Below are 57,006 nucleotides of genomic sequence, written 5' to 3' on the forward strand. Positions count from 1 at the left end.
ATACTGGAAAGGGAGCTGCACTTGACGGCCACATATTCTTGAGTGATGAGGACTGCTATGGTTTAAGGTGCAGTTATTTACATGCAGGTGGTGCCGAGCTCGAGAAAAAAGCCAAACATACACTCGAAAAGTTTCATTTTATAGAACCGCCTAATTGGGGGTCAGCTCATAGAAATATGGTAAATGGAAATATTTTACAATTACAAGTAGATAAGTTCTGTGAAGATATAGTTCTGGCTGGTAGGGAATGGGTTACTTGGGCTAACTCAGAACGTCAGGATATTATTGAAAGAATGGATAGTTTGCTCTTTATCCATAATGCTAACAACGGGATACCAGGGCTGATAGAGATTCATAGAGATTAAAGGAGGGAATCGTAAAAAAGCCTCCCGAGTGGGAGGCTTTTTGAAGAATCTGGAGCGGGTGAAGGGAATCGAACCCTCGTCTTAAGCTTGGGAAGCTTCTGCTCTACCATTGAGCTACACCCGCAGGGCGGTGCATTGCGCACGCCAGAACTGCATTGTACTCAACGACTTAGCACGGTCAAGCAACATCTGATGGAGCGCTTGCCGCAGGCGGCGTCATGCTGGCGATGTTGGTGGCCAAGCCGTTGATTACATTCAGTATTCAAGCGTCAGTGTTAATTGCGTCACGCCACGCAGCTATCGAGTTGCGCCAGCAGCACATCACGGCGGGTGTCACTCATGCCGAGGCCTTCGGCGCGCTGCGGGAAGGCGGCGTCGATGGCATTGCGGCACAGGGTAAGCCACTGCGTCTCGCTGAGCTCCAGCGCCTGCTGCACGGCGATGAAGTTGTCGAGCATGCCACCGCCGAAATAGGCCGGGTCATCCGAGTTGAGGGTGATGTTGAGCCCGGCCTCGATCAGCTTGGGCAGCGGGTGGTCGTCCATGCGCTCCACCACCTTGAGCGCGACATTGGAGAGCGGACACACCGTCAGCGGGATACGCCGCTCGGCGAGTTCCGCGACCAGCGCCGGGTCTTCCAGGCAGCGCACCCCGTGGTCGATACGCTCCACCCCCAGCACCTCAAGCGCGGTGCGAATGTACGCAGCCGGCCCCTCTTCGCCGGCGTGAGCGACACGGTGCCAGCCGCGCTCCCCCGCCAGCTGGAAGACCTCGGTGAACTTCTCCGGCGGGTTGCCGATCTCGGCACTGTCCAGCCCGACCCCCACGAAGCGTGACTCGAAGGGAATCAGCGCCTCGAACAGTTCGCGTGCAGATTCCGCGGAGTGGCAACGCAGGAAGCTCGGCACCAGGGCCGAGGTGATATCGAATTCCTTCACTGCCTCACGACAGGCGCGCTCCAGCCCCGCGAACTGGGTAGCCAGGCTCACGCCACGTGACAGATGCGCCTGGGGGTCGAAGAACAGCTCCAGATGCTTGACGCCATCGGCACTCGCGCGGCGGAAATAGTCCTGCGCCAGTCGGTAGAAATGCGACTCGTCATTCAGCACGCCCATGCCCTGATAGTAGAGCGCGAGGAAGGCGGGAAGATCCGCGAAGTCATAGGCCGCCTCGACTTCCTCCAGAGTGGCATAGGGCAAGGCGATGCCCTGCTCCGCCGCCAGCTCGAACATCAGCGCAGGGGTCAGCGAGCCCTCGATATGCAGGTGCAGCTCCACCTTGGGCAGGCGGGCGAGAAAGTCATGCATGCGCGGGGTAAGGGTCATGGCCCGTCTCCTCAATGAAAGGCGGCGGCTGGGAGATCGCGGAACGTTCATCACAGCCTGATGGCGCAATTCTAGCAATCCCGGGACCACCTTGAGGAGAGAGGCTTGGGGAAATGCCGATTCCTGCCAGGACGCCTCAGCCCTGCGCCTTTCCGCTGGGTGCGGAAATAGGCTATTTTCGTTCATTCGTACTCTCGCAATGACTCACCATGCCAGAACCCGCGAGTACGCAAGCCAGCCGCAGAAGACACGCCGCCCTGGCCGACATAACCATAACGATCGACGCTGAACACCCAAGGACACCCTGCCATGTACGCCACCTTGCCTGCCCGCCGCACCTTGCTGCGCCGCCTGCATTCTCGCCTTGTTGCGCCTCATCGTGCCGGCGCCCTGCCCGCTGCCCTGCTGCTGAGTCTTGGCCTGATGACACCATTGAGCGCCTCCGCCGAGGAAAGCGCGGTCGATGACGTTGCCCCCAGGGGCAAGACCGAATGTATCGCCCCCGCCAGGCCCGGTGGCGGCTGGGACTTCACCTGTCGCAGCGTGGCACGCCTTCTCGATGAGCAGAATCTGATTCCCGCCGGCATGCAGACACTGAATGTGCCCGGTGCCAGCGGGGGTGTCGCCTTCGCGCACGTGAAGTCAAAACGCCATGACGATGAGCAGGTCATCGTGGCGGCCTCCAGCGCCACCACCACTCGCCTGGGGCAGCACGCCTATCAGGACGGCAAGGTAGACGACGTGCGCTGGCTGGTGACGCTGGGCGCGGATTACGGCGTGATCGCGGTGGCCGCGGATTCCCCCTACCAGACCCTGGGCGACCTGATGAGCGCCATGCAGGCAGACCCCAAATCAATCCGCTTTGCCGGGGGAGATGTCGCGGGCGGCTTTGATCACCTCAAGGTGCTGATGGCCGCACGCGAGGCGGGAATCGAGAATCTGCGCGCCCTGCCCTATCTGGCCTATGACTCCGGCTCCGTGGCCATCACCCAGGTCATGGGCGGCCACCTGGAGGCCTTCACCGGCGACATGACCGAGGCCCGCGGCTTCGTCGAGTCAGGCCATCTGCGCCTGCTGGCCGTGTTCAGCGAAGAGCGCCTGCCCGGCCAGTACGGCGACATTCCCACCGCACGCGAACAGGGCATCGACGTGGTGGCCCCCAACTGGCGGGGCTTCTATCTGCCGGGTGGCGTCTCCGATGCCGCCTTTGCCTGGTGGGAGCAGACCCTCAACCGCATGGCGGATACGCCCGAGTGGCAACAGGTGATGCAGGACAACGGCCTGATGCCCTTCCACAAGTCCGGCAAGCCGCTGGAGACCTTCATCACCCGCCAGGTGAGCGATGTGGAGCAACTGTCGCGTGAGCTGGGCCTGCTGTGACGGCCTGTCGTCGCAGATAAGCGTGAGACGCGCCCCTCACTGAGCGGACCTCAGGGCGTGGAGGGCGGCCACTGGGCCTTGAGCGCGTCGTGAGACGTAGATGTCTGCCACGCCGGCTCGTCTGATCCCCCCGCTGCGGCGGAGTCTGTCCTATCTGACTTCGCTGCGGCGGGGGTTTTTCTGCCGTCTCTCTGATCAATAATGCTCTGCTCAATACCGCTCTGATCAATAGTGCTCTGCTCAATAACGCTCTGATCAATGGCGCTCTGATCAGCAGCGCCCTGAATGTCCACTGGCGTCTCATTGGCCGCAAAGGCCTCATCGAGAGCCTCTTCCAGCGCCTCCTCGAAGGTTTCCTCCAGTTCATGTTCGAAGGCCTCTTCCTGTGCGGCCGCCTCAGCTGCCGCCAGCGCTTCCTGCTCGTCCTCGGCATGTTCATGCGCCCACTCCACCGCCACTTCCACCGCCATCGGTGACGCCGTCGGCAGGATATTCAGATAGCTGTCGGTGTCCTCCAGCGGCACTCTCGCCTTCTGGGTGACCTGATAGAGCGCATATAGCGAGATGGCCACGAAGGTGACGGCCAGCACCAGCCAGAAGGCATGGGGGTCGAGCATCTCCATCGCGCCCCCTGCCGCCAGCGGCCCGAGGATGGCACCGAGTCCGAAGGAAAAGACCAGCCCGCCCGAGGCGCCCGGCATCTCCTCGGCAGACAGCGAGTCATTGGTGAAGGCCAGCAGCAGGGCATACAGCGGCGTGGTCACCCCACCGGCGAGGAACGCGGCGGCGATCAACGGCCACAGGGCATCTCCCGCCATCCAGCCCAGTGCGCAGGACGCTGCACCGGCGGCGGCCAGAATCCCGATCAGCACTCGGCGATCCATGCGGTCCGATAACCAGCCGATGGGGGTCTGCAGAACCAGCGCGCCGGCGAACAGCGTGGCGATGAACAGCGCGATCTGAGCCCCCGAGAGGCCGATCTGGGTGCCGAATACCGCGCCCATCCCCGACTGGGTGGCGTAGACGCTACCGAGCAGAAAGATGCCGATGGCCCCCAGCGGCGAGGCCCGGAACAGCTGACCGAATGACATGGCCCGCGAGACTTCCACCACGGGCGCCACGACCGCCGACAACAGGATGGGGCCGAAGGAGACCGACACGAGAATGGAGGCGCAGATGAACAGCACGGAAGTCGCGGCATCCCCCAGCGTCAGCAGGCCCTGGGCCCCGATGATGCCCAGGGTCTGCGCCATCATGTAGGCCGAGAGCACCTTGCCACGGGTCTCGTTGCTGGCCGCCGCGTTCAGCCAGCTTTCCGCCGTCACATAGATGCCGGACATGCAGAAGCCGATCAACATGCGCAGCAGGGTCCAGGCCCAGGGCTCAGTGAGCAGTGGCAAGGCGATCAGTGCCGCCGAGATGAAACTGCCCAGCGCGGCGAACACCCGCACATGTCCGACCCGCTGGATCAGCACCGGGGTATAACGTGCCCCGGAGAGAAACCCCACGAAGTATCCCGAGGTGACGATCGCCAGCTCCGCCGAGGAGAAGCCCTCGATGGCGCCACGCAGGCCGATCAGCGTGAAGTGCATGCCGTTGCCGAGCATGATCAGCACGATCCCCAGCAACAACGCCCACACTCCCCCCAGTACCTTGACCATGACGCCTCCTGTTCCTTGCCCCTCGCTCGTCGTCAGGCGATGGCGGGCTTCGGCTACACGCTAGCCCTCGCCAGCCGGCGCTGCAGTTGCTGCAACGCCGCATGAGGTCTCATTCACGACATGCCATGCCGTCATGACCGATAGCAGGACACCGTCGAAGTCCCTTCAATGCACCGCCCTGGTGCAGGGAGGCGTCTTTCGACCAAGGTCGGTGCGACGAATGGTGATCTTGCGAGGCAGGGCCGAGGGGACTAATTTCACCATACAGAATAAAGTTCTGCCTTACAGAACTGTAAGGTTGCTGACAGGAAACCGGGAGACGAAGCCCGCCACTGTCCTGCCAGCGCAAAGAGTGCATACCAATAACAAGCTCAACGACATCAGAGGTCGCCATGACACGCCATCTGTCTCTCAAACTCCTGACCGCCGCGGTGGTCACCGCCATGTCCGCCCAGGCCCTCGCCTTCGAGCCCAAGGGCAAGGTCGACTGCATCGCACCGGCAGACCCGGGCGGCGGCTGGGATTTCACCTGCCGCAGCGTCGGCAAGCTGCTGTCTGATCTCGAATACGTGCCGGGCAACGTCCAGACCATCAACATGGCCGGTGCCGGTGGTGGCGTCGCCTTCGCCCATACCGTCTCCAAGCGCGCCGGTGATGAGCAGCTGCTGGTGGCCGCGTCCACCGCGACCACCACGCGTCTGGCCCAGGGTCAGTTCCCGGGCATGAATCAGGATCAGGTCAACTGGATCGGCGCACTGGGCGCGGATTACGGCGCCATCGCCGTCTCCAAGGACTCGCCCTACAACACCTTGAGCGAGGTGATGGAGGCGCTGAAGAAAGACCCGAAATCCGTCAAGTTCGCCGGCGGCAGTGCGGCAGGCGGCTGGGATCACCTCAAGGTACTGATCGCCGCCCAGGCAGCCGGTGTCGAGAACCTGCCCAAGGTCTCCTACCTGTCCTACAACAACGGCGGTGAGGCGATTACCCAGGTCGTCGGCGGCCACGTGCAGGCCTTCACCGGTGACATCTCCGAGATCCAGGGCTTCATGGAGTCCGGTGATCTGAAGGTACTGGCCGTGCTCTCCGAAGAGCGCCTGCCGGGCAAGCTGGCTGACGTCCCCACCGCACGCGAGCAGGGGATCGATGCCGTCGCGCCCAACTGGCGTGGCTTCTACATGCCGGCCGACATCAGCGATGACGCCGAGCAGTACTGGACCACGACATTGGACAACGTCTACACCAGCGATGAATGGAAGGACGTGATGACCAAGAGCGGCCTTATGCCGTTCCACAAATCGGGTGCCGAGTTTGATGCCTTCGTGAAGGCGCAGATCAAGGACATCCAGACGCTCTCCAAGGACATTGGGCTGATTCGCTGATGAATGACCGCATCTTTGGTCTGCTGATGCTCACCCTGGCCGTCGCGTACGGCTGGGGTGCCCAGCAGTTCCCCGAACCCTTCGGTGGGGCCGAGTCCATCGGTCCTGAAACCTTCCCTACCGTGCTGTCCATCGTGCTGGGCCTGAGCAGTCTGTACCTGATCCTGCGGCCTGACCCTGACCAGCACTGGCCGTGGAGCCGCACCGGCGCCGAGATGGTGCTGGCGATCGTGATCCTGTGCCTCTACACCGCGCTGCTGGAGCCGCTGGGCTTCATCGTCACGACCACCGCTGCGGTCGGCACCCTGTGCTGGCGCATGGGGGCCACGCCGCTCAAGGCCTATGCCACGGGGCTGGTCGGCGGCATCGTCGTCTTCGCCCTGTTCAATTTCGTGCTTGAGCTACCACTGCCGCTGGGCATTCTGGAGGTGGCGTAATGGAAAGTCTTGGCTTCTTGATGCAGGGCTTCGGCATCGCCCTGCAGCCAGAAAATCTGATGTTTGCCGTGCTGGGTGCCTTCCTCGGTACCTTGATCGGCGCCCTGCCGGGTCTGGGCCCGGCCAATGGCGTGGCCATCCTGATTCCGCTGGCCTTCACCCTGGGCCTGAGCCCGGAGACGTCGCTGATCCTGCTGACCTCGGTCTACGCCGGTGCCATGTACGGCGGGCGCATCTCCTCGATCCTGCTCAACATCCCGGGCGATGAGCCGGCGATGATGACCTGTCTCGATGGCTATCCGATGGCCCAGAAGGGCAAGGCCGCCGAAGCGATGGCCATCTCGGCGATCGCCTCCTTCATCGGCAGCCTGATCGCCACCATCGGCCTGATCGTGATGGCACCGTGGCTGGCCAGCTTCGCGCTGACCTTCGGCCCGGCGGAGTACTTCGCGCTGTTCGTGCTGGCCTTCGCCACCCTGGGTGGCATCACCGGCAAGAACCCGGTCAAGACCCTGATGGCGGCGGCCATCGGCCTGATGATCGCCACCGTCGGCATCGATGCCTCCACCGGCACCCAGCGCTACACCTACGACATTCTCGAGCTGTATGAAGGCATCGACTTCATCATCGCCATCGTCGGTCTGTTCGCCATCTCGGAACTGCTGTTCTTCATCGAGCAGCACGCCGGGGAAGGCAAGGCGATGATCGCGATGAACAAGATGACCCTGAAGCTCAAGGACATCGTGGCCATCCTGCCGACCGCCTTCCGTGGCGGGGTGCTGGGCTTCATTTCCGGCGTGCTGCCGGGCGCCGGGGCCTCGCTGGGCAGCTTCATCAGCTACACCCTGGAAAAGAAGATCATCGGCAAGAAAGGTCACTTCGGTGAAGGGGACCCGCGTGGGGTCGCCGCGCCGGAAGCCGGCAACAACGGGGCGGCCTCCGGTGCCCTGGTGCCGATGCTGACACTGGGCGTGCCCGGTTCCGGTACCACTGCGGTACTGCTGGCGATGCTGATCTCGCTCAACATCACCCCGGGACCGCTGATGTTCTCCCAGCACGGTGACATCGTGTGGGGCGTGATCGCGGCACTGCTGATCGGCAACGTCATCCTGCTGCTGATGAACATTCCGATGGTCGGCATCTTCGTCAAGCTGCTGTCCGTGCCGCCCAAGTACCTGCTGCCGGTGGTGACGATGGTCGCCTTCGTCGGCATCTACTCCATCAGCCACTCCGCCTTCGACCTGTACTTCATGGTCGCCTTCGGGGTCGCCGGCTACTTCCTGCGCAAGCTGGACATCCCGCTGGTACCGGTCATCCTGGGCATGCTGCTGGGCCCGGAGATGGAGAAGAACCTGCGTCACGCCATGCAGCTGTCCGACGGCAACTGGACCATCCTGATCGGCAGCCCGCTGGCCGTGACCCTGTGGTGCATCGCCATCGCCGGCCTGCTGCTGCCGGTGATCGTCGGCCCCATCCTGCGTCGCCGCATGGGGGCCGCCAAGGCCGCCACCGACGCCTGAGGCAAGCGCTTCCTGCAAAGGGAAGACGGCCAACCACACGACGCCCCCGCCGGTTACCCGGCGGGGGCGTCGTGTCATTCAGCCCTCCTCTTCACCTGGCGCTCTGCTGCCACTCCTGCATCAGCTGCCGTGCCTGGCCGGGCGTCAGGCGAGCCGATGGGCCGCTGAGCATGATGACTTCCGCCGGGCCCAAGCCTTCATCGTGATGCGGGGCGACGCTCACGGCCAGGGCTGCCACCGTCAGTCCTGCGGCCTCACCGACCTCGATCTCGCCACTGTCGATGCAGTGATGCAGCAAGGCGGATAGCGCCTCCTCGATCCATTCCCCCTCCTCCAGCTGATGGCGCAGCGGCGCCTCACTGACGCGAACATAGCGACAGATCGCCTGACGGGGGCGGGTCAGTCCCTCGACGGGACGCGCCTGCGCAGCCGGGCCATGCTCGACCAGCAGCAGGCTGGCCGTCTCACCACTGGCCGCATGCAGGCGTGCCAGCCAGCCACGCTGCAGGGTCTCGCGGGCATCGAGTCCGGGTGCCAGCTCGGCGAAGCGCCCAAGCGCCGCGCCGATGGCATAGATTCCATGGCTGTCACGCGTCACGTAGCCGAAATGCTCGAGCGAGCCCATCAGACGCAGAATCGTGCTCTTGTAGAAACCGCTGGCCTGGGCCAGCTCGTTGAGCGTCAGACGAGGCGTCTCGGGGGTGAAGGCTTCCAGCAGGGTCAAGGCACGCTCGACCGCTTCCACGCGTTGATTGGCCATGATTCGGCATTCCCCTTGGATGGACGGGTCACTCATGACCCTGCGGATGTCGCGAGAATCATGCCATATCGTTCTGCCAGACAGAACATCACCCGACACGCCGGACTGACGATGGCGCCGGACAGGCGTGGTAGAATGCCCCATCATTCCCTCGGCTCTGCCCGCACAAGGTTCGCTCATGACCATCTTCATCATTACCTTCGTGGTCTGCCTGATCGTCAGCGTCGGCACTGTCGCTCTGCTCATGATGTCGCGCACACCGCGATTTCGTACCGATTTCAGTGATATCGCCCGCGTGCTGGATCAGGCGGTCAGCGGCGAGATCAACGAGAACGAGTGGCATAGCGTGATCGGCTACCCGATTCGTCATGATGAATATCTGGAAAGCCTGCGCCGCCGCTGTCAGGGCATCTTCGACAAGCACGCCAGACCCTGGCAACTGGCGCAGGGCGGCGCGCTGTTCTCCCGCGAGGGCCGTGAGGAACTCAACGTCCTGCTGGGACACCTGCGCGCCCGCACGGGCGTGGCGGAGACCCGCGCCTGATGGTCAACAGCGAGATGCGCCTGATCCCGCTTTCCAACCTGCGGGAACACCATGATCACAGCTACCACCAGCTGGTGATCGGGCTGGATGGGCTGGCCGAATTCGAGATCGAGGGCCAGGGCGGCGAGATTCGCCCCCTGACCGGCTGTATCGTGCCAGCAGACCACGTGCACTATTACGCGGGCATCGGCGAGAATCGCCAGTTGATTCTGGACCTGCCGGATGACGCGCCCTATCTGACCGGTCAGCATCGTGACCTGAAGCGTCTGTTCGAGCGCCCGCGCTTCTTCACGCTGGATACCCGGCTGCGCGGCTATCTGGAATTCATGCTCGCCGAGGTCAATGATTATCAGCAGGCCCCCGGCGACCTGCTGGCTGCCACCTTCCTCGCCTGCCTCAACTCGCGTATCGCCGAGCCGATGAGCGCCCTGAACGGCACCGGCCGCCAGCTGGATCTGGTCGCCCTGAACCGCTTCATCGATGCCAACCTGCATCGCCGACTGAGCGTGGCGGATCTGGCACGTCAGTCCCACCTGTCCGAACAGCATTTCAGTGAGCGCTTTCGCGTGTTGACGGGGCTTTCGCCCTATCAGTACCTGCTGCGCCGCCGCCTGGACGAAGCGCGCCATCTGCTGGACAGCAGCGACCTCTCCCTGTCGCAGATTGCCGAGCGCTGCGGATTCGCGAATCAGAGCGCACTCTCGCACGCCTTCCGCAAGCACCTCGGTTTCCCGCCTTCCGCACTGCGCAAGTCCTGAACGCCCCCACCCAGCGTCTCCCGATCGCAAGCTCTGACCACAAGCGCTGAACGCCAGCGCTGATCACAAGCCCTGAACGCAAGCCCCGGCCAGGGGCGCTGTCCTTAGAGCGTGACCGGCAGGGATCTGACACAGGACACTCCGACCTTGGTCTAACAAGTTCACAGCAATTGACGTCATGCTTTTCGACGAAGGTCGCAGATGGCGGCAGGTTTCACGCCACGCCCGTGGATTTGACACGCGCAGCCGAGAAATTGGAAAGACCCGCCCCCCTGCACCACCCTACATTCACCGGTATCCAACAAGACGTGCCGATGTCCCGCCCGGATGCGCCTCGCATCACCTTCGCGCATCGTGCCCGGCAATCCTATCTGGCGTAATGCCACCCAGCAGCAGGGGGTTTGCTCAATGACCACCGTCACTCCGGCCGTTCCGGCCACTACCCAGCCGTCCGATTCCCTCAAGGAAACGCCGCGTACCGCTTGCCCGCTGGGCGAGACGGTGCTGCGTGCCGACGAGATTCTGGCGCCGAATACCTGGCAACGCGATCCGAGCAAGCTGTTCTCACGGGTCAGCGACCACTATCTGGTCGACGAAGATGGTTTCGTGGCTGAGCTGGTCAAGCTGCTGGACGTCAACGATGCCGACATCAAGCGTGTCGGTGACAAGGCCGCGGAGCTTGTCCGCGAGATTCGCACCATGGACACCGCCGTCGATTCCATCGACGAGCTGCTGCAGCAATACAGCCTCGACACCCAGGAAGGCGTGCTGCTGATGTGCCTGGCCGAGGCGCTGCTGCGCATTCCGGACAAGGACACCGCCGATGCGCTGATCGAGGACAAGCTGGGCGTGGCCGACTGGAAATCCCACCTCGGCCAGAGCGAGTCCTGGTTCGTCAATGCCTCCACCTGGGGCCTTCTGATGACCGGCAACGTCATCAAGATGGATCTGCCCAAGAATGACGGCAAGCCGGCGACCTTCATCAATCGCATGGTCAACCGCATGGGCGAGCCGGTCATCCGTCGCGCCATGTATCAGGCCATGAAGATCATGGGCAAGCAGTTCGTGCTGGGCCGTGACATCAAGGAAGCGCTCAAGCGCTCCCAGCCGCAGTTCGAGAAGGGTTACACCTACTCCTACGACATGCTCGGCGAAGCCGCCTGCACGCGTGCCGATGCCAAGGGCTACTTCGATGACTACGCGCGCGCCATTCGCACCGTGGGCGAGACCTCTCGCAAGCTGAAGGCCGCGACGCCGTCACCGTCGGTCTCCATCAAGCTGTCCGCCCTGCACCCGCGTTATGAATTCGGCCGTCGCGAGCAGATTCTGGAAGAGCTGGTCGCCAGCGTGCGCGAACTGGTCAGCATCGCGCGCGAGCTGGAAGTCGCCATCACCATCGATGCCGAAGAGGTCGATCGCCTCGAGCTGTCGCTGGAAGTCTTCCGCGCCGTCTACGAGAGCGACACCTGCCGCGGCTGGGGCAAGTTCGGTCTGGTGGTGCAGGCCTACTCCACCCGCGCTCTGCCGACGCTTCAGTATCTGAACCGCATCGCCGACCTGCAGGGTGACGAGATCCCGCTGCGCCTGGTCAAGGGCGCCTACTGGGACAGCGAGATCAAGGAATCCCAGGAGCTGGGGGTCGACGGCTATCCGGTCTTCACTCGCAAGGCCTCCACCGATGTCAGCTATCTGGCCTGCGTGCGCTTCCTGCTGTCCGAGAACACCCGTGGCCGCATCTATCCGCAGTTCGCGACCCACAACGCTCACACCATCAGCACCATTCTGGACGTGGCCAACTCAGGCGAGACGCGCCAGTTCGAATTCCAGCGTCTGCACGGCATGGGCGAGGCGCTGTACGACGCCGCCCTCAAGCGCGCTCCCGAAGGGACCTGGTGCCGTATCTATGCGCCGGTCGGTGCCCACAAGGACCTGCTCCCCTACCTGGTGCGTCGCCTGCTGGAGAACGGCGCCAACTCCTCGTTCGTCCACCAGCTGGTCGACCCGCGCGTGCCGGTCGAGAGCCTGTGCGTTCACCCGGTCACCACGCTGTCCCAGTTCAAGACCTACCACAATCCGCGTATCGCCCTGCCGCCGCATATCTATGGCGAGGGCCGTCGCAACTCACGCGGCATCAATCTGAACATCAACAGCCAGTACCAGCCGCTGATGGACGAGATGGCCAGGTTCATGGACAGCACCTACGACGTGCGTCCGCAGCTGGCCTTCGATGTCGACGCCAATGCCGAACGACGTCAGGCCGTGACCTGCCCGTTCGATCGCCGCGTCACCGTGGGCCACGTGCAATGGACCAGCGCCGATGAAGCCTCCCGCGCCATCGACGCCGCCTGGGCCGCCTTCCCGCGCTGGGAGATGACCCCGGTCGAGGAGCGTGCTGCCATCCTCGAGCGCTTTGGCGATCTGATGGAAGCCCATACCGCGGAGCTGATGACCCTGTGCTCCCGCGAGGGCGGCAAGCTTCTGACCGATGGCATCGCCGAGATTCGCGAAGCCGTCGACTTCTGCCGCTACTACGCCAACCGTGCGCGTGCCGACTTCGGTGCCCCCACCGTCCTGCGTGGCCCGACCGGCGAGCACAACGAGATCGTGCTGGGCGGCAAGGGCGTGTTCGCCTGCATCAGCCCGTGGAACTTCCCGGTCGCGATCTTCTGCGGTCAGATGGTCGCCGCGGCCGTCACCGGCAACACCGTGGTCGCCAAACCGGCCGAGCAGACCTCGCTGGTCGCGCACCGTGTCGTCGAGCTACTGCGTGAAGCCGGCATGCCGCGGGATGTCGTGCAGCTGCTGCCAGGCGATGGCCCGACCGTGGGCAGCGTGCTCTCCAGCGACCCGCGCATCACCGGCGTCTGCTTCACCGGCTCCACCCAGACGGCCCAGATCATCAACCGCTCTCTGGCGGCTCGTGAGAATGCCCCGCTGCCGAGCCTGATCGCCGAGACCGGTGGCCTCAACGCCATGATCGTCGACTCCACCGCCCTGCCGGAGCAGGTCGTCAATGACGTGGTGCAGTCCGCCTTCCAGAGCGCCGGGCAGCGCTGTTCCGCCCTGCGTGTGCTCTACGTCCAGGAAGATGTCGCCGAGCGCGTCATCGGCCTGCTCAAGGGCGCGATGGATGAGCTGAAGATCGGCGATCCACGCGACCTGGGCACTGATGTCGGCCCGGTCATCGATGAAGAGGCACGCGCCGGTCTGCTCAAGCACATCGAGGAATATCGTGCCCAGGGCCGCGTGGTGGCGGAAGCCCGCATGGACCCGGCGCACACCGCCGAAGGCACCTTCGTCGCGCCGATCGCGCTGCGCATCGACGGCATCGACAGCCTGGAAAGCGAGCAGTTCGGGCCGATCCTGCACATCGCCACCTGGAAAGGCGGCGATATCGACAAGGTCATCGATACCATCAATGGCCTGGGCTATGGCCTGACCTTCGGTGTGCATTCCCGAAACGAAAGTTTTGCTAATGCAGTTGCACAGAAAATTCGTGTTGGTAATGTCTACGTCAACAGGAATATCATCGGCGCAGTGGTGGGTGTACAGCCGTTTGGTGGTCAGGGCTTCTCCGGTACCGGTCCGAAAGCCGGCGGCCCCCACTACCTGCACCGTTTCGCCACCGAGAAGACCCGTACCATCAACACCACGGCACTCGGCGGCAACGCGTCTCTTCTGGCCATGGGCGACGAATGATCGGCGCTATCGCCGGTGACGGGCTCGGCATGACGGGCCTGCACGACGAGTAGCATCGGTCCCGCCTGACAGAGGACTGCATGCCGGACGTGCATGAAGTAGTCAGGCAATGGGCATCAGGACGATGCCTGGCACACCCTCTCTGCAGCACGAGGGGTGTGCTTCGGACACCGACAGGGATGCCACTTGGCAGACAGGCCGATTGACTGGCCTGCCCGCCAAGTGCCCTGCGGTGTCCGTTGCCGTTCTCCTGCTTGATTCGACGGCGACATGCGGGGACGGAGAGGCTTCAGATGATTCGTTTATGCGCTAGTCTGAACATATACAGAATGGCACCAGCCCTTGCAGGACGGTGACATTCGGTAGGTGCTCAGGGCCATGGCGGTGATGCACCAGGCGGTGCCATCTCCTCCGGGATTATCGGAACGCTCGACGTCCGACAACAATAAATGCAAAGGATTTACTCCACGATGGTCGAAAATAGCCCCACAATTCTCATCACGTTTGCCGTCTATCTGGCGGTGATGCTTGGCATCGGCCTGCTGGCCTACAAGCGCACCTCCAACATGTCGGACTACATCCTGGGCGGCCGCTCACTGGGCCCCTGGACCTCCGCGATTTCCGCCGGCGCCTCTGACATGTCCGGCTGGCTGCTGCTGGGCCTGCCGGGCGCGGCCTACCTCAGTGGTCTGTCCGCTGCCTGGATCGGCATCGGCCTGCTGGCCGGTACCTGGCTCAACTGGCTGATCGTCGCCAAGCGCCTGCGTATCTACAGCTTCGTCGCCAGCGACTCCCTGACGCTGCCGGATTACTTCGAGAAGCGCTTCCGTGACAACTCCAAGATGCTGCGTGTCATCTCGGCCGTCTTCATCCTGCTGTTCTTCCTCTTCTACACCAGCTCCGGTCTGGTGGCGGGCGGCAAGCTGTTCGAGACCGTCTTCGGCCTCGACTACACCATCGCCGTGACCGTCGGCACCATCGCCATCGTGTCCTACACCTTCTTCGGCGGCTTCCTCGCCGTGTCGTGGACCGACCTCATCCAGGGTCTGATGATGGCCGCCGCGCTGATCGTGGTGCCCATCGTCGCGCTCACCGACATGGGTGGCGTGGCAGAAGCGAGCTCGCGCATCACCGCCGAGAACCCGCTGCTGCTGGAATGGTTCCGTGACGCCTCCACCGGTGAAGCCCTGACACTGGTCGGCATCATCTCGTCACTGGCCTGGGGCCTGGGCTACTTCGGTCAGCCGCACATCCTGGCGCGCTTCGCGGCCATCCGCAGCGAGAAGGATGTCGGCACCGCACGCACCATCGCCGTCATCTGGTCGGCACTGGGGCTGTTCGCCGCCATCTGCATCGGCCTGCTGGGTCTCGTCTACGTGCCGAAGGATCTGGCCGACAGCGAGAAGATCTTCATGGTCATGGTGAACTTCATCTTCCACCCGGCGGTCGCCGGCGTGCTGCTGGCCGCCATCCTGGCTGCCGTGATGTCCACCGCCGACTCCCAGCTGCTGGTGTCATCCTCTGCGCTGGCCGATGACTTCTACAAGGCGCTGTTCAAGAAGGACGCGACCCAGTCCGAGCTGGTGTGGGTCGGTCGCTTCGCCGTGATCGGCATCGCCATCATCGCGTGGGTGCTGGCACTGGACCCGAACTCCAGCGTACTGGGCCTGGTGTCCTACGCCTGGGCCGGCTTCGGCGCGGCCTTCGGTCCGGCGCTGATCATGTCGCTGTACTGGCGTCGCATGAACCGCTTCGGCGCTCTGGCCGGCATCATCGTCGGTGGCGTGACCGTGGTGGTCTGGAAGCAGCTGTCCGGTGGCATCTTCGACCTCTACGAGATCGTGCCGGGCGTCATCTTCGCCTACATCGCCATCTACGTGGTCAGCATCATGACCGCAGCGCCGAGCGATGAGATCACCGACGAATTCGAACAGGTCGAGAACCACGCCTGATCAAACTCGGCAGCATGATCTGCCGTGAGACACGACAACGCCGCCCCTCGGGGCGGCGTTGTCGTGTCTGGATAAGCGTCTGGGCAAGCGCCTGGACGCACGTCAGGGTCTCACGTCTGCTCGGCGACAGTTCTCGGCGGTGCGAAAGTCGATCACCCAGACACCCTCCCGCAAGGTCTGGGTGAAGATTCTCGGCGATCCCCCCTCATCTCCCGGGGCATCCACTGACGCGCGCTCGTCACAGACAGGCGGCTCCTTGATACTGGCCTTGCGCTCATCATCGCGCAGCAGGGTCGCCGCACTGGCACCGGCCATGCGCAATCTCACCACAGCCCAATAGTTGTCAGGCGTGAAGGCGGCGATCAGGTTCTGGCGCACGGCGGGCACCTGACGCTCAGCGACTCGCACCAGCGGTGCCAGCGGCGCCTTCCCCAGCACCTGCACCGCCAGCTCGTCATGGGGCCGATAGGTGTCGCGGTCACGTGGTGAGGTGATCGGCAGTCCCAGCTCACGTGCCTGGGTGACGATCTCACGCGCCAGCTGGGTCTCATGGGCCTGCTGGGCGGCCAGCGCATTGCTCCAGGCCGCGAAGATCAACCAGTGACGCAGCAACAGCAGTGCCGCCACCGCCAGCAGACAGCGCCGCAGCGTGAAGCGCTCGGAGGCTCTCGCCTGCCGGCCCGCCAGGCTCAGCATCAGGGCACCGCCCAGCAGTGCCCCCCAGCCCACCAGGGTGCGCGAGTGAAAGACCGGCTCCGCCAGCATCAGCATCGGCCCCCACAGTGCAGGTATCAGCAGCAGCGCCCACAGCAGACGACTCAGACGCTCCAGCGTCAGCTGGCGCGAGGACACCTGGCGTGCGCCATGCCGCCGGCCTGCTGTCATCAGCGCCGCCCCCAGCGCTACCACCAGCAGGCTGCCACTCAGTGCCCCGCTGACGAGATCCAGTCCGCCACGCAGGGCGGCAAGTGCCTGTACGAGATGCTGCTCCAAGGCGGCCAGCAGCGCCGGCAGATCCTCCAGCGACAGCATCTCGCCGTGCTGCTGGCTGTAGTCGCCCGCCACCAGCAGTCGTGACAGCGGCAGGTAGAGCAGCAAGGCAGCCAGCACCAGTCCGCCGCGCTGCAGCAGCGCAAGCCAGGCGCGCCATACCGATTCACTCTGTTCGGTCTTTCCCTCTTCGAACTTCCTCTCTTCGGTATTTCTCTCTTCAGCCTCTCTCCTTTCGACCCCGCGCGGGCGCGACCCCATCAGGGCGTCCAGCAGGCTCAGTACCAGAAAGGCGTTCAGCGCCGGCTGGTAGCAGCACAGGGCCAGCAGCAGCAATCCCAGCGCCATCAATGAAGGTTGCCAGCGGCGCTGCGAACGTTGCCCCGGCCCGTGGACACCCGGGCGCAGGATCAGGCTGGCCAGCATCGCGCTGGCAAGCCCGAGACTCATCGGCAGACTGTCATAGGCATAGCTGAAGTTCTGCAGCGTGAAGGGTGTCAGCCAGATGAGCGCATTGCCCAGCACGCAGACGCCCGGCGAGAGTCCCGGCACCCGACGCCACCAGACCAGCGCCATACCGGCCGCGATGCCCCAGGCCGCCAGCTGCGGCAAGGGCGCGACATTGACAAGCTCTCCCCCGAAGCCCAGCAGGCGCATCACGCCTTCCGCGGCCGGGCGGGCATTCAGCCCCCATCCGAAGTAGCCATCCAGGGTACGACTCATGTCATCCAGATAGAGGGCCTGCTGGCTTAACAGCGGCACGAGCCCGATGCCGAGCACGGCCAGGCTGGCAAGCAGAAGGTGCCACGCCTGGCGACGTTGGCGACGAGTCAGATCCATGATCATGTACAAGAGACGACACTCCCGGTCCTGGAGGATGAACCACTGCCACACTCGAGAGTAGCTGACTCGCGCCACAAAAGAACGCCACCCGAAGGTGGCGTTCTTTTGTGTCATATCACGGCATGTCATGGCATGGCATGCCATCACGCGAGGACAGGTGGCTTACTCGGCCGCCCTGCCCGGCTGATGGATATGCACATCGCGCTGCGGATAGGGGATGCTGATGCCGCGCTCGTCGAAGGTCAGCTTGATGCGCTCGGTCATGTCCCACTTCAGTGCCCAGTAGTCGGAGGCCTGGCACCACATGCGGAAGTTGAAGTTGACCGAGCTGTCGGCCAGTTCCGCCACGGCGATCAGGTAGGACGGCTCCTTCATGATGCGCTCGTCGCTGTTGACCAGCTCCTCGAGCACCGCCTTGACCTGACGGATGTCGTCGTCATAGCTGACCCCGACCACCAGATCCAGACGACGTGTCGGCAGTGCCGAATAATTGGTGATGGTCTGGGACATCACGCTGGAGTTGGGCACGGTGACCTTGCGATTGTCCGGCGTCACCAGACGAGTCTGCAGCATGGTGATCTGGTCGACGCTGCCGGACGTCCCGGCGGCCTCGATGTAATCGCCCTTCTTGAACGGACGCAGCGTCACCAGCAGGAAGCCCGAGGCCAGATTGGACAGTGAGCTCTGCAGTGCCAGGCCGATGGCCAGACCCGCCGCACCCAGCGCCGCGATCATCGACGTGGTATCGACCCCCACCTGATCCAGCGCGGTCAGCAGCACCATGACCACCAGAATCGCGTAGGCGATCTGACCGACGAAGCCTGCCGCCGCCTCGTCCATGCTCTTGCGTTGCAACAGCGAGGTGACCCAGCGGGTCAGACGCTTGGCCACCCACATCCCGAACACCAGCACGGCCAGTGCTGACAACAGGGTTCCGCCCCACCACAACGCCAGCTCGAACAACTGGTCGGTTTCCATGGGAATGGCATTCAGAAAATCCACACTAACTCCTTGTAAGCCCCTTGCGATGACAGTCACTGACTACCGGGCGCTTTCTCTTGATAGGACACGAGCCGTTCACCATCAGGCGAACTGCCGCTCGATCGGACGGATCATTCACGTTGCCGCGCGCACAATTTACCTGACTATCGTCGCCGCGTCAGTGCCATCGCGCGCCGCCGGTCAGGGTCATGGAGCACTGTCGGGCGGCGTCAGCCCCAGGGTCGAGCGCAACATCACGCTATCCAGGCGCAGGCCGACGGGAAACTTGTTGCCATCGATCCCGACATCCCGCGGGGCAATGGGCGGCGGCCCCTTGAGCGTCAGATGCAGGCTGCCGTCCGGCTGGATCAACCGCTCCGGCACCTCCACCTCGTGGCTGGCCTGACGACCGCCCACCGGCCAGCGGGCCAACAGCTCGCCTTCCCCCCACACCTCCACCGGGCGGGGTTCGGCGTCATCGGGATAGCGTGACAGCGCGAGTGCCACCACGACCGGCTGCCTGAGGCCCGGCGTGACCTTCAGACGCAGACCCACCTGCGCCTGGCGTGCACTGACCGGCCGATCCTCCTTGGGCGAATAGAACCCTTCCCACAGCACGCCGCAGTTGCCAAGCGGCTCCCCCTTGCGCACGGGATAGCGCTCGCCCAAGACGAGAACCGGTACCTCGCCCATCGGGCGATAGCAGGTGGTGGCGTGTTCGATGAAGTAGCGTCGGTAGTGGTCATCCACCTGAGGGGTACGTGCCAGCCACAGCATGCAGAGTTCGAAGGCCAGCACGGTGGCCGTTGCCAGCAATAGCCAGAGACGCCGCCGGCTCAAGCGGGTCGGCACGCCGTAACGCGCGTCGGCACGCCCTCCCGAAGTGGCGGAGAGGTCCGCACTCACATCAGACGAGCCAGAATGCGGCGTCATACCAGTTCTCCACCAGCCAGAGGTTGAAAAGCGCGCCCAGGGCGACCAGCCCCCAGGCAAGTCGGCTCGGGAGGCGCGTGAGCAGATCCAGCAGCGCCAGCACGAACACCGGCATGCCGATCAGGTAACGCGGGATGGCATCCAGCCCCGTGGCCAGCGGAATGAACAGGGTGAACGCCGCCAGGCCCATTTCCAGCCAGCGCCGCTGCAGGCCCAGCCAGCCGATCAACGCGATGCCGATCAGCGCCATGCTGGCCTGCCAGGCGGGCCGGAGCGTTTCCGGCGCCGTGAACCAGTACCCCAGCCCCTGCACCAGATTGACGATGGGATTGCCCATCTCGCGGCCCCAGGAGATCTGCACGTGACTGAAGGCCAGCGCATCGCCCGTCTGGTGGTAGAGCACCGCCATGAACAGAAACAGCCCCAGCGGCCCCATCACGCCGATCAACAGCCAGTCGGGGCGGCGCCACAACTCGGCGAAGGCCGCCAGACGCAGGCGCGCCAGCAGCTCGATGCCCATGGCGATGACCCAGAACACCCCGGTGGCTCGTGTCATCGACAGCAGCAATGTCCACAGCATCACCCGTCCGGTGCGCTGACAGCGCCAGTCGATCAGGGATGCGAGACACAACAGCCAGAACAGCGATTCCGAGTACAGCGCACTGAAATAGAAGCTGTACGGCATGCTGGCGACCAACCACACGAACAGCAGCGGCGAGGCATCAGGGCGCGTGATGGCAAGATAGCGACACCCCAACCCCAGGGCCGCCGCCAGCAGCACATTGCTCAGCAGTACGCCCATCAGCTCCGGGTCGAGCTGGCCGCCCAGCGTCACCAGCCACAACAGGGCAGGATAGAGCGGAAAGAAGGCCCAGTTGGCGGCATCACCGTCGCTCATGCCCCGGGCTTCGACATCGTAGCCACGGGTCATGATGCCCTTGAACCAGCTGCCATCGAACTGGGCCATGGCATGCAGGTAGCTTTGATCGCCATGGGCGGCGATGGCCAGCCACGCAAGCCGCGTGATCACCAGTGCCAGCAGGATATGTGCCCAGGGAATGCTGGCGGTGCGTGCGCGCACCAGCGCCTCGCTCGGCGATGGCGTCTCGGCGACCAGCGCGGCCCCCAGGGCCGCCAGCCGTCCCTTGCCCATCCGCTCGGCCTTCACGGCAGTGCTGTCGTTCATGAGGCTCATTCCTTGAAGGCCCAGAGTCGTGATGCCAGATAGGTCACGACGGGTACCGAGAGCGTCGCGATCGCGATGGCCACGAAGCCGCTCATGCCGAGCCCCTGGATCAGCACGGCCAGCAGCCCGTTGTTGAGCGCGAAGCCGCTGGCCGCCACCAGCGCGAACCGCCAGGCGCTGCCCTGTCGCTTGAAGGTCAGACGTCGATGCCCCACCAGCGAGACCTGGAAGGCCACACAGAAGGCCACGATATTGGCGATGAATTCATTGAGCGGTGGCCAGAGAAACAGCATCAACGCGGCGACCGCGAGGTGCACCCCCGTGGCGGCCAGCCCCACCAGACCGAAACGGGTGGCGGTGCCGGCTTCCTGTCGTGCCCGCTCTGCGGTGCTGGACGTCTGGCGTGACGTGGCATCATCCCTCACGCGAATCTCCTCGCGTCATGTCAGGCTCGGCACTCTGACAGGATTCACGGCGGCGACTGGCCTCACGGTCACGCTGTCCGCGCAAGACCCGCGCCGTGCTGAGGCCGCTGTCCAGCCCGCTGTCCGGCGAGGTAGCGCCACCGGGGCCATCCTGCAGGCTGTCGTGATCGATCAGATACAGCGGCCGCTGCTTGGTCTCCATGAACAGGCGCCCGAGATATTCGCCCAGCACGCCGATGGAAATCAGCTGCATGCCGCCGAAGAACAGCACCGCGATCATCAGGGACGCATACCCCGGGGCATCAATGCCGAACAGCACCGTCTTGCTGATGATGACGAGAATGTAGAGGAAGGACAGCCCCGCGATGCACGCGCCGAGGTAGGTCCAGACCCGCAGCGGCCAGGTCGAGAAGCTCACCACGCCGTCCAGGGCGAAGTTCCACAGCTTCCAGTAGTTGAACTTGGTCGTGCCGGCGGTCCTTGCCGGGCGCTGATAGGTGACGCCAACCGAGCGATAACCGGGCCAGGAGAACAGTCCCTTCATGAAACGGTTGCGCTCCGGCATGCGGCGCAACGCCTCGACGACCCGACGATCCAGCAGTCGGAAATCCCCGGCGTCCCGTGGAATCTCGGTAAAGGTCAGGCGATTGAAGATGCGATAGAACCATCCTGCCGTCTTGCGCTTGGTGGCGGTGTCTTCATCACGCGCGGCGCGGACGCCATAGACCATGTCGTAGCCGGCCTGCCACTGGGTGATGAATTCGAGTATCACCTCGGGCGGGTCCTGGAGATCGACATCCATCGGCACGATGGCATCGCCTCGCGCCTGCTCGATGCCGGCGCTCATGGCCGCTTCCTTGCCGAAGTTGCGTGTCAGGCTCAGATAACGAATACGTGAATCATCGGCCGCGGCAGCGTCCAGGCGCGCCAGGGTGGCATCGCTGGAGCCATCGTCGACGAACAGGATTTCCAGGTGCGGTACCTGCGCTGCCAAGGTGGCATCGATGGCGGCAAGAAACGGCGCGATCGTCTCCTCTTCATTCATCACCGGCACCACCAGCGACAGCACCCAGTCGCCTGATTGGCGCCGTGTCATGTCGCGCGGGATATAACCAGCAGACGCCGTGGACGGCCTGCTTCCCTCGGGTCCGCGGGTCGAACCGCGGGCAGAGTCAACGGATGATCGCATGCCTTCCTCCTCGAAGAGCGGTCTGGATATCGCTCGTGAACCATTGTTGTTGATATCGGTCGCCCAGCCATACCCCCACGACAGCACGCTCGGGCGCACAGGGGGTCTCTTGTGTTAGGTGGGGCTCGCAGGAGGGATTGCAATGACGCCTGGCCCACCACGCCCGGATGCACAAGCCCAGGGCATGGGCCAAGGGCATGAGCGAATCGCGGTGACCTCCAGGCCCCCTCTCACGCGGTTGCACTGGCGTTATAGGGCGCGGACTGGCGGGATGTAAAGCGATATCGCATGTCACTGCCGCTCAAGAAGGGCTCGCTTGCCTCCTCGGTGACACTTCTCGCGCCAGCATCCCCCCAACGCAAGAGGGGCCACTCATGGAGTGACCCCTCTCGGGACTTTCAAGGCATCGCAGTGGCTAGCTCATGCTCAGGACGATCAGGGTGATCAGCAGCAGACACCAGCTCAGCGGTGCGCCCAGCAGCCAGGCGCGCGTGGCATGACGCGGCACCAGACCGACCCCATGCGTGAAGCCGGCCCCCAGCCCCCACAGCGCGATCAGCAGCATCAGATAGCGCGGCCCGGTGGCCATCGAGGCGATGGCATCCGGCCCCAGCAGCATCCAGATGGCCACCATGGCAGACAGCAGCAGCGAGGCCAGATGGGCAGGGCGAGTTCGGCACCAGGCCGGTGGTCGTGAGGCGTACCAGGGTCGTGACATCGAGCTCTCCTTGATCAGAACGGTCGGCGGCGCAGAAGCATCGTTGAGGCCGCCTGCCTCAATCATCGTCAAAGGTGTGAGTCTGCTCAAGCCACAATGCATTGATGATGCCCGCGAAGCAGGCCAGCAGTACACCGAGAATCCAGGCGAAATACCACATGAAGTCGTCTCCCGGCGAGGGCGGCACCCTCGCCCAATGATGCAGTTATGAAGCGTACGGGAAAAGCGGTTGCAGCGTCGGCTGCCTGCCTCAGTACAGACTGTGTCCGTCCTGCTCGACGTGACTCACCGTGACGCGCCGCCACATCTTCACGTAGCACCAGGTGGTGTAGAGGATGATGGTCGGCACCATCACCAGCCCCGCCACGGTGACGATGGACAGTGTCAGCTCGCTGGAGACCGAATCCCACAGCGTCAGGCTGGCCTCGCCCATGCGCGAGGACGGCACGATGAACGGGAACATGCTGATGCCTGCGGTGGCGACCACACCGCCGACCCCGACGGAACTGGCCGTGAAGGCTGCCCCGCCCTGACGTCTGGCCGAGAGCCACATCGCGGTGACGATACCCGCCACGGCGCCCAAGGGCGCGAGCAACGTCAGCGGCTCACGCGCGTAGACATCCATCCAGCTGCCGGGACCGACCTGCTTGTCCAGCAGCTTTAGCGCCGTGCCGGTATCGCCCATCTGGTCGATGCTGTAGCCCATGCCGGACAACCACACCCACAGTCCGCCCAAGCCAAACAGCCCGAGCGAAAGCAGTCCCAGCGGCTGCACCAGACGCGCACTGCGCGCCGCCACGGCGTCATCGGCACGCGCCACCAGCCAGGTACCGCCATGCAGCATCACCATCACGACGGACAGCGCCGCACACAGCAACGCGAAGGGATTGAACAGCCCGAGATAGCTGCCGTCGTAGCTGGCACGCATGTACTGATCGACTTCCAGCGGCACGCCCTGCAGCAGATTGCCGAAGATGAGGCCGAAGAAGGCAGTGGGAATCAGGCTGCCGGCGACGATGCCACGGTCCCACCAGCCCCGCCATTGGGGGCTCTCGAGCTTGGAGCGATAGTCAAAGCCCAGCGGACGGAAGAACAGCGAGAACAGGATGGTCAGCATCGCGAAATAGAAGCTGGAGAACGCCGCGCCATAGACCACCGGCCACACCGCGAAGACGGCACCGATGGCGGTGACCAGCCATACCTGATTGCCATCCCAGTGCGGCGCCAGCGTGTTGATCACCACGCGCCGTTCGCTGTCACTGCGACTGACCAGCGGCATCAGCATCGCCGCGCCCATGTCCATGCCATCGGTGATGACGAAGCCGATCAGCAGCAGACCCACCGCCACCCACCAGAACAGCTTGAGGATCTCGTAATCCCACATGATCCATTACTCCTTGAATGACAGCGAAGGATTGAGCGACATGCCCTCGTCGTCTCGCAGGGCGCCGCGCTCGAAGTGATAGCGGCCGGTATGCAGGGAAGAGGGTCCCTTGCGCGCGAAGTGGAACATCAGCCACATCTCGATCACGAAGAACAGGCTGTAGAAGGCCAGGAAGCCACCGATGGACCACCACAGATCCGACTCATCCAGGCTCGAGGCCGCCATGAAGGTCGGCAGGATCTCCCCCACCGCCCAGGGCTGACGCCCGAATTCGGCCACGAACCAGCCGGTCTCCACCGCGATGAACGGCAGCGGGATCGACAGCAGGCAGATCCACAGGAACGGACGCACATCGAAGCGATGCTTGGCACTCATCCATACCGCGACGATGAAGATCGCGAGCATCGCCATGCCACAGGCGACCATGATGCGGAACGAGAAGAACATCGGCGCCACCGGGGGGATCGAGTCGGCCGCGGCCTTGTCGATCATCTCCGGCGTGGCATCGGAGGGCGTCTCGACATAGCGCTTGAGCAGCATGCCGTAACCGAGATCCTGCTTGACGGCATCGAAGGCCTTGCGGGTCGCGATATCGTCCTGACCCTCACGCAGCTGCTGGAGCAGATCATAGGCCTGCATGCCATTGACGATGCGTCCGCGGTGCTCCTCGGTCAGCTCCTTGATGCCCGGAATCTCGGTATCCAGCGAGCGCGTACCGATCAGCCCCATCACATAGGGAATGTGGATGCCGTAATCGGTGTGCTGGGTCTCCTCGTTGGGCAGACCGATCAGCGTGAAGGACGCCGGCGCCGGCTCGGTCTCCCACATCGCCTCGATGGCGGCCATCTTGGCCTTCTGCACGTCGCCCACCTCATAACCGGACTCATCGCCCAGCACGATGACCGAGGCCACTGAGAACAGTCCGAAGGCCGCGGCGATGGCGAAGCTGCGCTTGGCGAAGCCCAGATCCCGCCCCTTGAGCAGGTAGAAGGCGCTGATGCCGAGCACGAACATGGCGCCGGTCACGTAACCTGCCGACACGGTATGCACGAACTTGGCCTGGGCGACCGGATTGAAGATGACATCCGCGAAGCTGGTCAGCTCCATGCGCATGGTCTCGAAATTGAAGGCCGCCCCGACCGGATTCTGCATCCAGCCATTGGCGATCAGGATCCACAGCGCCGAGAAGTTGGAGCCGAAGGCGACAAGCCAGGTCACCATCAGGTGCTGACGCTTGCTCAGGCGGTCCCAGCCGAAGAAGAACAGCCCGACGAAGGTGGATTCGAGGAAGAAGGCCACCAGGCCCTCGATGGCCAGCGGCGCACCGAAGATATCCCCGACGTAATGCGAGTAATAGGCCCAGTTGGTGCCGAACTGGAACTCCATCGTCAGGCCGGTGGCGACACCGAGCGCGAAGTTGATGCCGAACAGCTTGCCCCAGAACTTGGTCATGTCTTGGTAGACCTGCTTGCCGGTCATCACATACAGGGATTCCATGATGGCCAGCAGGAAGGCCATGCCGATGGTCAACGGGACGAACAGGAAGTGATAGAGCGCGGTCATGCCAAACTGGAACCGCGACAGCTCCACTACGGTATCGGAGATCATGTCTAACCCCTTTGCGATAAGACGAACGGCCAGACTGCCGTCTCTGCATGCGCTTGCCACCGACGTCGGGGGCAGTCTCCCCCCCGACTCCCGCCGGAAAGCGCACAGGCAATGGCACCGTGGTACCAAGACCTTGGTCGGACATTCTCTGCCCTCTCGCGACAGGCTCCAGATGACAGGTTGTCGCAGCCGCACTCCGGCAAGCGCCGCCTGCGGGGATCGCAAGCCCATGAGCTGACAGCGGAAACGTCCATGGCCCGCATCATTGCTGGGCTGGCGCGCAGTGGGCCGCCAGCGGCCTCTCAACGCTCTTCCTGCGCACCTGCACGACACCTGCGACCTTCCACCACACGCCACAGCGCACGGGCCTGCACGACAGAGGTCATGCACGGCTCGGACAATCCTGCGACGCGTGCTGAATGCGCAGACACAGGAGTTGCCGATCAGCGACTATCACTTCACCAGCAGGCTAACTATCATAGGGCGATCCATCGCTGGGTCCTGCGGCAGGGATTGCCCGTGACTCACCTCCCCTCTTTAGCTCGTGAACTTGCCATGACCTCCTTTTCCCGCCACTCCCTGTCCAGCGCCTCTCGGGGCCCACGTGCCACGGCGCCCCGTGGCCATGCCGACTACTGTGACCCCGCCCTGGGGAATCTGCTGGATTACCACGGCCTGAACCGGTTCGAGGCCCTGTGGCACGTGGCCGCCCAGGACGTTGATGCCCCTAACCGTGAGCGCGGAGGCATCTCGACGGTCTCGCTGCTCACTCTCGAGGACGAGCAGGGCCAGACACATCGCCTCTACCTCAAGCGCCAGACCAACCATCTGGGCCGCAGCCTGTCACGCCCACTGGGCGAGCCGACCTTCTCGCGCGAGTGGCGTGCCATCCGCCACTATCACGCGCTGGGCATTCCTTCGGTGGATGCCGGCTGGTATGGCGAGCGCCGCACCGGCAAGGAGTGGCGCGCCATCCTGATCACCTTCGATCTCGACGGCCGCGATGATCTGGACCACTGGCATGCACGCTGGCCGGCGCTGGACGATACCCGACGCACGCAAGTCATCACTGCCAGCGCACGTCTCGTGCGACAGATTCATCAGGCCGGCATGATGCACGGCTGCCTGTTCCCCAAGCATCTGTTCCTCAGCCGCCCACAGCCCGCCGCCGACGGTACCAGCGCCATGCAGGAACAGATGGATGCCGTCATCATCGATCTGGAGAAGACCCGACGCTTCGTGCTGCGCCGTCACGAGTGCCAGCGCGACCTCTACGTGTTGTGGCGCCGCCTCAAGGCCTGGCAGGCAGCGGAGTGGCGAGAGTTTCTGGCCGTCTACCTTGACTGTCCCGCGCAGAGTGACGAGGTCAGTCGATGGCTCAACGAGCTTGAAGCACGTGCCCAGCGCAAGCGTCGCTGAATTCCCACACTGGTGGGCGCATCACGCATTGCGTAGCATGCGCTCACCTCACGAGCCGCCTACGACCAACGTCTCATGAATCTGTCGTGAAAATGAACGGCCCTGTCGCTGTCCTGCGCCACCTCCAGTCTCATCCTCGAGACATGCACCTTTTCTGAAATAATCGGTAACATCCGCTAACAAGACGTCAAATATGTTTTCAAACATTGTTCTAAAAAAATGCTTGCCAAAAAGAACAGTGTTTTTTATAGTTCATCTCGTCACCTGAACAAGGCAGCCTTGCCACACTCGGTACATCCCCCGAGTTCGCCAGGCACCGCCGACAGGAAGCCCCCGAGGCCACAAGCTTCAAGGAGAACATCACATGAAAACCATCAAGATCCTGACTGCTACCGTCATCGCCGGCACCATGGCAATGGGTGCACAATCTGCACTGGCCTACGGCAAGGGCGATATCTTCCTGCGCGGCGGCGTTGCCAAGGTCGACGGCAAGAGCAACAACGGCAATGGCCTGATCGCCAAGGATGAATCCGGTTTCGCCGGCTCCGTGGGCTACATGTTCCACGACAACCTGGCAGTTGCTCTGCAGTCCACTGAAGCATTCAGCACCGACTGGAAAAACAGCGACGGTGGCTTCGATCAGATGCCGATCAACCTGATGCTGCAGTACTACCCGCTGGGCGGTACCGAAGCTCGCGTTCAGCCTTACGCTGGCGTCGGCCTGAACTACACCCACTTCTCCGGTGAGTCTGCCGGTGGCCAGAGCATGGACATCGACGACAGCTACGGCGCTGCTGCCGAGCTGGGTGTTGACCTCAACATCAACGAATCCTGGGCCGTCAATGGCTTCGCTCGTTACGCTGACGTCAAGGCCGACACCAAGATCAACGGCCAGGACGTGAACGACACCGAGCTGGACCCGGTCACCGTCGGTGCCGGTGTCACCTACCGCTTCTAAGTGCTGAAACACGCACTGACGAGCCGCGCCGAGCCATGACGCATCAGGGGTGATCCCCTTGCCTCATTGACGACGCACAAGAACGCCGCAGGCCTCAGGGCCTGCGGCGTTCTTGCATGCGCGGACAGTCGGCGAGACAGACGGAACTTGATTTGAATCAAGTGTGACGGACCCTTGTCGGACATGACGGCAAACCCTTGTCATGGATCAATTTTTCGTCGACATGAGCTCCTAGACTGACATCTCCTTTCTCACCCCCTGTCACTTCGGGAGCGAACATGTCAGCCGCACAGTCCTTCTTGCCCTTCTCCTTCTGCCGGTCCTCTTCACGCCCGCTGCGCATGGCGGCGATCACGGCCGCACTCACGCTGACTGCCACGTCGGCTGTCGCTGCGCCGTTCTCGTCGACTGACTCAGGCCTCGAGAACCTCGATTATGGTGCCGGCCAGTTCTGGACGCGTGCGGGTGTCGCCAAGGTCTCGCCTAAGAGCGACAACGGTCGCATCGATGCCATCGGTGCCGACGTGGACGTCGATGATGACAGCGCCTTCGCCTTCACTCTGGGGTATCGCTTCACCGATACCCTGGGGATCGAGCTGCTGGCCGCGCAGAATTTCGAGCATGACATCTCGCTGAATGGCCAGAAGGCCGGCTCCGTCGATCATCTGCCACCGACCCTGACACTGCAGTACTACCCCCTCGGTGGACGCGACTCCCGCATCCAGCCGTACATCGGTGCAGGCGTCAATTACACCCACTTCTCCGATGAAACCCTCGATGACGGCACCAAGCTCGAGATGGATGACAGCTGGGGCGCGGCCGCACAGATCGGTGTCGACCTGGTCATCAATGAGCATTGGGCGGCCAACGTCGCTGCCTGGTATCTGGATATCGATTCCGATGTCACCGTGGCGGGCAGCGTCAACGACAAGGTCGAGATCGACCCGATCGTGACCATGGCCGGTATCAGCTATCGCTTCTGAATCGCGCATCTGACTGGCCACAGACGACAACGCCCCGCCAGCCCATCACGGGCCGGCGGGGCGTTGTGCGTTCAGGACGAATCAACGCGAGGCGGCCTGCCCGCTGCTCGGTGCCGACGTCTCGGGCACTGACGGCGACGTGTCGTCAGCCGGCGCCCTGGCTACCTTGCCCGGACGGGGGCGATCCAGCACCAGTCCCAGCACGACCAGCGCCGCTCCCATCACCATCAAGGCGGTCCACTGCTCATCGAACAGCCACCAGGCCATCAGCGCGGCACACGGTGGCACCAGGAAGAAGGTACGTGCGACCTGGTGGGCCTCGCCACGTTCGAGCATCAGCATCAGCAACCAGATAGCACCCACCGAGATGGCGATCACCAGCCAGGCGAGGGTCAGCAGTAGACGAGGCGTCGGGTCGAAGGCGAAGCTACCTACGCTGCTGGCTGCGATGAGGAAGACACAGCCCGCTCCCAGATACTGGAATACCAGCCCCTCCACCAACCCCATCCGACCACCGACACGCTTCTGCCACAGCGTCGAGCTGGACACGCCGATGAGCGCCACCAGACACCACAGCAGGCCGATCATCGGCCACTCGAGCGTAGCGCTTGCGGCGCCTGCCCCCTGAAGCACGCCCGCCCCCAGCACCAGACTGACGCCAATCGCGCCACACCCCAGTCCCAGCCACTGCCTGGCGCCCAGACGGATACCGAACAGCGGCAGTGACAGCGCCGCCGTCACCAGAGGGTGCAGGCTGACCAGCAAGGCCGTCAGCCCCGCAGGCAGCCCGGCCTTGACCGCCGCGAACACGCCACCCAGATAGGCGCCGTGCAACAGCATGCCGATGCCCATCTGAGCCAGCTTGTCATGGCGCTGCCCCCATTGGCGCGGCTTGCGGCGTATCCACAGGATCAGCCCCAGCACCGGCAGTACCAGCAGGCTACGCACCAGCAGCAGCGTGAAAGGCTCAGCATCCAGGGTGCCGAAACGTGCGGCGATGAACCCGGTGGCGAACAGGAAGACGAAGGTCAGCGGCATCCACATCAGATTGACTCCAGAGCACGAGAGACGGGACCTCACTGTCCCGAGGAGCGCTCACACCGAGCGCGTCAGGCATCGCCAGCGTGATGTGACATGAGCTTGCCGCGAAGGCATCAGGGGATACAAGATACAGAGAATGGCTTTTTCAGGGGATACAGTCCGCATGAGTGGCACTCAAGACCTCCCATCAGCGCCGCGCTACCAACAACTGGCGACGCGCTTGAAAGCCGAGATGGCGACGGGGCAACTCGTCCCCGGACAACGGCTGCCCTCATTGCGCCGCCAGGCGGCCCTGTCAGGGCTGGGACTCAACAGCGTGATCCGCGCCTATGGCGAGCTGGAATCCGCCGGCTTCCTCGTGGCTGTCCCGCGCCGGGGATTTCAGGTCGCGGCCGCAGCGGCGCCTCCCTCTTCCGCCAGCCGCGATCACGACGCCGCCCCGTCACGCTGCACCCCTCTTGCCACTCCGTCACTGGCCATCGATGACCCGGCCTGGCAGGCCATGGCTCATGCCAGCGACCCGGCGCTGGCCCCGCTGGGCGCGGCGCATCCCGAGCTGGATGCGCCCGCCGTGCGGCGCCTCTATCGGCTGGTGCGCCAGAAGCTCAAGCATCACGCCGAATCCCCCAGCGCTTACGCGCTGCCCCCGGGCTCCCCCGCCCTGCGCGAGGCCATTGCCTCTCACCTCAGCCACCATGGCCATCACTGTCACGGTGACACCCTGTTGCTGTGTCAGGGGGCTCAGCAAGGCATGTCGCTGATTCTCCGACAATGGCGCGCAAGCCGGGGACGCTGTCGCATCGGCATCGAGGCCCCCGGCTATTTCGGTGTGCTTGCGGCGGTGGAAGCCAATGGTCACGAAGCCATTGCCCTGCCGACACATGCCGGAAGCGGACTGGATATCGAGGCATTGGCCAGACTGCTGGAGGAAGGAGAGGCAAGGCAGATGGACAGGCGGCAGACGTGTGCAGGCAAGACGCGGCCAGAGATGCCGCCCACGGCCGGGCACCGACACGGCAAGGCCGCCCTCGACGCGCTGATCGTCTCACCGGATTGCCACAACCCGCTGGGTGGCCAGCTGAGCCTGACGGATCGAGATCGCCTGCTCAAGCTGGCCCAACGCCACGGGGTACAGATCATCGAGAATGCCACCTTCGCGGAACTGAGCTTCGACACCCGTCTGCCCTGGCTGATGGACCTCCATCAGCGCCAGGCACCGTCACCGGCGCAGACAACGCCACTGGGACAGACAATATCACCGGAACAGGCACCCGGCGTGATCACGGTGGGCTCGCTGTCCAAGACGCTCGACCCGCGAGCACGCTGTGGCTGGGTGTGGCTCCCACGGCCCGAAAGCGTGACGCCTGACGCCGAGCTGGGCATGCAGGGGCTGATTCGCGCACGCTGGGCCGATGGCATGGGCGACATGCCATGGATGCACGCCGCCCTCGCGGAGCTGATCGCCAGCGGCGATTACGGGCGCCATGTCCACCGCATGCGCCGCTGCTACGCGAAGCGCCTGCAACTGCTGCGCGAGACGCTTGCCTCTGCTCTCGGCGATGGCGTCTGGCTGCCCGGTGTCAGTGGTGGCTATCTGCAGTGGTGCGGCCTGCCGGGACTGGATGGCGCGGCCCTTTCCCGCCTGCACCGCGAGCTGCTCGAGGCTGGCATCGCCACTCTGCCCGGCTACCTGTTCAAGGCGGTCAGCCCCGGCCTGCGCCTCAATGCGGCCCAACTGCAGGACGATGAGACCCTCGCACGATTGACCACGACCCTGCGCAATGCGCTGCACGGAGCCGATGCCTAGCGAACGCTCTGCGCCTCACGCGCGCGCTGCTCACGCTGGCGCGCCCAGAACTGATTGATCAACAGCGCCAGCACGATGACCGCCCCGCCCAGCGCGAGACGCGGCAGGTCCGCGTCGCGATTCCAGATCAGCAGATTGACCAGCAGTCCCGCCGGTACCAGCGCATTGTTCATGATCGCCAGGGTACCGGCATCGACGCGCGTCGCTCCCTTGTTCCACAGGAAGTAGCCCATCCCGGACGCCACGATGCCCAACCAGCCCAGCACCACGAAGTGCACCGGCTGCGAAGGCAGCTTGTCGGTATTGCCGAACAGCAGGAACATCACGACCACCAGCGCCAGGGCGCCAAGATAGAACCAGCCGAACACATGACGGTGCGCGACACCTTCAGGCAGCTGGGGCGAGAGATGACGATAGGCGACCTGGCCGATGGCAAAGCACAGATTGGCCCCCTGAACGACGGCAAAGCCGAGCCAGAAGCCCTCGGTGACCCCGTCGTAGCGAATGATCGCCGCACCGATGACCGCCACCATCGCCGTGAGCAGGTAGAATGGCGACAGCCGACGTTTCATCATGTCATCCAGGAGGGTGATGTAGATGGGCGTGAAGATCGTGAACAGCAGCACTTCCGGGACGGGCAACAGCAGGAAGGAGCGGTAGAAGAAGATGTACATCAGCCCCAGCTGCACCGCACCGATGGCCATCAGCTGCCAGCGGATGCGGCCACTGATCGCCCGTGGGCGCAGAAAGGGAGCAAAGATCAGGCTGGCCAGCACGATGCGTGTCAGCACGGCCAGATAGCTATCGACCTGACCGGACAGGTAGACGCCGATCAGGGAAAACGAGAAGGCCCACAGGGCCGTGACACCGATCAGGTAGGACATGACGAGTAAACCCGTTAGGCAGAGAAAGTTGACAGGCATTGTAACCCTCCACGCGCTGCTTGAGCAGATACGCCACCTGGAATTTTCGTCACGCTCAGGGCCTGCCTCACGCAACGCCTGGTCCGGCCATGGCAGCGGTGAAGTGCGCCTTGAGAAGGAGATGCCTGATGGGGCCGGCAGGACTGGGGCGGAAGACTCGTGGGACATCCTCTTCAATGAACAGGGGCAGTTCCGACTGGAGGGCCAGGCCAGCAGTGTCACGTTCAGCAATCGCTATCGCTGGCGACTGAGCCCCGATGGCACGGCCCTGTCACTGAGCCATGAGCGCCGCGGCCGCGATGCGGCGGTCTTCCTGTTCGACCTGATCGAGGCTCCCGCAGGCGATGGTGACCACTTCATCAGCCGCGAGGCACACCTGTGCATCGATGACCTCTATTCCGCCACCCTCGTCATCGTGCGCGATGCGGATGACAAGCCCTGCGGCTTCGACCTCGACTGGCGCATCACCGGCCCGCGCAAGGATGAACATCTCGCCTATCGCTATCGCTGCTGAACGTGACCCGCGCTGCCGGCACATGAAAACGCCGCTGACGAATCACTCCGTCAGCGGCGTTGTGGGACTGGCGGCCGATCAAGCCAGCAGGCGTGCCGTGAACCATTCGCCGATCGCCTCGATCTCCTCGAGACACACGGCGTGCGCCATCGGCCAGGTCTGCCATTCAAGCGGATGCCCGAGGGCGCGAGCACTCTCGGCGCCAGCCTCCCCCAGTGCCAGCGGCACGATGTCATCCTGGGTGCCGTGATGGACACTGATGGCCAGCCCCTGATTGGCGGCTGACGGCGTGATGGTCGCGCTGGTGGCGAAATAGGTGGAGAGCGCCAGCAACCCACCCAACGGCCGCTCACAGCTCAACGCCGCCTCGTAGACCACGGCACCGCCCTGAGAAAAGCCTGCCAGCAGGATGCGCTCACTGGCGATCCCCTGCGCGACCTGCTCCTCGATCAAGGCATGCACGTAAGCCGCGGACTCGCGCAGCTGCACTTCATCGACACGCCGCCCAAGATTCATCTCGAGAATGTCGTACCAGGCCGGCATGCGCATGCCGCCATTGACGGTCACGGCCAGCTCACGCGCGTGCGGGAAGACGAAACGCACGCCGTGATCCGCCGGCAATCCCAGCGCCGGCACCACGGGCACGAAATCACTGCCGTCCGCCCCCAGCCCATGCAACCAGATGACACAGGCATCCGCCTGGCCCTGAGGCTCGATGATCTGCGGACTACGGTGGCCATGCTGGGGTGATGCGTCGTTCATCTCTGCGCTCCTGTCTGGAAAAGGGGAATGCCGCCCAGCCTACCATTGACATTGGTTTCTGCCACCTGCGCTCCCCTCGCTCAGACCCCGACCGCGCGATGCAGCACGCCTGCTCGGCCTGCGCTCCCCCTCTTCTGGCGCGCTCTCACCATGACACTGCCTCTGGACGCGAGACATAAAAAAACCCGCCAATCGGGCGGGCAATGAATGTCGGGACAGCGACACCCAGGACAGGAAAGCGCTTGAGAAACCGTGCCTGCGGGGGGCTTTCTCAAGCACTCTGGGTCTTTCTGAGAAGCATCCTTCTCGAGATCGCCTGAGGACTGTCACGCCACCTCGATGCGACCTGTCAGCGCGCCATTCCATCATCACGCACCATCGATCAACATCAACGAAATACAGCGCATGACAGCGAACCACCATCACGAAATCTCGACAATATCGCCAGAATACTTGCGGATTATTCACGATGAATCTGCCAGGCGATGGGACCGGCAGCCTCCCGATTGACAGGATATGATTTCTGTCAAAGGAGATTCGCCAGCCCCACCGATACCGCGGACTTCAGGGTGACAGGATCTCGATAGCCCCCGCCAATAAAGGAAATTACTCCAGAATGTCGGCCAGTTCGTTCACATCCTTCACGACATGATCCGGCGCCTTTGACAGCGGGAAGAGTGCCTTGCCCGGGCGGGCGATGAAGGTGGTCTGCAAGCCCGCTTCCTTGGCACCCGCGACATCCCAACCATGTGCAGCGACCATCATGGCTTCTTCAGGTTCGACATCGAGCTTGTCCAGCACCCACTCATAGGAACGCAGGTCCGGCTTGTAGATCTGGATATCTTCAATGCTGTAGCGAGCATCGAAATACGGCAGCAGTCCCGCGTTCTCGAACTGGGCCTTGACGCCCTTGTTGGACGAGTTGGTCAGACTGACGATCTTGTAGCCTTCGGCCTTGAGCCTGGCCAGACCTTCCTTGACATCAGGGTGAGGCGGGAGTGTCAGCAACGGTGTGATGATGGCCTCCTTCGCCTGCTCATCCGTCAGTTCGACACCGTTGTTCTGCGCGACCACCAGCAACGAGGCGACACCGATCTGCCCGAAGTCGTGATAGTCCCGGGTCACGGTAGACACCAGGGAGTAATGCAGCATGGTCGAGAACCACAGGGGTAGCAGGTCTTCTCTTCCCCCCAGTGCCTCACCGACCGAACTGCGCATCGAGGTCAGGTCCAACAGCGTTTCATTGACATCGAAGATGAGCACCTTGGGCTTATCGACGACATCATCCGCCATCGCATTCCCCGACATCAGGCCGATACCCAACAACACTGAACCTGCCACCTTCTTGAGTTTTCCGCGCACCATCATGGGTCTCCACTTGATCGATATCATGGCATCCGGCCTCGACATTTCCGGTATGCCGCTCGGCAATCAACAACGTTTAATCACCGTGACCCACCATGACACCCTCACCATGAACTGGCGATGAATCTTCATGAAAAACGCGGGAAATATCTGCAATGATCCAGATGAATCATCCTTCCTTGCGAGGGCTGACTGGCTTGTCATTCTCGAGCGCCTATCACGCCTTGCGCCCCAGAAATCGTCTCAAACCTGTCCAATGATACATCGCAGATATCAGCATCCAACCGGCGTAAATTTTGGCAAGAATGCCTCACGAAGACTCAAGAAAATCCTCTAACACCTTGTCGACATCCAGCACATACCATGCGCAGAGACGACCCACCCGGTGGCGGCAGCCAAGACCATCCACCAATGCGCCCCCCTGTCCTCAGACGCTTTCGCTCAGGGCATGCTGGACGCGGGTGGCGGAAACGCTCTTGCCGGCATCATTGACGTACTGGCGGGAATCACGAGTGATCTGCGCCTGCTGACCATTGACGCTCTGGCTGTTCAGCGCCTGCTCGACACGACTGGCCGCAACACTCTTGCCGGCGTCGTTGAGGTGCAGCGGCTGAGACGCTGCCTGCTGGGCCTGACCGTGGATCACGGATTCGCTGATGGTGGCGCGAACCTGCTGGTCGGCAACGCTATCAGCGTTGGCAACGCCTGCGGTGGTCACGGAGAGAACGGCGGCGGCGATGAGGGCGTTGAAGGTCTTCATGATATGACTCCTGGAAATGACACTGACGAAAGAGGTAGGGAAAGACAGAGTGCTTGAGAGCGACGCGCCGAGAGGCCGTGTCTTGAGACCCGTTGACGACTCAGCGTTGCGTCGACTCACACGTTGTCGCTGATGCTCTGCTGGACTCGGCTGGCTGCGACACTCTTGCCCTGCTCGGAAACGGTGTCATTGGCCCGGGATACGGCAGCGGCCTGCTGGCCACGAATGTGCTCGGCATTGAGTGATTGCTCGACACGTCCGGCGGCAACGCTCATTCCAGTCTCCGCGAAGCTCTGCTGGCTGGTGGCTGCCGGCTGGGACTGGCCGATGATCTGCTGGCTGTTCAGCGCATTCTGGACGCGCAGAGCGGCAGGGCTGTCATCAGCGGCAAGGGCGGACGTGCTGGCAGTGGCGATGACGGCGGCGGCGATCAATGTCTTCAGTGTGGTGTTCTTCATGGTCTATCTCCTGGTCCTGGGTAGCGGATGATTCCGCGTGAAGTCGTTGTCAGCGAGTGAAGGATCTGGCGGGTAGCCCCTGTCCGGGCTCCGTCCTCCATTGGCTGTGGGTCGTGCTGCGCTTCGATAATTAACAGACTAATCTTTATTCCGCTTTCTAACTAGCCGTGCCATTGGAAGCTCACTGTTTCGTCTTGAGCAACAAATTCGCGGTAGGCTGTCGATTCCGGGGCCAGCATCTTCCGCGCGCCCCTCGAGATCGACAATTCATGTCAGATTCACGGACAACTCTTGTATAACTATGATGGTGCAGAAACTTCCTGATTCCGTGCCGAGTCAGCCATCTGACTGACGCCTTGCCCTGGCAGAATCCTTCGGTGTTCGAGAGAAATCCCTGTCTCGAGACTCCCCTCGGGAAAACATGTCGCCAGCGGTGAAGTGTGTCGTCATGTTCTGATGAGACATACGCCAAGGCCTTGAGACTGGATGCAGCAGAAAGAGAAATAATGCGTTTATTTTTCTGTCGGCCAGCGACAGGAAGCCGGATAACTCCCTTGCAGAGCAGAGGATTGTTCACCCCGGTCGCCCGAATTGTTCCTCACCCACCGAGTACGCCGAAGGTCGCTTCCACCATCGCCGGGGGCCCTGGCTCAAGCACGCTGCCTGGGCGCGCTCGTCAGATGACGGCTCCGTCCTGGTCAGGTGACAAGGGGGCATTCAGACCTCAAGAGACACGCGCACATTGCCTGCATATTGTCTGCATGTTGCATCTAACCTTCGTTGAACACGCCGAGAGACGTGCAGCGCGTGGAGTACCGGCCTGACCATCACGGGTTGGTTCTCATGAGGAATCAATCCTCAACGACGATGCCCTCGCCAACACCGTCAGCAGAGGTCGCGGGTCCCTCTGGCACGAATGGCCGCGTGGGTGAGTGAGCGTTACACTGGCGACATGCCCAACCCGCCACCCATTCCTGACAATGACGCGCCTTTGCAGGCCCCTCCCACCCGCTGGCCGAAGACTGCCGGGCAGACCCTGCGTGGCGAATGCGAGCGCTATACGCATCCGCGCGTCAGGGATATCGCCTGGCTGTTGAGTGCCCCGGACCTGCTGACACTGCTCCCCTATCAGCGCCCGACTCTCGAGGCGTTGGGACTGGGCGACGACATCACTCGCCATCGCTGGCTGAGCGAGCTTGAGCAGGCCCCCGAGGCACTGGAATCCGCGGTGGATGAGCGTCGCCACCATCGGCTCGGTCTCTATCACGAGCTGCTGTGGCGGTTCGTACTGGCCCACGCCCCGGGCAGCCGACTGTTGGCCCACAATCTCAGGATCATGGAAGGCAAGATCACGCTGGGCGAGCTGGACATGCTGTATCTGGCGGCAGGCGATACGACCCCCACCCACCTGGAAGTCGCGATCAAGTTCTATCTGGGATTGCCACAAGGTCCGGGGCCGGCGGATGGCCTGGAGCGCTGGATCGGCCCGGGCGGCGCCGACAGTCTCGCCATCAAGACGCGACGCAGTCTTGCGCACCAGCTGCCACTGGCGCTCAGCGAGCGGGGGCAGCAGACGATTCGTCAGGCGCTTGGTCTACCCGTGAGCGACGCCGCCGAGGCGACGGGAGACTCGGCCCCCGGGTGGCTCGCGGGCCAATGCCTGGCCATGCCCGGCGGTCTGTTTCGCCCCTGGCAGCCGGAGACACCTGCCGATGAGCAGCTGCCGCCACCGCGTCACTGCCATCCTTCAAGCGCGACGCAGGCTGGCTGGTGGGTCCCCGTGAGCCAGTTTGCCGCCTTCTGCCAGAGCCTCGACAGTACCGCGATGGATACCGCGCCGCTGCTAGGGTGTCTCAGGGAAAAGCCCGCCTGGCTGGCCCCTCCCCCAGTGCAATCACTGACCGGGTGGCGCGAGCTGCAACTCTGGCTCGAGGACTATTTCGCGCCCTCTGACGGGGAAGCGAACCCGCCAACGGGCACTCCCCGGCAGGCGCCGCCTCAGCATCCGCGTCAGCTATGGCTGGAACGCGCGCCGCACCAGCCCTTGGACTCGCGACACGAGGCCTCCTCTCAATGGCGGGTATTCGTGGTGCCGGATGGATGGCCTCACTTCATCCCGCTGCCCCCGGCTTCCCCCACCTGACGGTTCACGTCGCGATCAGACCGGCAAGCGGACTGCTCGGGAGGGAGTACTCACTTTGTCTTGATGCGTGAAATCAACGATAATGCGCCGCGTCAGATTCAGGCGACTCACAGGTTGGCCTGTTTCTCGCCATGAGACGCGGGCTTCGCACTACCCCGCGAGCCCGAGTCTGCTGGTGACCTCACCCCTGTCGCTGGCCAACGGCTTCCCGGCAGCGTGTCGACTCCGACATCCTGCTGCCGCAACGCATCCGCTGAATCCGTAGGACGTCATCTTGAAAACACGACTTTCCAGCCTCGATATCGTGGCGCTGGGCTTCATGACATTTGCGCTCTTCCTTGGCGCTGGCAACATCATCTTCCCGCCTCAGGTAGGTCAGGGCGCAGGGACCGAGTTCTGGCCAGCCGCACTCGGCTTTCTGACCACCGGTGTCGGCATGCCGCTGGCCGGAATCGTTGCGGTCGCCGTGATCGGCGGCGGGCTCGACAAGATCACCTCCCCGCTGCCCAAGTGGGCGGCAGCGGCCTTCGGCGTCGCCATCTACCTGTCCATCGGGCCGATGTTCGCCATCCCGCGTACCGGTACCGTCGCCTTCGAGATGGGCATGCGTCCGTTCATCGACATGACGCCCGAGTCAGGCCTGGCATTGCACTCGGTGGTGTTCTTCGGCATTGCCACCCTGATCGCCCTGAGCCCCGGCAAGCTGATGGACGTGGTCGGCAAGTGGCTGACCCCGCTGTTGATCGCGCTGCTGGCACTGATCGCGCTGTTCACCATCATCGACCCGCAGGGGCCGCTGGGCCCGGTGAGCCCCGAGTGGGCCGAAGCGCCCTTCATGACCGGCTTCCAGCAGGGCTACCTGACCATGGATGCGCTGGCCTCGATGGTGTTCGGCATCCTGATCGTCTCGGCGATCAAGGCGCGTGGCATCACCGCCACCGCTGACGTGACGCGCTACACCCTGTGGGCCGGCGCGATCGCCGCGATCTGTCTGGCCGCCGTCTATCTGCCGCTGACCTACATGGGCGCCACCAGCCATGCTCTGGTGACGGAAGCCGCCAAGGGCGAACTGATTCCGGTCTACGTCGAGGCCTTGTTCGGGGATGCCGGCAAGCTGATCCTGGCGCTGGTCATCACTCTGGCGTGTCTGACCACCGCGGTGGGCCTGCTGACCTCCTGCGGCGAGTTCTTCCATCGCCTGCTGCCGAGCGTGCCCTACCGTCTGCTGGTGATCGTGATGGCCGTGGCCTCGGCGTTGATCGCCAACCTGGGCCTCTCGACCCTGATCAGCGTCTCGATTCCGGTGCTGGTCACGCTCTACCCACTGGTGCTGGTGCTGACGCTGCTCTCCTACCTGCGCCCGCGCCTGCATGATGCACCGCGCGTGTTCGCCTGGAGCCTGGGCCTGACCCTGCTGGTCAGCCTGCTCGATGGCTTCGAAGCCAGTGGCATCGATTCCCTGATGGCCATCTCGCACCGCATCGAGCCGCTGCTGCCGCTGGCCTCCATGAATCTGGGCTGGCTGGCACCTGCACTGGCGGGCCTGATCATCGGCATGCTGACCAGCCGTCGTGACCAGACGAATCTGGACCCGGTACTGACCGAGCAACGCTGAGCGCCCCTCGGCCTTCCCCTGGTGGCATGATGTTGCCACGGCGTTGCCATGAAAAAGCCCGCCCCTCGTGATGAGGGGCGGGCTTTTTTCGTCACGGCTGTCGTCTCTGGCGTCTCAGCGCGGCGTGCTGCGCGACAGCCCCAGCCGTGCGAGCGTGTCATCATCCAGCAAGTGCACCGCTTCCACGTCTGCCAATGCCGTGAAATAGTCCGGGGTCAGGAAGTCACGTCCGCCCAGCAGGTGCTCGAGATACTCACGGGCCGGCTTGAGTCCCTGACTAGTGCGCTCCGGCAAGGCGATGTACACCCAGGCCTCGATGACACCGTCACGTGTCACGATGGCATGACGAAAGCGCTCATATTCATGTGGGCGCCCCTCGTAGGGGTCCATCAGGGTGATCTGCTCAGGGTCGCGCAGCTCGTAGAGCACCCCTTCGACACGCTCGCCCCGCGCCGGTTGCACATTGGCATGTGCGATCCCCGGAACACGCGACGCCTTGTCGAAACTCAGCCGATGCTCCTCCAGCCAGCCATGCAGGGCACGACGCGTATCACCGATGCGTGCCGCGACACGCGCCGGATTCATGTTGCTTCCGTAGGCGAAGTAGTACGGCATACCCGTCTCCCGTGTGAACCGCGACGACTCAGTTGTCGGTGATCAGCGTATCGATCTCGCGCACGACTTCCGTCATCGCCACGCGGCGCTCCGGACGCGCATCCTTCAACCAGGCCTCGATGGCAGGCGCCACGTCACACTTCACCGGGAAGCTGCCACGCGCGTCACACAGTGCCTCGAGACGCGCGATGAACACGAAACGCAGCCACTGCCCCATATCCATGCGGTCCACGCAAAAGGGCTCCACGCTCATGAAGGCCTCTGGGGTCGGTGTCTCCATGCGCCACAGATCCGCCGCCTTCATCGTCGCTTCCAGGCGTGCCAGCAGGTCACGCAATTCGTCATGCGCGTTGCCGGCGAGTTCGCCGTCCTGGGGTATTTCGGTCGGGTTCATGACACCTCCGTCAATTCATGCATGATGCGTTCACGGTATTATCCCGTTCATACGCTTGGAAGGCCAGGAGGGCCAGATGGCAGATAGCCTGTTCAATGACGTGATGATCCTGCTGGGGGCCTCGGTGGTCGCGGCGGCGCTGTTCCGACGCCTGCACCTGCCACCGGTACTGGCCTATCTGGCGGTGGGCTTTCTGGTCGGCCCGCATCTGGCAGGCTGGATAGGCCGTCCGGAAGAGCTGGCCTTTCTGTCGGAGTTCGGCCTGGTCTTTCTGTTGTTCTCGCTGGGATTGGAATTCTCGATGCCCCGCATGCGAGCCCTCAAGACCACCGTCTTCGGACTGGGAGCCTCCCAGGTGGTGGTCTGCAGCGGACTCTTCTGGGCGCTGGGCTGCGCACTGGGGCTGACCCCTGCCGCGGCGCTGGTCGCGGCCGGCGCACTGGGACTTTCTTCCACGGCCATCGTGACGCGGGAGCTGGCGCGCTGGAACGAGCTGGACAGCCCCCACGGCCATGCCGCGGTGGGAGTGTTGCTGTTTCAGGACCTTGCCGCCCTGCTGTTCCTGATCCTGATTCCGGCCATGGCGGGAGATGGCAGCCAGCTGCTCAGCGATCTGGGCGTGATGCTGGCCAAGGGCATCGGCCTGGTGGTGGTGATGATGGCCATCGGCAAATGGGTGCTGCCACTGGTCTTTCAGGAAGTCGCACGCTCACGCTCAGAAGAGCTGTTCGTGCTCACCGTGTTGCTGGTGGCCCTGTTCTCGGCCTGGCTGACCCATAGCCTGCACCTTTCGATGGCGCTCGGCGCCTTCCTGGCGGGCATGATGCTCGGTGAAAGCCATTACCGGCATCAGATTGAGGCGGACATTCGCCCGTTCCGGGACATCCTGCTGGGCCTGTTCTTCGTCTCGGTGGGCATGCTGCTCGACCCGCATGTCCTGCTGGCACAATGGTACTGGGTGGTGATCGGCGTGATCTGTCTGCTGACCACCAAGGCACTGTTGATCACGGGGCTTGCCAGACTCTCCGGACGACCACTGGATTCGGCCATGCGCACCGGCCTGGTGCTGTCACAGGGCGGAGAGTTCGGGTTTGCCCTGCTGGCACTGGCCAGTCAACAGCAGCTGATGGACACCGATACCGTGGGACTGGTGGTGGCGATCATCATCGGCTCGCTGGTCGTCACGCCCTCGCTCATTCGTCACAACCAGCATCTGTCGCAACGTGCCTGCCGCTCACATACCCCCACCCAGGAAAATCCGCACACCACGGCGCAGTTGAGCGAGGCCACGGCCCCGCTGCACGACCACGTCATCGTGTGCGGCTTCGGGCGTGTCGGTCAGACCGTCGGGCGCTTCCTGACCCAGGAGAAGCTCCAGTGGATCGCCATCGATGCCGACCCCATCCGCGTGCATGAAGCCGCCAGCGCGGGTGAACCGGTGGTCTTCGGTGATGCCCAGCGTCAGGACATTCTGCGCGCACTGGGCATCGAGCGCGCCCGCCAGGTGGTGATCACCGTCAACCAGCTGCCGCATGCACTGGCCATCCTGCATGCCATCCAGCCGTTGCAGCTCCCCGAGCTCAAGGTGCTGGTACGCACCCAGGATGATGCCGACCTGGACACCTACAAGGCCGCCGGCGCGACCGAGGTGATCCCGGAGGTACTGGAAGGCTCATTGATGCTGGTCTCGCATGTGCTGGTCAATCTCGAGGTGCCATTTCGCCGTGTGGCGCGCTCGATCCAGAAGGCCCGCGAGGCCCGCTACAGTCTGCTGCATGGCTACTTCCACGGCCAGCAGTCCCAGCTGACCGACAAGCGTGGCAACCCGCTGCTGAGACGCCATCCCGTGACCCTGACCGAGAGCACCTGGGCCTGTGAGCGCCGACTGGACGAGATCTCCCTGCCGGAGCGCAGCGGTATCCTGATCTCCCGCATCGTGCGCGCCAACGGGGACTGCATCGAGGAGCCCACGGGTGATCTTCGTCTCGCGTGTGGCGATACGCTGGTATTGTCCGGGCTGGCTGATCATATTGAAGAGGCAGAAGCGCGTCTGTTGTCGGGCTGAGGCTCTGTCCGCCGGACGGGCACAGGAGACCGGCCTTTCGACAGCAGGCAATGACCGCCTTCGTCACGTCACAAGGGAGACTCATCATGCACGGACAGCACGCAACGTCTTGCTCGACCCAGGGGAGCCCACAGTCGATGGGCGTCCACAATTACATGGAGCAGCTGGTGTTCGATGGCATACGCCTGCATGCCACGGCCAGCGGCATGGATGGCGACAGCCGCGAGGATGTCGCCTGCATCGCGCTCAATCAGCTGGCACCGCGCTACATCCGACATGATGTGGACATGGCCTTCTACATGACCCCTGCCGAACAGGAGCTGCTGGAAGAGCGTGTGGCCCTGGCTCTCGATGATGCGGTGGCCAGGGTGCACAGCATGCCGCGACGCAGCTAGTCGCCGCCCTCTTCTGCCCCGGGCGCATCGCGGGGATGCGCCCGGGCAATCACGATGCTCGCCATCAATCACGACGGGCCTCACCAACCACGACGAGCCTCACCAACCACGACGGCCCACCTGCGCAGGCAGGTGGGCCGTCGTGATGAGGGTTGCCCTTGAGATGGCAGCCGCTCAGATACCTGCCGCTCCCTGCGGCGGGACTTCATCGAGCACCTTGCGCAGGAAGGCGCGGGTGCGGTCATCCTTCGGCGCGCTGAACAGCTGACTCGGTGGCCCCTGCTCGACGATACGCCCGCCTTCCATGAAGATGACGCGGTCAGCGACTTCCCGCGCAAACTGCATCTCGTGGGTGACCACGATCATGGTCTGACGCTCGACCGCCAGCTGCTTCATCAGCTCCAGCACTTCGTCGACCCACTCCGGGTCGAGCGCCGAGGTCGGCTCATCGAACAGGATGACCTCGGCCTGGGCCGCCATGGCACGCCCGATGCCGATCCGCTGCTGCTGTCCACCGGAAAGCGCCGCCGGGAAGGCATCCGCCTTCTCGCTCATGCCGATGCGCTCGAGAATCTCGCGGGCGCGTTGATGCGCCTTGGCCTTGGGCCAGCCATTGACGACGATCAGGCCCTCGGCAATGTTCTCAAGCGCCGTCTTGTTGGCGAACAGCGCATAGTTCTGGAACACGAAGGCGCTGTTGCGGCGCAGGGCAAGAATGTCATGGCGACTGGCGCGTGTGGCTGCGACCTTGTGCTCGCCGATCTGGATTTCCCCGTCATCGGGTTGTTCCAGGAAGTTGATGCAACGCAGCAAGGTGGACTTGCCGGTACCCGACGGGCCGATGACGACGATGATCTCGCCCTGCTTCACTTCCAGCGTGATGCCATCGAGTACGGCCTGCCCGCCGAATTTCTTGATCAGATTTCTGACTGCAATCATCGCTGATAGGCCTTGTTGAGACGTTTCTCCATCCAGCGCTGCACGAAGGACAGCCCTTCCACCATCACCCAGTAGACGATGGCCACCATGATGAAGGATTCAAAGTACAGGAAGCTGCTGGCCGCTTCCTTCTGGGTCGCGCCCATCAGTTCGGTCACCCCCAGCGTGAAGGCCAGCGACGTGGACTTGATCATGTCCACGAAGTAGTTCATCAGCGTGGGAGCCGCCACACGGGCTGCCTGTGGCAGCACGATGCGACGCATCAACTGGACATTGGTCATGCCGATGGACAGCGCCGCCTCGGTCTGGCTGCGATCGACGCCGACGATGGCCGCACGGATCGACTCGGCCATGTAGGCAGAGAAGTGCAGCGTCAGGCCCAGAATCGTCGCAGTCACGCCATCGATCTGGGTGAGGAACGACATCACCTGCGGCAGGCCGTAGTAGAACAGGAACAGCTGCACCAGCAGCGGCGTACCGCGGAAAAAGGAGATGAACACCACGGTCAGCGCATTGAGCACCGGCACCTTCAGCACCCGCACTACCGCCAACAGCGAGGCCAGTACCAGCGCGGCCACCATGCCGATACAGGCCATCTTGAGTGTCAGTGGCAGGTATTTGAGCATGACCGGCAGCAGGCCAAGCATGTAATCGATATTGAGAGTATCCATTCGTTATCCGGACAGGCTGAGGGCTTGGCTGAGAGTCTCACGGAAGACGCCCATCGACGTGATGACGGCAGTATCCCGGCGACACGTGGAGCATCATCACGGCAACGGGGTGACGGTTGTGCCGTCACCCCGTTTGCTCACGACATCGATTGACGCGCCTGCACATGACACCGTCATGCGTCAGGCTCGTCCACGGGTGCCCCCTGTATCAGGGCGCGCCCGTCAATGTTCAAGGCGTGGTGATGTCATTGCCGAACCACTTGTTGGAAATCTCGGCCAGACGACCATTTTCCTTGAGCTCGGTCAGCGCGGCATCCACCGCGTCACGCTTGGCTTCGCCTTCGGCATCCTTGCGGAACGGCAGCGCGTTCTCGAGACGTGAGAACGGCGTGCCTGCCAGCTCCAGCGGCAACGGTGTCTTCTGGATCACCTGGCTTGCGCTGACGCGGTCCATCACGAAGGCATCGACACGGCCCAGGGCGGTGTCCTGCTCGATGTTGGATTCATAGGTCTTGATATCGATCTGGTCGGCGTACGGCAGCTCCTTCATCAGCGCTTCGTAGTTGGACCCCAGATTGACCGCCACGCTGTGCCCCTTGAGGGACTCGACGCCGGTGATCTCGTCATTGCCACGACGCTTGACCACCTGCGCCCCGTCATAGACGTACGGCTGGGTGAAGGCGAACTTGGCCTTGCGCGCATCGGTGATGGTGATCTGGTTGGCCACGGTATCGATACGACCCGCTTCCAGTGCACCGATCAGACCGGAGAAGCTCATGGTGACGAATTCGACATCGTCGCCGGTGATCTCGCCCACGGCATTCAGGACATCCACCTCAAAGCCCTGCAGCTTGTCCTGCTTGACGAAGGTGAACGGGAAGTAGCCCCCGGACATGCCGACCTTCAGGGTGTCGGCGTGAGCGGCCAGGCTGCCCATGGCAGCAGCCCCCAATGCCGCCGCCATCACGGTGCCCTTGAGAGCAGTGGCAGAGAAGACGGCAGCAAGTGAACGTGAATGGCGCATCGGAAATCCTCGATGGTGGCAGACTTATGCGGGCAGGGCATGTGTCGAAGTGCAGACGTCATCCACCGTCCCACACGCAGCGAGCACATGACAGCAACGAATCAGGCATAAGCGCCAGCATTTATATGTGATTTAGTTTTATAGAATAACGAGCCTGTCGCGCATTCCCAAACATTTCCTCCACTTTGGTAAGAACGAAAAGGAATAACGCTACATGCGCGAGCAATGATGAGATTCTAGCATGCCTGCCCCTGCTGACCAGCCATGCGCCGAGGCGTCCCGGCGGGCGCAACGGCCGCTGCCACTCGGATTGAGTGTGCCCTCTCAAGAGCACGCCACCGGGTAGCGGCTAACGATGACAGGCTGAGGTCATCAGGATGACAGTTATTCACGTCTTCCGTGGACGATACTGTGGATAACCTTGTGCTTCCTCGCTGCAAGCCGCGCCAGACCTGGGCAGGAGAAAATTGATCAAATTTTCATCAGCGAGTCACCAGGACGTCTCCCAAAGGCCCCATAGCCGGCAATCCTTCTGCAATCAAGGTGTTGCGACAATGCGCGACAGCCTTCGCGGGTGGCATGCCAAGAGGCGAATCGCTAAAGTCTCAGCCATTCATGGCGTATCCTTGCCGATATCACGCCCAATCTCAGGTCGTCCCGGACGCGTACTGCGTCCGGGGAGCCCAACCGCAGCGGTGAGCCTCATGACTCCACTCTCCTCCCTGAGCAACTTCTTCCAGCGCACCGGCGCTGACGTGCACCTTTATCATCTGGGGCGCACCCTGTCCCCCTTGAGCCTTGAAGAGCTGGAAGCCTTCGAGACCCAGCAACAGCCGTGGTCGCAACCTTTCAAGGGACAGGCCCGACTGGCGTGCGTCTTCCGACCCGCTGGCATCGACGATCCGCTGGTATGGTTTCTGGCCCTGCCGCTGGATGAAGAAGGCCGGCTTTCTCCGCCACAACGAGATGCATTCCTCGAACGCCTGCTGACCACACTCGGCCAGACGGCACTGAGCGTCGGTCGTTCTGACCTGTTGCAGGCCGAGGCAGGCAAGATCGACAACCTGATGCAGGACAATCCCCTGGCCTTCACTCCAGATGACAGCCTGCGCGCCATGCTGCATGCCCGCGCCAGCATCGACTGTGATCGCCCTGCCAGCCAGTACTATGAACAGGCGGAACGCTATCTCGCTGCGCAACTGCCCCTTGATGACTGGCCCAGCGTTGGCCTGCAGGGCATCGCCGATGGACTGACGCGTCGCGGTGAGTTCACCAATGAACTTGCCGAGGCGATGATCGAACGGATCGGCTATCTTCCCGACACGCCGCTGCGCGCGCTCGCCCTGTGCCTGGAGCAGGCTCCCCCGGCCCATCCGCAGCTGGCCAGTCCGCTGACGGACAGTCTGGAGGCGGAGCTGCTCGACAGTCTGATTCGCCGCGGTCAGACGGCACGGGAGCTGGGAGATCTGGAAACCCTGTGCGCCTGCCTGCGTGCAGCGGCTGCCAGCCCCCTGCCAGCGGCCGCCGAATGGCTGGATATGCTATTGGCGGACGAGAGCGCCGCCAGCGTGGATGTGCTGGTCGCGATCGCCGCACGCGGTTATGCCCATCTGGAAGATGCCGAGCGCCTGCCGACCTTCCTCGTGCGACTGGCTAACTGCCCGCAAGCCAGCTTCCAGGCTCTCGCCCGTGATCTGGCGCTGATTCCGCGTCTGCGTCTGCCGGTACTGATGACGCTGCGCAACGCCGAACCCGACAGCGCCCTGGGGCTCGCCCTGGCGTCGCTCACCGGCCGGACGGTGGCGCCGACGCAACGCCACTGAAGCCTCTGAGCCTCTGAATTACTGAGCCACTGAGCCAGCCCTGCCATCAGGACCCGCCGCCCTCGCCGGTCCTGATGGCCAATCCCCTGCCGGCCCGTCCTGGCCAATCTCTCCTCTCGGCTCGTGCCCGGCACTGCGCCACGTACCTCGTTCGGCCCCAGGCCCAGCCCTATGCCTAGCTCTAGGCCCAGCACCTTGCCCGGTGGACGACAGCGCAAGCGACAGGTGAGCATCACAGTCCTTGAGATCATGCGCATAACCCACGACACTTGGGACAGGCCTGATCATCGTGCGCGAGAACTGCCCGGTGAAAGCGCTCTGCAAGGCGCCAGGCACGGGAGCGGCGCTGCTCGCAGCCAAAGATATGCCAACAAGGATTGCTGCTGATACGGTAAGTGACTATGCTGCGCGCCCGTCTGGTCGCAATCCCGCTGTCTGCCACGCGCCATTGCGATCACCACGGTGCCTTTCATGCCGTGACCCGACCTCCAGGCCAGGTCATGCCCTCTGATTCAGGATGAAACATGCCGCATTCCAAGACCCCTGCTCGTCATCATGCTCACAAGGCACCGCCTCTGGATCTCAGATCCCTGAACCACGATCTGCTCGGCTTTCGGCCGCGAGCCGTCGTCGGACGGCGTGAACTGATCGAGCTGCCGGAGCTGCATCTGCACCTCAACGCCAAGATCGACACTGGCGCGCACTCGAGCGCACTGCACGCAGAGAACATCGAGGTCTTCGAGAAGGATGAAGACCTGTGGGTACGCTTCATTACGCGCAGTGGCGGCAGTGATTCTCCGCCCCATGATGTCGAGACACGGGTCCACGACCGGCGTCGGGTCAGGTCTTCCAATGGTCAGGCACAGTGGCGCTACGTGATTCGCTCCCGCATGCAGCTCGCCGGGCTCGACTACGACATCGACATGACACTGGTCGATCGCTCCCAGATGCGCCACCCCATCCTGCTGGGGCGCCGTGCACTGCGTCGCCTGCTGGTGGCACCGGGTGCCGCCTATCTGCATGGCGAGCCCTGATGACCTTCACATTGCGCAAGACTCGCCCCCGGCATGACTCGAACGGGCACGCCGCCTTCGCGGCGCTCGCGCAAGACGCCTCCTGACGCACCTCTTTCATCCTTTCGCCACCTTCTCATTCCTGACGGCCCTTTCGGCTCTGGAGGATTTCATGCATATCGGTATCCTGTCGCGCAATTCCCGCCTCTACTCCACTCGCCGCCTGATCGAGGCAGCCGAAGCCCGCGGGCATACCGCACGCGTTGTGGACACTCTGCGCTGCTACATGAACATCGCCTCGCACCGCCCCTCCATCCATTACAAGGGCGCCGAGATCGAGCATTTCGACGCCGTGGTGCCGCGCATCGGCGCCTCCGTCACCTTCTATGGCTGTGCGGTACTGCGCCAGTTCGAGATGATGGGTACCTACGTGGTCAACGACTCCGTGGCCATCGCGCGCTCGCGTGACAAGCTGCGCTCGCTGCAGCTGCTGTCGCGCAAGGGACTGGGCCTGCCGGTCACCGGCTTCGCTCACTCCCCCGATGACATCCCCGACCTGATCACCATGGTCAAGGGCGCGCCGCTGGTCATCAAGCTGCTGGAAGGCACCCAGGGCATCGGCGTGGTGCTCGCCGAGACCAATCAGGCCGCCGAGAGCGTGATCCAGGCCTTCATGGGCATGAAAGCCAACATCATGGTGCAGGAATACATCAAGGAAGCGCGCGGCGCCGACATCCGCTGCCTGGTGGTGGGTGACAAGGTGGTAGCGTCAATGAAACGTCAGGCGGCTGATGGCGAGTTCCGCTCCAACCTGCATCGTGGCGGCACCGCGAGCGAGATTCGCATCACGCCGGAAGAGCGCTCCACCGCCATCCGCGCCGCCAAGGCCATGGGCCTGGCCGTCGCCGGTGTCGACCTGCTGCGCGCCAACCATGGTCCGGTGATCATGGAAGTGAACTCCTCACCGGGTCTGCAGGGCATTGAAACGGCAACCGGCAAGGACATCGCAGGGATGATCATCGACCACATCGCCAAGTCCGCCGCACCCGCCAGGAAGATCCCGCCCAAGCCCAAGGGGTGAAATGCCGCCGGCTTGCCAGAGCATTCTGGGAGACATGACGCTGATCACGGACAGCCGTGACACTGTCGGACGTCACGATAACGTCATCGAACTGTCGTAAAATGAGTGGATTGACGCTACGGGAAGAAATATCAGGACTTTCTGCACATCAGGGGTAGAAAAACACTGTTTTCACCCGCACAATCTCTCCTGACGGAGGAGGTGACCGCCCATGTTTCTCGACAATCGCCAGGTGGCGATGGATAGCGTCCAGGAAGCCCTGGCAGACAGTCTTGATTATTTCGAGGACAACGCCGAACGGCTGCGTCCCGGGCTGCTGAAGGCCTTTGAACCCTTCTATGCCCGGCGCGTGGAGCTCAAGCAGGCGCTGGAAGTCGAGACGCGCAAGCATCTGAGCCTGATGCCGCGAGACGCTGATGTCGAGCGTGATGACTACATGTGGCTGTGGAGTCGCCTGAAGAGCATCGTCAGCAACGACAATCAGGTTCTGATCAACGAACTGCTCGAACAGGAGCGCGTGCTGATGCAGGCCTGCTCGACGGCCTTCACGCATCCTCTCCCGGACAGCATGGAGAAGGTGCTGGAAGCGTGCTTCCACAACTGCCGCCAATTGATTCGCGAGCTCTATCGTCACCAGACCGGCATCGCGGCACGCCGCCGCGCCGGCTGACCTCGGGCCCGCTCAGCGGAAAAAGCCTCGAGCAGACACGAAAAGCCCCCGCTTCCTATCGGAAGACGGGGGCTTTTCGTGTTGGCCGGCCGGTACGCTGAGCCGCTGTCGTCAACTGCCTGACACAGCCGGTACGGCTGGCAATACCGGTGTCGGCAGTCGCTCCGCCGGCCCCAGGAAACGCGGCTTGCGGCCCCACAGGTAAAGATCCCCCACCGTGGCGGCACGCGCCAGCCATTCGCGCAGCATCAGCCGCAGCCCCGCAGGCCGACGCTCGGAAACCGCCGGACAGCCGACGGCATCCAACCCCAGCACGTCAGCGATGAACAGTGCCCGTGGCAGATGCCAGGGCTGAGTGACCAGCACCGCCTGATCGACACCGAAGACCTTGTGCGCACGCACCAGCGTATCGAAGGTCGAGAATCCGGCGTAATCCAGCGTCATGAACTGCTGTGGCACATTGCGATCACGCAGGTCACGCCACATGGTCATCGGCTCATTGTAATAACGCGTACGATTGTCCCCTGACAGCAGCAGGTTGCTCACTCGATGCAGCCGGTAGAGCTGGGCTGCGGTGTCGAGACGAGCCTGATAGTGCGGGTTGCGTCCTCCGCCCACCAGGCCATGGGAGGTCCCGAAGACGATTCCCACTTCACGGCTTTCGCAGGTCAGCGGGGAAGACGCGATGCGATCACGGGTCGACATCACGACCCAGAGATTGAGCCCGACCACTATCATCAGGCTCACGACCAACAGGCCAATCATGGCCATCACGGCCCGCTTGATCACTCGTCGCATCTGCTCCCCGCACCCATCCTTGCCTGTCACTACCGAATATCGCCATTCACTGCATCATGCAAGCATGAGCGCCCAGCCTACCCAAGCCATGCACACGACACCAGCGGGATGACGCCTGCAGGCTCGAGGGCCACGGGGTCAGGGCAGACGCCTGTCGGCTCACTCTTCCTGCGTCATGATCGCCTTGACGCTGACCGGCACCTGGGTCGCGATGTTGCCCAGACCCGCCAGGTCACGCAGGGTACGGATGCCATCCACCAGCGAGAACTGGCTGGCATCGACCATCACCGGCGCGTCCGTCTGCACCAGCCAGCGCTCTCCCTGCAGACGTGTCACCTGCAGGCTCACCGGCAGGGTCTGGGTGCTGTCATGCAGCGTCAGCTGCCCTTCCAGGCTGACTTGCTGGGTATCGCCCGGCTCCATGACCTTGAGCGTCGGCATGTCCAGTGACGCAGTCAGCACGGCCAGGGGATAGTCACCGGCCTCGAAGAGTTTCTCGCTGACACGCTGATCACGGATCTCGATACCGGTATCGGCGGAGTCCAGGTCGATCTCGACCGACAACTGGCCCGCATCATTGACGCGAGCACGCCAGGAATCGAAGGCGTGCTGCTCGACGGTGCTGGCACCGTTCTTGCTCATCTTGGTGGACTGGAAATTCAGTTGCGAGGCATCGCTGTCCAGTGTCCATGACGCCTGTGCACTGACGGCAGTACTCATGATCAGGCTGGCGGTCAGGACACGTAAGGCTGTCGGGTAGCGCATTGGGATATTCCTTGCTGGCAGAGAATCACGACCTTCGACGCCACATGACGCAACGACGGCGCCATGGTGCAGTCCTTGGCACGGCTTGGAAAGCGGTTGGCGCGAGAGGTTCCGTCAAGACGGCCGTGCCGCCCGTTGCGCGATTGCGCCCGAGCGACACGCAGCATCAGAACATGCCAAGTTCCAGGCGCGCCTCTTCACTCATCATCTCCCGCGACCAGGGGGGCGAGAACACGATCTCGACGTGAACCTTGGAGACATCCTCCGCGCCCAGGATCTTGCGCTTGGCATCCTCGGCGATCACGTTGCCCATGCCGCAGCCCGGCGCCGTCAGCGTCATCTTCAGATTGACCATCTTCTCGCCGCTGATCAGGGTGTCGATACGACAGCCATAGACCAGCCCGAGCTCGACGATGTCCACCGGGATCTCGGGGTCGAAACAGGTGCGCAGCTGCGCCCAGACGAAGGCCTCTATCTCGGCGTCGCTCTGCCCGGCCGGCAGATGCGGGCGCGGCACGGCGTCCAGTCCCAGTGCATCGAGGCTGAAGCTCTCGATCAGGTACATGCGGCCCTCGTACGCCACGCTGACGGTGCCGCCCTTGGCCTGCATGACTTCGACCACCGAGTCCTCATGCAGGGTCACCGACTTGCCGAAGGGTACCGAGATACCTTCCACGTCACGCTGCAACGGCATCTTCTGGCCCTTGCCGAGGCTGGCCAGCTGGTCTTCAGTGTGGCTCATGCCCTCTCCTTGCCGAACCGCATGACAGCCATGCGGATCAAGAATACTGTGGGTTCACTCAGGATGTGCGGGTCACAACATCCCCTGGCAAGCGCCGATAGCAATGAGGCCCGCCATGCGCGAGCCTCATTGATCAGCGCCCGTCAGGGCCACCGCAGGGGATGCTCAGCGCACCATGGTCAGCACGCGCTGCAGAGCCTCGACGAACAGGTCGATCTCCTCCGGCGTATTGTAGGCCGCGAAGGAGGCGCGACAGGTGGCATCGACACCGAAACGTCGCAGCACCGGCTGAGCGCAGTGATGACCGGTCCGGATGGCGACCCCCAGCTGATCGATCAGCAGACCGATGTCCTGGGCGTGGGCACCGTCGACCACGAAGGAGATCGCGCCGGCCTTGTCGGGCGAGTTGCCGATGATGCGCAGCCCGTCCACTTCGCGCATGCGCTCGGTGGCATGGCGCATCAGCTGCTGCTCCCAGCGCGTGATCAGCGCCATGTGGGTGCAGTCCAGCCAGTCGATGGCCTTGCCCAGCCCAATGACCTCGGCGATGGGCGGCGTGCCAGCCTCGAACTTGTGCGGCAGATCCGCGAACAGGGTGCCGTTCTCGAACGAGACCGTGCGGATCATCTCGCCGCCGCCCTGCCACGGTGGCATGGCATCGAGCAGCGCTTCCTTGCCGTAGAGCACGCCGATGCCGGTCGGGCCATACATCTTGTGGCCCGAGAAGACATAGAAGTCGGCGTCGATCTCGCGTACATCGACCTGCTGATGCGGCACCGCCTGGGCACCATCGACCAGAATCAACGCGTCGTGAGCATGCGCCAGCCTGGCCATCTCGGCCACCGGGTTGATGCTGCCCAGGGCGTTGGAGACCTGATTGACGCAGACCAGGCGCGTCTTCTCGCCCAGCAGGTCACGGTAGGCCGCCATGTCGAGCACGCCATCGTCGTCGCACGGTATCACCTTGATGACGATATCCAGGCGTTCCGCCAGCATCTGCCAGGGCACGATGTTGGCGTGATGCTCCATTACCGAGATCAGCACTTCATCACCAGCATTCAGCCAGTTGGCACCCCAGCTGTTGGCGACCAGGTTGATCGCCTCGGTGGTGCCGCGCGTGAAGATGACTTCACGCGTCAGGCGCGCATTGATGAAGGCACGTACCTTCTCGCGCGTCCCTTCGTAAGCGGCCGTCGCCTCGTCCGCCAGGCTGTGCAGGCCACGGTGGATATTGGCATTGGTGTTGCGGTAATAATCGCTCATCGCGTCGATGACGGCAGTCGGCGTCTGGCTGGTGGCGGCGCTGTCGAGATAGATCAGCGGCACGTCACCATGCACGCGACGCTCGAGGATCGGGAAATCCTCGCGGACCCGCACGACATCGAGCATCAGATTGTCGAGTGCGCTCATGCGAAGTCCTCATCACGCGCCACCGCCACGACCCCGCCGCCCAGCTCGACACTCAGATCCACCAGCTCATCGAGGTGGAAGCGTGACGGCAGGCGACCCGCGACGCTGCGCTCGATACGCTCGGCGATGGCGTCGATGCCCAGACCGGACATGACCTCATTGGCGAAGGCCAGGGTCAGCAGGCCGCGTGCCGTCTGCTCATCGATGCCACGCGCACGCAGTGCGAAGACAGCCGTCTCGTCGAGCTGGCCGGTCGTGGTGCCGTGGGAGCACTTGACGTCGTCGGCATAGATCTCGAGTTCCGGCTTGGTATTGATCTCGGCGCGGTCCGACAGCAGCAGGTTGGCGTTGTTCTGATGCGCCTCGATCTTCTGACTGTCACGCTTGACCAGCACGCGGCCATTGAAGACGCCACGTGCGCGGTCGGCCAGGATGCCCTTGTAGTTCTCATCCGAGAAGGTCAGAGCCTCGTTGTGATTGACCAGCGAGTGGGTATCCACGTGCTGACGATCACGACCGAAGAACAGGCCATCGAGGCGCGCATGGGCATTGCTGCCGTTGAGATCGCAGACGATGTCATTGCGCACCAGACCACCACCGGTATTCAGGTTGATGGAGCGGTACTGGCTGTCACGCGGCTGCTCGACCTGCAGTGAGGCGATATGCGTCTCGCCGGTGGCGGCCTCACCCAGCTTGTAGTGATTGAGCACGGCGCCGCGCTCCAGCATCACTTCGCTGACCATGTTGGTGAAGTTGGTCGCGCCGGTCTCGCCGATGTGATGCTCGATCACGCTGGCTTCGGCACGGCTGCCCAGCTGCACCAGCAGGCGCGGATGGCTCATGGTCACGGGCTCGCCTTCGACGGCGGCGCGCGACAGGAACAGCGCATAGACCGGCTTGTCGAGCACCGTCCGCGGGCCGACCTGAATCACCGCACCCTCTTCGGTGAAGGCAGAGTTCAGCGCCACGAAGGGCGTGAAGTCGATACCGGTCAGGCGATTCAGCGAGCCGCCGATCACTTCCGGCTGATCGATGATGGCCTGGGACAGCGGCACGACACGCACGGTGTCCGGCAGGCCCGCGACATCGGAGAGCTCGGCGTTGTAGAGACCATCGACGAACACCAGGCGGTAAGCATCGACGGCGAGCGCCAGCTCGTCCTTCACCGCCGCCGAGAGATTGGCATCGTCGGCGAGACGGTATTGCTGGCGACCCAGCGCCTGGGTGTCGGTGTACTTCCAGGCCTCGACCTTGCGAGTCGGCAGACCCAGCGCTTCAAAGCGGGCAATGCCGGCCTGACGGCGCGCCGCCATCCAGCTCGGGTCAGCCGCGAAGCGAGCCTTGCGCGCGGCGAATTCGCTGGCGAAGGCTTCGCTGCCGGGGACGGACGCGGTAGCAAGTGCTGTCATTACGCGGTTTCCTCCTGCAGCCAGTCATAGCCCTGGGCTTCGAGTTCGAGGGCCAGCGACTTGTCGCCGGACTTGACGATGCGGCCATCCATCAGCACGTGGATGTGGTCCGGCACGATGTGCTCGAGCAGACGCTGGTAGTGCGTGACCATCAGTACGGCGCGGTTCTCGTTGCGCAGGGAATTGACGCCCTTGGCGACGATCTTCAACGCATCGATGTCGAGACCGGAGTCGATCTCGTCGAGCATGGCGAGCTTCGGTTCCAGCACCAGCATCTGCAGGATCTCGTTGCGCTTCTTCTCGCCACCGGAGAAGCCCTCGTTCACCGCACGCTGCAGGAAGCTGGCATCCATCTGCATGAAGGCAAGCTTCTCGCGGATCAGCTTCATGAATTCCGGGGCCGGAAT

The 57,006-nt window shown here is 63.3% G+C and carries 52 protein-coding genes and 1 tRNA gene (1 of these 53 only partly in view); 22 read left to right on the forward strand and 31 right to left on the reverse strand.

What is annotated here, in order from left to right; genetic code table 11:
• The coding region (locus ACZYGA_RS03695; RefSeq protein WP_479398358.1) for a hypothetical protein at positions 1-365 on the forward strand (365 nt) is incomplete at its 5' end.
• A gap of 50 nt (positions 366-415) precedes the next feature.
• Here the strand turns inward: ACZYGA_RS03695 and ACZYGA_RS03700 are convergent.
• Both ACZYGA_RS03700 and ACZYGA_RS03705 read right to left on the reverse strand, forming a co-directional pair.
• Positions 416-489 (reverse strand) — tRNA-Gly (locus tag ACZYGA_RS03700).
• Positions 490-649: 160 nt separating this feature from the next.
• Positions 650-1,690 carry an adenosine deaminase gene (locus ACZYGA_RS03705; RefSeq protein ID WP_479398360.1) on the reverse strand — a complete coding sequence of 347 codons (1,041 nt, stop codon included), beginning with the start codon at positions 1,688-1,690 and terminating at the stop codon, positions 650-652.
• A 309-nt stretch (positions 1,691-1,999) separates the two neighbouring features.
• Here ACZYGA_RS03705 and ACZYGA_RS03710 point away from each other — a divergent pair, with 309 nt between their 5' ends.
• A complete protein-coding gene (locus ACZYGA_RS03710; RefSeq protein WP_479398361.1) occupies positions 2,000-3,070 on the forward strand; it encodes a Bug family tripartite tricarboxylate transporter substrate binding protein in 1,071 nt (356 codons plus the stop codon).
• A gap of 50 nt (positions 3,071-3,120) precedes the next feature.
• Here ACZYGA_RS03710 and ACZYGA_RS03715 read toward each other — a convergent pair whose 3' ends face one another.
• On the reverse strand, positions 3,121-4,731 hold the full coding sequence (locus tag ACZYGA_RS03715; RefSeq protein ID WP_404624643.1) for an MFS transporter: 1,611 nt from the start codon (positions 4,729-4,731) through the stop codon (positions 3,121-3,123).
• A gap of 392 nt (positions 4,732-5,123) precedes the next feature.
• Between ACZYGA_RS03715 and ACZYGA_RS03720 the strand changes: the two genes are divergently transcribed.
• From ACZYGA_RS03720 to ACZYGA_RS03730, 3 genes are read left to right on the forward strand one after another with little or no spacing between them, the layout of a single operon-like run.
• Positions 5,124-6,110 carry a Bug family tripartite tricarboxylate transporter substrate binding protein gene (locus tag ACZYGA_RS03720; RefSeq protein WP_084209024.1) on the forward strand — a complete coding sequence of 329 codons (987 nt, stop codon included), beginning with the start codon at positions 5,124-5,126 and terminating at the stop codon, positions 6,108-6,110.
• Positions 6,110-6,547 (forward strand): tripartite tricarboxylate transporter TctB family protein, encoded by a 438-nt coding sequence (locus ACZYGA_RS03725; protein ID WP_077372626.1) that lies wholly within the window; start codon positions 6,110-6,112, stop codon positions 6,545-6,547. Before ACZYGA_RS03720 ends, ACZYGA_RS03725 begins: the two co-directional genes overlap by 1 nt.
• Positions 6,547-8,067 carry a tripartite tricarboxylate transporter permease gene (locus tag ACZYGA_RS03730; protein WP_479398363.1) on the forward strand — a complete coding sequence of 507 codons (1,521 nt, stop codon included), beginning with the start codon at positions 6,547-6,549 and terminating at the stop codon, positions 8,065-8,067. Before ACZYGA_RS03725 ends, ACZYGA_RS03730 begins: the two co-directional genes overlap by 1 nt.
• Positions 8,068-8,158: 91 nt before the next feature.
• On the opposite strand, the gene ACZYGA_RS03735 is transcribed toward ACZYGA_RS03730, so the two are convergent.
• Entirely contained in the window at positions 8,159-8,827 is a 669-nt protein-coding gene (locus ACZYGA_RS03735) for a helix-turn-helix domain-containing protein (protein ID WP_167593032.1), read from the reverse strand.
• A 178-nt stretch (positions 8,828-9,005) separates the two neighbouring features.
• On the opposite strand from ACZYGA_RS03735, the gene ACZYGA_RS03740 reads away from it, so the two are divergent.
• The 4 genes from ACZYGA_RS03740 to putP all read left to right on the forward strand — a co-directional run bounded on the left by ACZYGA_RS03740 (position 9,006) and on the right by putP (position 15,780).
• Entirely contained in the window at positions 9,006-9,371 is a 366-nt protein-coding gene (locus tag ACZYGA_RS03740) for a hypothetical protein (protein ID WP_077372617.1), read from the forward strand.
• Positions 9,371-10,129, forward strand: a complete 759-nt coding sequence (locus ACZYGA_RS03745) for an AraC family transcriptional regulator (protein ID WP_077372614.1) — start codon at positions 9,371-9,373, stop codon at positions 10,127-10,129. The genes ACZYGA_RS03740 and ACZYGA_RS03745 overlap by 1 nt, the downstream gene beginning before the upstream one ends.
• Positions 10,130-10,537: 408 nt before the next feature.
• Positions 10,538-13,828 carry a bifunctional proline dehydrogenase/L-glutamate gamma-semialdehyde dehydrogenase PutA gene (gene putA / locus ACZYGA_RS03750; protein WP_479398365.1) on the forward strand — a complete coding sequence of 1,097 codons (3,291 nt, stop codon included), beginning with the start codon at positions 10,538-10,540 and terminating at the stop codon, positions 13,826-13,828.
• Positions 13,829-14,298: 470 nt separating this feature from the next.
• The gene (gene putP, locus ACZYGA_RS03755; RefSeq protein ID WP_077372611.1) at positions 14,299-15,780 is read left to right on the forward strand and encodes a sodium/proline symporter PutP; all 1,482 of its coding nucleotides are present in this window, start codon (positions 14,299-14,301) and stop codon (positions 15,778-15,780) included.
• Positions 15,781-15,882: 102 nt separating this feature from the next.
• On the opposite strand, the gene ACZYGA_RS03760 is transcribed toward putP, so the two are convergent.
• The 10 genes from ACZYGA_RS03760 to ACZYGA_RS03805 form a co-directional block, all read right to left on the reverse strand.
• Positions 15,883-17,610: a glucosyltransferase domain-containing protein gene (locus tag ACZYGA_RS03760; RefSeq protein WP_479398367.1), complete on the reverse strand. Its 1,728-nt coding sequence runs from the start codon at positions 17,608-17,610 to the stop codon at positions 15,883-15,885.
• 165 nt (positions 17,611-17,775) lie between these two features.
• Positions 17,776-18,615, reverse strand: a complete 840-nt coding sequence (locus ACZYGA_RS03765) for a mechanosensitive ion channel family protein (RefSeq protein ID WP_240499561.1) — start codon at positions 18,613-18,615, stop codon at positions 17,776-17,778.
• Positions 18,616-18,801: 186 nt separating this feature from the next.
• The gene (locus ACZYGA_RS03770) at positions 18,802-19,527 is read right to left on the reverse strand and encodes a hypothetical protein (protein ID WP_479398371.1); all 726 of its coding nucleotides are present in this window, start codon (positions 19,525-19,527) and stop codon (positions 18,802-18,804) included.
• Positions 19,502-20,713 (reverse strand): hypothetical protein, encoded by a 1,212-nt coding sequence (locus tag ACZYGA_RS03775; protein WP_279875978.1) that lies wholly within the window; start codon positions 20,711-20,713, stop codon positions 19,502-19,504. The genes ACZYGA_RS03770 and ACZYGA_RS03775 overlap by 26 nt, the downstream gene beginning before the upstream one ends.
• 5 nt (positions 20,714-20,718) lie before the next feature.
• Positions 20,719-21,138, reverse strand: coding sequence for a GtrA family protein (locus ACZYGA_RS03780; RefSeq protein WP_084209029.1), 420 nt, complete (start codon positions 21,136-21,138; stop codon positions 20,719-20,721).
• A complete protein-coding gene (locus ACZYGA_RS03785) occupies positions 21,128-22,327 on the reverse strand; it encodes a glycosyltransferase family 2 protein (protein WP_479398375.1) in 1,200 nt (399 codons plus the stop codon). The genes ACZYGA_RS03780 and ACZYGA_RS03785 overlap by 11 nt, the downstream gene beginning before the upstream one ends.
• 415 nt (positions 22,328-22,742) lie before the next feature.
• Positions 22,743-23,045: a cyd operon YbgE family protein gene (locus tag ACZYGA_RS03790; RefSeq protein ID WP_479398377.1), complete on the reverse strand. Its 303-nt coding sequence runs from the start codon at positions 23,043-23,045 to the stop codon at positions 22,743-22,745.
• Positions 23,046-23,103: 58 nt separating this feature from the next.
• On the reverse strand, positions 23,104-23,205 hold the full coding sequence (cydX, locus tag ACZYGA_RS03795; RefSeq protein WP_024951692.1) for a cytochrome bd-I oxidase subunit CydX: 102 nt from the start codon (positions 23,203-23,205) through the stop codon (positions 23,104-23,106).
• Positions 23,206-23,295: 90 nt separating this feature from the next.
• On the reverse strand, positions 23,296-24,429 hold the full coding sequence (gene cydB / locus ACZYGA_RS03800; protein WP_077372590.1) for a cytochrome d ubiquinol oxidase subunit II: 1,134 nt from the start codon (positions 24,427-24,429) through the stop codon (positions 23,296-23,298).
• 6 nt (positions 24,430-24,435) lie between these two features.
• Positions 24,436-26,037 (reverse strand): cytochrome ubiquinol oxidase subunit I, encoded by a 1,602-nt coding sequence (locus tag ACZYGA_RS03805; RefSeq protein ID WP_084209032.1) that lies wholly within the window; start codon positions 26,035-26,037, stop codon positions 24,436-24,438.
• Between the two features lie 555 nt (positions 26,038-26,592).
• On the opposite strand from ACZYGA_RS03805, the gene ACZYGA_RS03810 reads away from it, so the two are divergent.
• From ACZYGA_RS03810 to ACZYGA_RS03820, 3 genes are all read left to right on the forward strand, one after another.
• The gene (locus tag ACZYGA_RS03810; protein ID WP_169477162.1) at positions 26,593-27,456 is read left to right on the forward strand and encodes a lipopolysaccharide kinase InaA family protein; all 864 of its coding nucleotides are present in this window, start codon (positions 26,593-26,595) and stop codon (positions 27,454-27,456) included.
• Positions 27,457-27,820: 364 nt separating this feature from the next.
• Positions 27,821-28,414: an OmpW/AlkL family protein gene (locus tag ACZYGA_RS03815; protein ID WP_065392614.1), complete on the forward strand. Its 594-nt coding sequence runs from the start codon at positions 27,821-27,823 to the stop codon at positions 28,412-28,414.
• Between the two features lie 278 nt (positions 28,415-28,692).
• Positions 28,693-29,397: an OmpW/AlkL family protein gene (locus ACZYGA_RS03820; RefSeq protein ID WP_240499562.1), complete on the forward strand. Its 705-nt coding sequence runs from the start codon at positions 28,693-28,695 to the stop codon at positions 29,395-29,397.
• Between the two features lie 81 nt (positions 29,398-29,478).
• Here the strand turns inward: ACZYGA_RS03820 and ACZYGA_RS03825 are convergent, their stop codons facing one another.
• Positions 29,479-30,441 (reverse strand): DMT family transporter, encoded by a 963-nt coding sequence (locus tag ACZYGA_RS03825; RefSeq protein ID WP_479398379.1) that lies wholly within the window; start codon positions 30,439-30,441, stop codon positions 29,479-29,481.
• Positions 30,442-30,601: 160 nt separating this feature from the next.
• Here ACZYGA_RS03825 and ACZYGA_RS03830 point away from each other — a divergent pair, with 160 nt between their 5' ends.
• Positions 30,602-32,245, forward strand: a complete 1,644-nt coding sequence (locus ACZYGA_RS03830; protein WP_479398381.1) for an aminotransferase-like domain-containing protein — start codon at positions 30,602-30,604, stop codon at positions 32,243-32,245.
• Here ACZYGA_RS03830 and ACZYGA_RS03835 read toward each other — a convergent pair.
• Positions 32,242-33,129, reverse strand: coding sequence for a carboxylate/amino acid/amine transporter (locus ACZYGA_RS03835; protein WP_084209035.1), 888 nt, complete (start codon positions 33,127-33,129; stop codon positions 32,242-32,244). The genes ACZYGA_RS03830 and ACZYGA_RS03835 overlap by 4 nt on opposite strands.
• Before the next feature lie 28 nt (positions 33,130-33,157).
• Here ACZYGA_RS03835 and ACZYGA_RS03840 point away from each other — a divergent pair, with 28 nt between their 5' ends.
• Positions 33,158-33,682, forward strand: coding sequence for a DUF6314 family protein (locus tag ACZYGA_RS03840; RefSeq protein ID WP_404624652.1), 525 nt, complete (start codon positions 33,158-33,160; stop codon positions 33,680-33,682).
• A 78-nt stretch (positions 33,683-33,760) separates the two neighbouring features.
• On the opposite strand, the gene ACZYGA_RS03845 is transcribed toward ACZYGA_RS03840, so the two are convergent.
• From ACZYGA_RS03845 to ACZYGA_RS03860, 4 genes are all read right to left on the reverse strand, one after another.
• Positions 33,761-34,444 (reverse strand): alpha/beta hydrolase, encoded by a 684-nt coding sequence (locus ACZYGA_RS03845; RefSeq protein WP_077372570.1) that lies wholly within the window; start codon positions 34,442-34,444, stop codon positions 33,761-33,763.
• Positions 34,445-35,050: 606 nt separating this feature from the next.
• A complete protein-coding gene (locus ACZYGA_RS03850) occupies positions 35,051-35,809 on the reverse strand; it encodes a haloacid dehalogenase type II (RefSeq protein ID WP_479398382.1) in 759 nt (252 codons plus the stop codon).
• A 427-nt stretch (positions 35,810-36,236) separates the two neighbouring features.
• Complete coding sequence (locus ACZYGA_RS03855) at positions 36,237-36,569, reverse strand: hypothetical protein (RefSeq protein ID WP_077372564.1); 333 nt, start codon at positions 36,567-36,569, stop codon at positions 36,237-36,239.
• A gap of 116 nt (positions 36,570-36,685) precedes the next feature.
• Entirely contained in the window at positions 36,686-37,027 is a 342-nt protein-coding gene (locus ACZYGA_RS03860) for a hypothetical protein (protein ID WP_479398383.1), read from the reverse strand.
• A 928-nt stretch (positions 37,028-37,955) separates the two neighbouring features.
• On the opposite strand from ACZYGA_RS03860, the gene ACZYGA_RS03865 reads away from it, so the two are divergent.
• Together ACZYGA_RS03865 and brnQ are read left to right on the forward strand one after the other, a co-directional pair.
• The gene (locus ACZYGA_RS03865) at positions 37,956-39,170 is read left to right on the forward strand and encodes a DUF1853 family protein (RefSeq protein WP_479398384.1); all 1,215 of its coding nucleotides are present in this window, start codon (positions 37,956-37,958) and stop codon (positions 39,168-39,170) included.
• Between the two features lie 274 nt (positions 39,171-39,444).
• Positions 39,445-40,785, forward strand: coding sequence for a branched-chain amino acid transport system II carrier protein (brnQ, locus tag ACZYGA_RS03870; RefSeq protein ID WP_479398386.1), 1,341 nt, complete (start codon positions 39,445-39,447; stop codon positions 40,783-40,785).
• 114 nt (positions 40,786-40,899) lie between these two features.
• On the opposite strand, the gene ACZYGA_RS03875 is transcribed toward brnQ, so the two are convergent.
• Both ACZYGA_RS03875 and ACZYGA_RS03880 read right to left on the reverse strand, forming a co-directional pair.
• A complete protein-coding gene (locus ACZYGA_RS03875; protein ID WP_479398390.1) occupies positions 40,900-41,400 on the reverse strand; it encodes a gamma-glutamylcyclotransferase family protein in 501 nt (166 codons plus the stop codon).
• A 28-nt stretch (positions 41,401-41,428) separates the two neighbouring features.
• Positions 41,429-41,794 carry a YqcC family protein gene (locus tag ACZYGA_RS03880; RefSeq protein WP_084209041.1) on the reverse strand — a complete coding sequence of 122 codons (366 nt, stop codon included), beginning with the start codon at positions 41,792-41,794 and terminating at the stop codon, positions 41,429-41,431.
• Between the two features lie 76 nt (positions 41,795-41,870).
• On the opposite strand from ACZYGA_RS03880, the gene ACZYGA_RS03885 reads away from it, so the two are divergent.
• Both ACZYGA_RS03885 and ACZYGA_RS03890 read left to right on the forward strand, forming a co-directional pair.
• Entirely contained in the window at positions 41,871-43,859 is a 1,989-nt protein-coding gene (locus ACZYGA_RS03885) for a cation:proton antiporter domain-containing protein (protein ID WP_084209042.1), read from the forward strand.
• A 137-nt stretch (positions 43,860-43,996) separates the two neighbouring features.
• Entirely contained in the window at positions 43,997-44,254 is a 258-nt protein-coding gene (locus tag ACZYGA_RS03890) for a late competence development ComFB family protein (RefSeq protein ID WP_084209043.1), read from the forward strand.
• A 174-nt stretch (positions 44,255-44,428) separates the two neighbouring features.
• Here ACZYGA_RS03890 and ACZYGA_RS03895 read toward each other — a convergent pair whose 3' ends face one another.
• The 3 genes from ACZYGA_RS03895 to ACZYGA_RS03905 form a co-directional block, all read right to left on the reverse strand.
• Positions 44,429-45,193 carry an amino acid ABC transporter ATP-binding protein gene (locus tag ACZYGA_RS03895; RefSeq protein ID WP_077372546.1) on the reverse strand — a complete coding sequence of 255 codons (765 nt, stop codon included), beginning with the start codon at positions 45,191-45,193 and terminating at the stop codon, positions 44,429-44,431.
• Positions 45,190-45,864: an amino acid ABC transporter permease gene (locus tag ACZYGA_RS03900; RefSeq protein WP_077372544.1), complete on the reverse strand. Its 675-nt coding sequence runs from the start codon at positions 45,862-45,864 to the stop codon at positions 45,190-45,192. Before ACZYGA_RS03900 ends, ACZYGA_RS03895 begins: the two co-directional genes overlap by 4 nt.
• Positions 45,865-46,093: 229 nt before the next feature.
• Complete coding sequence (locus ACZYGA_RS03905; RefSeq protein WP_103751385.1) at positions 46,094-46,828, reverse strand: amino acid ABC transporter substrate-binding protein; 735 nt, start codon at positions 46,826-46,828, stop codon at positions 46,094-46,096.
• 764 nt (positions 46,829-47,592) lie between these two features.
• Here ACZYGA_RS03905 and ACZYGA_RS03910 point away from each other — a divergent pair.
• The 4 genes from ACZYGA_RS03910 (at position 47,593) to ACZYGA_RS03925 (ending at position 51,475) form a co-directional block, all read left to right on the forward strand.
• The gene (locus tag ACZYGA_RS03910; protein WP_404624657.1) at positions 47,593-48,711 is read left to right on the forward strand and encodes a DUF3549 family protein; all 1,119 of its coding nucleotides are present in this window, start codon (positions 47,593-47,595) and stop codon (positions 48,709-48,711) included.
• A gap of 524 nt (positions 48,712-49,235) precedes the next feature.
• Positions 49,236-49,745, forward strand: a complete 510-nt coding sequence (locus ACZYGA_RS03915; protein WP_077372535.1) for an ATP-dependent zinc protease family protein — start codon at positions 49,236-49,238, stop codon at positions 49,743-49,745.
• Positions 49,746-49,896: 151 nt separating this feature from the next.
• Positions 49,897-50,805, forward strand: a complete 909-nt coding sequence (gene rimK, locus ACZYGA_RS03920) for a 30S ribosomal protein S6--L-glutamate ligase (protein WP_077372532.1) — start codon at positions 49,897-49,899, stop codon at positions 50,803-50,805.
• A gap of 211 nt (positions 50,806-51,016) precedes the next feature.
• Complete coding sequence (locus tag ACZYGA_RS03925; RefSeq protein WP_077372529.1) at positions 51,017-51,475, forward strand: hypothetical protein; 459 nt, start codon at positions 51,017-51,019, stop codon at positions 51,473-51,475.
• Between the two features lie 111 nt (positions 51,476-51,586).
• Here ACZYGA_RS03925 and ACZYGA_RS03930 read toward each other — a convergent pair whose 3' ends face one another.
• From ACZYGA_RS03930 to sufC, 6 genes are all read right to left on the reverse strand, one after another.
• Positions 51,587-52,273, reverse strand: coding sequence for a SanA/YdcF family protein (locus tag ACZYGA_RS03930; RefSeq protein WP_084209048.1), 687 nt, complete (start codon positions 52,271-52,273; stop codon positions 51,587-51,589).
• Between the two features lie 159 nt (positions 52,274-52,432).
• A complete protein-coding gene (locus ACZYGA_RS03935; RefSeq protein ID WP_404624658.1) occupies positions 52,433-53,038 on the reverse strand; it encodes a YceI family protein in 606 nt (201 codons plus the stop codon).
• A 166-nt stretch (positions 53,039-53,204) separates the two neighbouring features.
• On the reverse strand, positions 53,205-53,780 hold the full coding sequence (sufT, locus tag ACZYGA_RS03940; protein ID WP_077372522.1) for a putative Fe-S cluster assembly protein SufT: 576 nt from the start codon (positions 53,778-53,780) through the stop codon (positions 53,205-53,207).
• Between the two features lie 165 nt (positions 53,781-53,945).
• Positions 53,946-55,190 carry a cysteine desulfurase gene (locus ACZYGA_RS03945; protein WP_077372519.1) on the reverse strand — a complete coding sequence of 415 codons (1,245 nt, stop codon included), beginning with the start codon at positions 55,188-55,190 and terminating at the stop codon, positions 53,946-53,948.
• Positions 55,187-56,599 (reverse strand): Fe-S cluster assembly protein SufD, encoded by a 1,413-nt coding sequence (gene sufD, locus ACZYGA_RS03950; protein WP_479398391.1) that lies wholly within the window; start codon positions 56,597-56,599, stop codon positions 55,187-55,189. The genes ACZYGA_RS03945 and sufD overlap by 4 nt, the downstream gene beginning before the upstream one ends.
• Positions 56,599-57,006 carry the 3' portion of a Fe-S cluster assembly ATPase SufC gene (gene sufC / locus ACZYGA_RS03955; protein WP_077372513.1) on the reverse strand. The gene runs 342 nt beyond the window's last position, so 408 of the gene's 750 nt are visible here — the last part of the coding sequence; the start codon falls outside the window, past its right edge; its stop codon occupies positions 56,599-56,601. The genes sufD and sufC overlap by 1 nt, the downstream gene beginning before the upstream one ends.

The sequence above is a fragment of the Cobetia sp. BL01 genome, from assembly GCF_056493605.1.

Coding starts and splice junctions, on each gene's coding strand:
- ACZYGA_RS03790 (WP_479398377.1), bottom strand. CDS start 23,045: ATGTCACGACCCTGGTACGCCTCACGACCACCGGCCTGGTGCCGAACT.
- ACZYGA_RS03850 (WP_479398382.1), bottom strand. CDS start 35,809: ATGGTGCGCGGAAAACTCAAGAAGGTGGCAGGTTCAGTGTTGTTGGGT.
- ACZYGA_RS03945 (WP_077372519.1), bottom strand. CDS start 55,190: ATGAGCGCACTCGACAATCTGATGCTCGATGTCGTGCGGGTCCGCGAG.
- cydB (WP_077372590.1), bottom strand. CDS start 24,429: ATGTGGGATTACGAGATCCTCAAGCTGTTCTGGTGGGTGGCGGTGGGT.
- ACZYGA_RS03725 (WP_077372626.1), top strand. CDS start 6,110: ATGAATGACCGCATCTTTGGTCTGCTGATGCTCACCCTGGCCGTCGCG.
- ACZYGA_RS03810 (WP_169477162.1), top strand. CDS start 26,593: ATGACCTCCTTTTCCCGCCACTCCCTGTCCAGCGCCTCTCGGGGCCCA.
- ACZYGA_RS03715 (WP_404624643.1), bottom strand. CDS start 4,731: ATGGTCAAGGTACTGGGGGGAGTGTGGGCGTTGTTGCTGGGGATCGTG.
- ACZYGA_RS03875 (WP_479398390.1), bottom strand. CDS start 41,400: ATGCCGTACTACTTCGCCTACGGAAGCAACATGAATCCGGCGCGTGTC.
- ACZYGA_RS03745 (WP_077372614.1), top strand. CDS start 9,371: ATGGTCAACAGCGAGATGCGCCTGATCCCGCTTTCCAACCTGCGGGAA.
- ACZYGA_RS03720 (WP_084209024.1), top strand. CDS start 5,124: ATGACACGCCATCTGTCTCTCAAACTCCTGACCGCCGCGGTGGTCACC.
- ACZYGA_RS03705 (WP_479398360.1), bottom strand. CDS start 1,690: ATGACCCTTACCCCGCGCATGCATGACTTTCTCGCCCGCCTGCCCAAG.
- ACZYGA_RS03855 (WP_077372564.1), bottom strand. CDS start 36,569: ATGAAGACCTTCAACGCCCTCATCGCCGCCGCCGTTCTCTCCGTGACC.
- ACZYGA_RS03830 (WP_479398381.1), top strand. CDS start 30,602: ATGAGTGGCACTCAAGACCTCCCATCAGCGCCGCGCTACCAACAACTG.
- cydX (WP_024951692.1), bottom strand. CDS start 23,205: ATGTGGTATTTCGCCTGGATTCTCGGTGTACTGCTGGCCTGCTTCGCG.
- ACZYGA_RS03885 (WP_084209042.1), top strand. CDS start 41,871: ATGGCAGATAGCCTGTTCAATGACGTGATGATCCTGCTGGGGGCCTCG.
- ACZYGA_RS03900 (WP_077372544.1), bottom strand. CDS start 45,864: ATGGATACTCTCAATATCGATTACATGCTTGGCCTGCTGCCGGTCATG.
- putA (WP_479398365.1), top strand. CDS start 10,538: ATGACCACCGTCACTCCGGCCGTTCCGGCCACTACCCAGCCGTCCGAT.
- ACZYGA_RS03915 (WP_077372535.1), top strand. CDS start 49,236: ATGCCGCATTCCAAGACCCCTGCTCGTCATCATGCTCACAAGGCACCG.
- ACZYGA_RS03740 (WP_077372617.1), top strand. CDS start 9,006: ATGACCATCTTCATCATTACCTTCGTGGTCTGCCTGATCGTCAGCGTC.
- ACZYGA_RS03835 (WP_084209035.1), bottom strand. CDS start 33,129: ATGTCCTACCTGATCGGTGTCACGGCCCTGTGGGCCTTCTCGTTTTCC.
- sufD (WP_479398391.1), bottom strand. CDS start 56,599: ATGACAGCACTTGCTACCGCGTCCGTCCCCGGCAGCGAAGCCTTCGCC.
- ACZYGA_RS03890 (WP_084209043.1), top strand. CDS start 43,997: ATGGGCGTCCACAATTACATGGAGCAGCTGGTGTTCGATGGCATACGC.
- ACZYGA_RS03730 (WP_479398363.1), top strand. CDS start 6,547: ATGGAAAGTCTTGGCTTCTTGATGCAGGGCTTCGGCATCGCCCTGCAG.
- sufT (WP_077372522.1), bottom strand. CDS start 53,780: ATGAGCCACACTGAAGACCAGCTGGCCAGCCTCGGCAAGGGCCAGAAG.
- ACZYGA_RS03785 (WP_479398375.1), bottom strand. CDS start 22,327: ATGCGATCATCCGTTGACTCTGCCCGCGGTTCGACCCGCGGACCCGAG.
- ACZYGA_RS03820 (WP_240499562.1), top strand. CDS start 28,693: ATGTCAGCCGCACAGTCCTTCTTGCCCTTCTCCTTCTGCCGGTCCTCT.
- ACZYGA_RS03815 (WP_065392614.1), top strand. CDS start 27,821: ATGAAAACCATCAAGATCCTGACTGCTACCGTCATCGCCGGCACCATG.
- ACZYGA_RS03775 (WP_279875978.1), bottom strand. CDS start 20,713: ATGAACGACAGCACTGCCGTGAAGGCCGAGCGGATGGGCAAGGGACGG.
- ACZYGA_RS03805 (WP_084209032.1), bottom strand. CDS start 26,037: ATGATCTCCGATACCGTAGTGGAGCTGTCGCGGTTCCAGTTTGGCATG.
- ACZYGA_RS03770 (WP_479398371.1), bottom strand. CDS start 19,527: ATGACGCCGCATTCTGGCTCGTCTGATGTGAGTGCGGACCTCTCCGCC.
- ACZYGA_RS03845 (WP_077372570.1), bottom strand. CDS start 34,444: ATGAACGACGCATCACCCCAGCATGGCCACCGTAGTCCGCAGATCATC.
- ACZYGA_RS03905 (WP_103751385.1), bottom strand. CDS start 46,828: ATGGCGGCGGCATTGGGGGCTGCTGCCATGGGCAGCCTGGCCGCTCAC.
- ACZYGA_RS03880 (WP_084209041.1), bottom strand. CDS start 41,794: ATGAACCCGACCGAAATACCCCAGGACGGCGAACTCGCCGGCAACGCG.
- ACZYGA_RS03935 (WP_404624658.1), bottom strand. CDS start 53,038: ATGCGCTACCCGACAGCCTTACGTGTCCTGACCGCCAGCCTGATCATG.
- ACZYGA_RS03860 (WP_479398383.1), bottom strand. CDS start 37,027: ATGAAGAACACCACACTGAAGACATTGATCGCCGCCGCCGTCATCGCC.
- ACZYGA_RS03930 (WP_084209048.1), bottom strand. CDS start 52,273: ATGCGACGAGTGATCAAGCGGGCCGTGATGGCCATGATTGGCCTGTTG.
- ACZYGA_RS03825 (WP_479398379.1), bottom strand. CDS start 30,441: ATGTGGATGCCGCTGACCTTCGTCTTCCTGTTCGCCACCGGGTTCATC.
- putP (WP_077372611.1), top strand. CDS start 14,299: ATGGTCGAAAATAGCCCCACAATTCTCATCACGTTTGCCGTCTATCTG.
- ACZYGA_RS03895 (WP_077372546.1), bottom strand. CDS start 45,193: ATGATTGCAGTCAGAAATCTGATCAAGAAATTCGGCGGGCAGGCCGTA.
- ACZYGA_RS03925 (WP_077372529.1), top strand. CDS start 51,017: ATGTTTCTCGACAATCGCCAGGTGGCGATGGATAGCGTCCAGGAAGCC.
- ACZYGA_RS03735 (WP_167593032.1), bottom strand. CDS start 8,827: ATGGCCAATCAACGCGTGGAAGCGGTCGAGCGTGCCTTGACCCTGCTG.
- rimK (WP_077372532.1), top strand. CDS start 49,897: ATGCATATCGGTATCCTGTCGCGCAATTCCCGCCTCTACTCCACTCGC.
- ACZYGA_RS03760 (WP_479398367.1), bottom strand. CDS start 17,610: ATGGATCTGACTCGTCGCCAACGTCGCCAGGCGTGGCACCTTCTGCTT.
- ACZYGA_RS03910 (WP_404624657.1), top strand. CDS start 47,593: ATGACTCCACTCTCCTCCCTGAGCAACTTCTTCCAGCGCACCGGCGCT.
- ACZYGA_RS03710 (WP_479398361.1), top strand. CDS start 2,000: ATGTACGCCACCTTGCCTGCCCGCCGCACCTTGCTGCGCCGCCTGCAT.